We start from the raw sequence: 56,758 nt of genomic DNA on the forward strand, positions 1-56,758 counted from the left end.
CATCGCCGCCGGCAACGGCACGATCGAAGAGGAAGGACGCAAGGGCTACTACGGCAATTACATCCGCATCCGTCACGCCAATGGCTACCAGACGGCATACGCACATATGAGCCGGTTCGGAAAATTCCATGTAGGCGATAAAGTCCGGCAAGGCCAAGTCATTGGCTTCGTCGGCTCGACGGGCCTGTCGACCGGCGCCCACGTGCACTTCGAGGTGCTCGTCAACAATCGCTTCGTCGATCCGATGTCGATCCAGGTGCCGCGCGAGCGCAAGCTCGAAGGCAAGGACCTCGCCGAATTCCAGAAAGAGCGCGCCCGCGTCGAAGAACTGATGCGCCTCGCCCCCGTTATGACGGCCAACAAATAGCGCCTTGCGAAACCACAGATCGCTCGCGCAGGCGAGCGAAGCTGGCTTGCCAGAGCCCGCCGCGCGTCCAATTAAACTCTATCAAAATTCTCGCCTATCGACGCGTCTAACGAACGCGGGCGCCCGCCGGGAAAATGAAAGCGGCATGCCATCGTGCGGCAGAGCGCTCGGCTAAAGACACGATGACATGGATCGCACGATAGAAATTCGCATTTCGGCATCGAATTCCCGGCGTATTTTCTCATTCGCACTTTCATGTCGCTTCCGCCGCTTGCCGGGATGCCGAAATTCCTCCAGGTCTCAGCCCGCCCTTCCCTTTTCCCAGTGAGAGGATCACGCCATGTCAGAGACAGTCACCACCAAGGACGGTGTAACCATTTACTTCAAAGATTGGGGCCCGAAAGACGCTCAGCCCATCGTGTTCCATCATGGCTGGCCGCTATCCGCCGATGACTGGGACGCGCAGATGCTGTTCTTCTTATCGAAAGGCTATCGCGTCATCGCTCACGACCGCCGCGGCCACGGCCGCTCGTCGCAGGTCAGCGAAGGCCATGACATGGACCACTACGCCGCAGACGCTGCAGCCGTCACTCAACACCTCGACCTCAGAAACGCCGTCCATATCGGCCATTCGACCGGCGGCGGCGAGGTTGCTCGCTACGTCGCGAAGTACGGTGAGCCGCAAGGCCGTGTCGCCAAAGCTGTTCTCGTCAGCGCCGTTCCGCCACTGATGGTCAAAACGGACGCCAACCCCGGCGGAACGCCGATCGAAGTCTTTGACGGATTCCGCTCCGCGCTCGCTGCCAACCGCGCACAATTTTTTCTCGATGTGGCGTCAGGTCCCTTCTACGGCTTTAACCGCAGCGGCGCGAAAATCTCGCAAGCCGTGATCGAGAACTGGTGGCGCCAGGGCATGATGGGCAGCGCCAAGGCTCACTATGAAGGCATCAAGGCGTTTTCTGAAACCGATCAGACTGAAGATCTGAAGGCGATCACCGTCCCCACACTCATCCTTCAGGGCGACGATGATCAGGTTGTCCCATACGCCGATGCTAGCCTCCTGCAGGCGAAGCTGCTGAAGAACAACACGCTCAAGGTTTATCCGGGCTTTCCGCACGGCATGCTGACCACACACGCCGACGTCATCAATCCGGACCTGCTCGCGTTCGTGAAGAGCTGAGCACAAGCATTGTCAGCGATCGGCAACAGAGCGTTGTCGATCGCTGCATTCATGCGGAACCATTTGTGCACGTTCTGGATTCTCATTACGTAGCGCGCGATCAAAGCCCGAATCGCAAATGATGCTATAGATTAAGAATCAATACCGTCCGCGGGGGACGACAACGAGGGAGCAGATCATGAAGACGTTTGCAGGATGTCTTGTCCTTGCCGCCGGCATCATCGTCGCGCCGGTTGCCGCCAGCGCCCATGAACGCGTAACGGACGCCGCGCTTGGCGGTCTTGCCGGTGCAGTTGTTTTCGGACCGGTCGGCCTAGTGGCAGGCGGCGTCATCGGCTACACTGCAGGCCCAAAGATCGCCTGCAAGATCGGCGCGAAACGCTGCTATCGCCATCGCGCGCGCTACCGCCGGGACCGCGCGCGCAACTAGCCGAATAATCTTCTCGAAGGGATCCGGGAAAAAAGATGGGCGGCTTAATTGCCGCCCGTCTTTTTCTTTGTGTCGCTCGCCAAAAACTTAATGATCAGCGCACGTTGTTTCTTGTCGGGCAAGCCGCTGAAGATTGCGCCCATATTGTTGCCGGGAACGACCGCATTCGGATTGGTAATCCACTGGTCGAGATTTTGCTCGTTCCAAGTGATGCCCGAGTCTTTGAGAGATTCCGAATAATCAAAACCTGGAACGGTGCCGGCCTTGCGGCCTACGACACCATAGAGTGTGGGACCGATACGATTGTCGCCCTTATCGAAGGCGTGACATTCGCGGCAATGTCCATTGAAAGCAAGTTCGGGATCGTCATCGTCGGCATGAGCGACGACCGACGCTGTTGTGCCGACCAGACCGATACCCAAGGCTAAAGCCGAAAGAAGGATGGCGGAGTGAAGCGAGCGGGGGAGAAGCGGAATTTTTTTCATGTCCGTAAAAACTCGTCCTTGAAAGTTTCGGTTCCGGCTTGCCGCCTTACAAATTGGACAGCCCACAGCGTAATGCGAAGACTACCGGCGTTCGACAACGCCCAAGCGACAGACGACATTCAAAATAGATATGAATGAAAATTCCGGTTCCCAATTCGCACGAGTTCCACAAATCATGAAATATCGTTTAGATCATCGCCGCACGGCATCGCCCCTAGGGACACAGCGCAATTCAGTTCCGACTTCGACATTGAGGAAATCGTATCCGATGGACATCCGGCGAAACGGCTCCCGACCGAACAATCGCGGTTCCTCAGAGTACTTCACCGGCGACGTCCACATCGAACCTCTTGTGCAGGCCACGGCGCCCGCTCGTGTTGCATGCGCTATCGTCACGTTCTCGCCAGGCGCCAGGACAGCGTGGCACACCCATCCGCTTGGACAGACCCTTATCGTCACCGCAGGTCGCGGCTGGGTGCAGCGCGACGGCGAACCACCCGAAGACATTCATCCCGGCGACGTCGTCTGGTTTCCGCCCGGTGAGAAGCATTGGCACGGCGCCGCGGCCACCAGCAGCATGGTGCACATCGCCATTCAAGAGTCGGTGGACGGTAAAACCGTCGATTGGCTTGAACAGGTCGGCGACGATCAATATCCCCTCGGTTGAATTGCCCTTTTTAAATATTTCCGCAGAAACGGCATTTACTTTCGACAATTGAATTGACGAACAAGGAAAATTGGCACCCAAAATTAACGCTGGGATGAGACCACCCATGGGGAGATCATCGCCGCATTCTAAACTGACTGGCGACGGGGGAAATCAGACGCGCAACCTTGGAGACACGCAGATGTCGTTTCGATTTTTTGCCTACCCATTTCTGGCGTTGATGCTCGCCGCCACCGGCGCTGCAGAGGGACAAACGAGCGACGCTGCGCAGGCAGCGTTCAAAAAGCTTGACGATTACCTGCAAAACAATCCCATGGATTTCGAGACGAAATTCAACGCCACCTCCGACGGCAACGAGCTTTATCACGGCACTGGCCATTTTATCCTTCGTCAGCCGACCGCATTGCGCGCCGACATCTCGCTCAACGCCAACACCTACGTCGTCATTTCAGACGGCACCGTGCTGACGATCTACGATCCACAACAGAAGAAATATTCGCAGAACGCCGCTCCGGGCTCGCTTTCAGCGGCGTTCGGGTTCTTCGCCGGCGAGCTCGGCATCGACTCTCAAGTCCTGAATTTCATGGGCGTCGTGCACGAGGCCGTCAGCGGCAACGACGGCACGACGATCAAGGCCGCCGGCAACGAGTCCGTCGACGGCAAGTCTTGCGACAAGTTTACGGTCACCGGAGCATCCGGAGACGACACTTGGCAGGTCTGGATGGAGCAAGGCGACAAGCCGCTTTTCTGCAAGCTCGTCTATCACAGTGTCGACGGCCCGGCGCAAACGAACGTGTTCCACTGGAACGCCGCTCCGAAGATTTCGCCGGACACCTTCACATTTACGGCTCCGGCCGGCAGCACCAAAGTTGATGTCGGCGATCTCAACATGGTCTCGCCGTAACGACGGCAAATCGGCGGCCGGCGCTGCGCGTCGCCGGCCGCCCTGCAAATTTCCCATTCCCGTACTCACATGGCGTTGCGCAATTCGACCCGCCGGTCGAGTTGCATCAGGTCATCGCGCGAAAACTTCGAGCGGTCGATGCCCATGAATGGCTGCGTCGCACCCTCTGGGATCAGTTTCAGCTCTCCGTCGTAGCCGCCGTTCCGCAAGAACGCCGCAACCGTATCGAGCCGCTTGCGTGACAGATCCATGTTGTATTCGGCCGTCCCGCGCTCATCCGCGTGCCCAGTGAGCGAAATGGATTTGAACTTCTTCAGCTGCACATAATCGAGCAGAAGTTTTGCTGTCTTCTCGCCGTCGGACGTCAGCGTCGCTTCGTCGAAAACGAACGTCATTGGAACAGGTATCGTCGCCGACTGCGGGTGCTCGGAACTTGCGACCTCGGGCGGCGTCGACGCCAATGCTTGAACCTCCGGCACGGCGCCGCTGTTCTGCGATGCCGGAGGAGGCGCGGTCGCCGTCGCCGAGCTTCCAGTCTGCGCTTGCGCTGCAGCCTCCTCGCGCGCCGATGCGACGACGTTCTCGAAATTCTTCAGCAGAGCGACCGACGGTGACGTCCCGCGCTGAGCGGCATCGCTCACCGCTGTCTGAGACGGCAGCGCCGCCGCCGGTTTGGCGTGAGAGCCGTTATCCTCGGCCGACGTTTCGCTTGCGATCTTGAATGTGCCACTCCGCAAGCTGAACTTCGGATCGGGGCCAGCAAACTTGTGATCCGTTGCAAGCGACCAGTCGCCGTTGTCATTCGCCTTGGCTGTCGCCACCGCGACATCGCCTTCAAACACCGTGACTGAGCTACCCGGAGCGGCACGCCCCGCAAAAACCGAAGTCGAACCCGACGTCGAGACCTCGGCAAGATCGAGCTTCACGCCATCGCCGGCTGATCCTTCGCTGCTCTTCTCTTTTCTGTCCGGTTCGTTGCCAGCCTGCCCCGAAGCTGACGAGCCGGCATCGGCCTCGGCCTTTGATCCAGCCGCCGGAGCATTGGCGACCGAAGCAGGTTCCGCCGCCTCGGAAGCCGGTTTGTGAGCCTCGAAAACCTCGTCGCCAGACAGTCGGAAATGGAAGACTTGCGCCAAGGCGAAAGCTCCCGCGGACAAACACAGAAAAACGATCAATAAAACCCATCGGCGCATTGCAGGCCTCTCACAACGCGAAAGCGCGCATTTTCATACTCTATTAGGGCCTTTGCAAGGATCTGACGACATTACGCGGCAATCCTGCGCTCGCCGCTTTGGCCGAGCCCTAGTAACAAACGTGGCGAATTCACCGAAGTTGGCATGACTTCCGACAGTCACAGTGCGTTTGCCCATCCAAGACTAGGAACTATGGCTCCAACGAGGAGAGATTGATGAAACCCAAAATACGTTCCGTAGCCCTCTCATCGTTCATCACCGTCACGGCTCTTTTGTCCTCTCATATCGCCATCGCCGACAACAGCAAGAACTTCGTCTGGACGGACGGGTCGACCACACGCATCGAGGCTCTGGCGTTGCTCGAAACACTCAATTCCGAACTTCTGAGCCACGATAGCGCCACGCTCACTCTGGATCGTTGGTGCGAAGATCACAGGCTTGCATCACCCCCGGCGCGTATCATCGCCGAGTTCGTCCACGGTGCCGAAAAGCCCCTCTCCGCCGAACAACGCCAAATACTTGGTGTCAGTCCTACGGAGCCAATCCGATATCGCCAAGTCCGTCTGAGTTGCGGAGGCCATGTGCTTTCCGAAGCGGACAACTGGTACGTGCCAAGCCGCCTCACTCCGGAGATCAATCATATGCTCGAGACGAGCGACATCGCATTCGGTCGCGCTGCGCAGTCGCTCAAGTTTCGACGGCACACACTTTCCGCAAAGCTTCCCTGGTCGCCCTTGCCCCACAATTGGGAGATGGCCGGCACCCTAACGAAACCGCACGACGGAGTTCCACTCGTTGTTCCACACCATGTGCTTCAGCACGTGGCCGTGCTGACGCTTCCCGATGGCCGACCGATCAGCCAGGTTGTCGAAACCTACACCGAGGAAGTGCTCGACTTCCCGCAACCAATCGCAAAACCCTGATCAACCTGGAACAGCTCGGAGAGAGCAATGCGAGCAAAGCATCACATTTCCTCTCTTCTGTTCGACGTGAGACTTTGCCGCGTTTTATCAAAACTTGTTTCACATCGAAACGAATGCAGCGATCACATGCACCCCCGCACGCACGGGAGATGAATCGCCGCATTCGCATCGCTGTCTAATGCCTGTCTAATCCGAGTGCGATGCGCACGCCGCGCGAAACGCCGGCTCTTGAACACGCGATGGCTCATTAGACATCGAGCTGCAAATTTCGTGCGGCTGCTCTGCGAGCAATTTAACAGCGGGGGTTGTTTCGGATTTGAAAAAAGCCCTTCCCAACGAGCAATCTGATGCGAGAGGGGAGGCACCCTCGACATCGCATCCCGTTCGCCACGCAAACAACTTTCAAGCGTTGCGCTGGCTTGCCGCAACATCCGTCATCTTGGCTCACTCATATGGGCTGCGTGATCTTCAGGGCGTCTACACGCACCTCACAGGCCTGGACCTTGGATGGTCTGCAGTCGTGATGTTCTTCACAATAAGCGGCTATCTAATCAGCGCGTCTGCGCAACGGCGGTCCGCTCTAGAATTCTGGCAAGCACGTTTTTTGCGGATCTTTCCGGGTCTGATTGTCTGCACGCTGGTAACGGCGCTCGTCATATCGGCGTTTTCGACGCTGAGTTTCAGCCAATTCATCACCGACCGGCAGACGCTTCGCTACATCTTCGGTTCGGGCACATTGCTATCGACTGAATATTCGCTTCCCGGAGCATTCCAGAATCACGCCGTCACATATGCAAACGGTTCGCTGTGGACGCTGCGATATGAGGTTGCGAGCTACTTCCTCGTTTTCATGCTCTTCCTTCTATCTTATCGGACCGGCATAATTTTTGCGGGAGCGATCATATCCACCGGCTTCGCGTGTGCTCTTGGCTACGGGGTGCCAACCGCGCTCGGTCACACGATCCCGGTGCAGGCCACCAATTTCCTCACCCTGTTCGTCCCGTTTGCCATCGGCGGGTGGTTTCAGGCGAGCAAACGAAGCGGCCCCAAACTGCTTTGGGTGGTGATCGCGATCGCGCTTGCGGCAGCGTTGATGCGCACGCCGACAAACACGATCTTTGCAGCAGCCGCGATTTCGCTGCTCACGTTGTGGGTTGCCTTCCGCCCGGCACGCGTGCTGACAAGGCTGGATGTGCTTCCGGACTATTCGTACGGAATTTACATTTACGCCTATCCTATTCAGCAAATGACCATCCAGCTCCTTCCTGGCTGGCATCCGCTGGCGCAAGCGCTCGTCGCATTTCTGGTCACCCTCGTGCCAGCGTCTATGTCATGGCACTTCATCGAGAAGCCGGCCATGGCGCTGAAGTCCATCCGGCTTTTTCCTGTCGCGAGAGATACCGTCTTATGAAATTTCCGATTCAGAAAATCTGGCGCGCCGTGCTCGTGGCGATCGCCTGCCTTTCGGCTTCGCCTGCAATTGCAGACAGCAAAGCGGCGTGGATGACCGGCGTCAACCTGTCGGGTGCGGAACTCAACGCAAAAAAGAGCCGGATCAATTTCGACTACGTTTTCCCGACGATCAAAGAGATCGAATATTTCCGCGCCAAGGGCTTTCGCTATTTCCGGCTCCCGGTGCTGATGCAGAGACTGTTCCAATTCGAAGGCGGCGTTCCGAATCCGACGCCGACGGCCGACTGGAAGCAGTTTGTCGCCTTGGTCGACAAGGCCGCCAACATCGACGCGATTATCATCGTCGACTTCCATCAGTTCGGCCGAACGCAATCCGGCCTCATCGGACGCGACGCGGCAGCGACGCAGGAGTTCGTCGCGGCATGGTCGGAAACCGCGAAGCGCCTCAAAGATAAGCCCAACGTTATCTTCAATCTCATGAACGAGCCGCACGAGCAGACGGCGGAGGAGTGGCTGCCGGCCGCGAACGCCGCGATTGCCGCCATCCGCCAAGCCGGCGCCAAGCAACTGCTGCTGGTGCCGGGCTCCTACTGGACCGGCGCGCATTCGTGGACCACAACCCCGAACGCGCGCGTCATGACCGGCGTCGTCGATCCGGAGAACAACTTCGCCTATGACGTTCATCAATATCTCGACTCCAACAGTTCCGGCACGTCCCCGGACGCCGTCCCCGGATCGGGAAGCGAACGGCTCAAGGCCTTCACCGAATGGGCCCGTCAAAATCACGCGCGCGGCTTTCTTGGCGAGTTCGGTTTTTCGTCCGCCGAGCCAGCCCTTCGCGAAGGCGCCGCGCTGATAAAGTATATGTCCGACAACCGGGACGTCTGGATCGGATGGACGTATTGGGCGGCTGGGCCCTGGTGGGGCGATTATATGTATTCGGTCGAACCCAAGAACGGGACCGACCGCCCTCAGCTTGATGTTCTCGTGCAGGGGAACAAATAATCCGTTTCTCTGGCTGCATCGTTGGCGGACATTCCCGTCTCAACTCGCGTCAATTCGACTGAACGGCATTAATCCCGAGTTCAGGATAACAGCGGGAAACTGGCGATGACGTGCGCAAAATAATCAATATCGCACGTCCCAACGGAGACTTTGCCATGATGAAGCTTTTCGCGCCTCTACTCGGTCTTGCTGCACTTATCGCCATCGATCTGTCATATGCCGCCACACCCGCTGCCGCCCTTGGTGGCTGCGGCCCGAACCGCCATCGCAGCAGCGTCACCGGCCGCTGCATCTGGGGCGGGCAAAATCAGGGATGGTGCAAACGGCATACCGGCTTTAGGGCCGTCCGCACGCCCAGCGGCAGAATGGTCTGCGTAAGACGTTAATCTGCGACCAGTTCTGATTAAGAACTTCACCATCCGGACGTGATGCCTCGCGCATCGCGTCCGAAATTTTTGTCCAACGCGATCGGCGGCCGGCGAAACAGCAAACGTCCACGGCGGCCGGCGGACGCAAGTGATGCGCAACCGGCCGGCTCCACGAAGTGGAGTCGGTTGCGCCAATCAACAAAGAGGCGGGACGGCAGGGCCTCGCGCTTTGGATATTTTGATTGGGGATGCGGACCATTGCCGCCCCGCGCATGCCAACTCTCCGCCTCGTCCCCCGGCCCATATGTCCGGAGCCTCTCGTATGAGTGCGGATCGCTCCTGAACGATCCCTGAGTCGTCGAACCCGCCATCCGCCCCGCATCCCTTTATGCAAGAAGCGTTTCACCGCGCCGAGCACCCGATCGTGCTTGTCGCGCGGCAGACAGAGAACCCGCGGCTTACCGATTTCTCCGCGCGACCCCGCATGCTCTTCCCACTCACGTCTCGCGGCACGAGCTCATGCCCTTTGTCCTTCGTGAGAAGATGCGAGGAAGTATGCGGGAGGTTTCGAGAGCGGGGATAAGTTTTTTGCAGCGATTTCTATCGCCGTTAAAACTACACGCTCTCTCTGATCCGTCACCCCGGCGAAGGCCGGGATCCAGCCTAGTCAAAAACATGCGAGATGCTGAAGGAATTTACCCGACACGACCACTACAGCAGCGGCAGGCTCTTTCTGGCGCACTAGAGGATAGGTTTGAAAGTCGCCGAACGAAAACTACATATCATGACAGTTTCCTGCATCTTATTGCTGGGCAGTTCGCGACGCGCGATGCCACCGAAAGCGATCTCACGTCGGCCGATATGAAAGTTCCCTCTCCCTGCATCGATGTTTGCAAATTCAAGCACGCCGGACATTGCATCGGCTGCGGCATGACCAAAAAGCAGAAAAAGAAATTTAAGCGTCTCGACGGTCGAACGGCAAAGCTCGCGTTCGTAGAAGCTTTGCGCCTGAGACAGATCGAGATCGGTCTCAAGACCAATTGGGAACGCGCCTATCGTCGCCGCTGCACAAAGAAGGGCATCGCGTGTCCGCTCGACCGGCTCCCATCGCTGCCCTCCAATGATCTGGACGACGGAATGTCATCCTCGGGCTTGTCCCAAGGATCCATCGATCAGCGGTCGGAGCAGCAAGATAGATCCTCGGCATAAAGCCGAGGATGACACTAGGCAAAGACCTAAGTTCCTCACCGAGTGTGGCGAAGCAGCCGTCTTGAACACACGTCGGCTGCTTCTTCTTATTTCAGATTAAACGCTGAATCAGCCGCGCGTTGCGAGATCGGTCAACGCCTGCTGCACAGAGCTGGACGCACGACTAGCAGTAGTGGACGGCTTATAATCTCCGTCAGCGTCTTTGACGCTTGAACGGTCTGGCCCCTTCGTCAGGTAGTCGCCGTCTGCGGCGCGCGTATTTTTAGACTGCGCCGGAGATGTTTTTTGTAGAGAGTTTGCGGCCGTTGAGTTGACTGAAGTGATGTTCACGATTTTTGCTTCCTCGAAAATATGTTGTCGCGAGATTGAGCACCGCCCGGCAAAGCACGCTTCAAACATTCGCTTGGCAGGAACCGACTCAACATATTTCGCCGCGGTTAGTTTTCTCTTATGCGCGAAGTGAAAAGCGCAGCTCGATTTCACTCGGCCGATTACAGCTTTGTATGATTCACGTTGCTCGGCTTAGCGGCCGCTTTCAACCATACAAATCTGTGAGTAACGGACCGCGTGACGCGTTCGAAATTCCTATGAGAGCGTCATACAATTTTGTGACTAAGGCAAGCACGTCATATAAATCGCGACACCGCGCTGATCACGTTGCGCTTCAGCTTTTGGCGACTGCAGCGAAGCGTCGACAATCTCCACAAGTCTCATCATGCAACGAAGAATGTGCGCATCAACGCTCTTCCCACTCACGTCTCGCGGCACGAGCTCATGCCCTTTGTCTTTCGTGAGAAGATGCGAGGAAATATGCAGGAGGTTTCGAGAGCGGGGATAAATTTTTTGCGGCGATGTAGAATGAGGTTAAAGGCTGAGGCCGCTAAACGCGTAGGTGAGTGAGATGGCCGACCAAGACATCAAAGCTGCGCTCGACAGGCACTGGGCCGCGTCCGACTCCGGCGACGACGATGCCGAGGATGAGATCTATCACGACGACGTCGTTCTGGAGTATCCGCAGTCCGGCGAGCGCATCAGAGGACGGCTCGCCATCCGCACGACACGCGGACTGCTACCCAACAAGCACTTCACCATCCGGCGCGTGATCGGAAGCGGTGATCTTTGGACGACCGAGTACGTCATCAGTTATGACGGCAAACCATCCTACGTCGTCAGCATCATGGAATTTCGTGACGGCAAGGTCTTCCGCGAAACGCAGTACTTCGGTGATCCCTTTGCACCCTGGCCCGGCCGCGCGCAGTGGGTGGAGATGATGGGAGGCAGGGAATAGCGGAATACGGATCTGTCGTGGATGACCGCCTGCGCGGCCAAGACGTCAGCAGAGTTGGATCTCATCTCTCCAGCACCGTCATCCCGGCGCAGGCCGGGATCCAGCCAAGCCTAGACACGGGGGATGATGACGCTTGCCTGGGTGCCGATCTTCAAGAGCGTAAGGTATAATGATTAATCATCAAATTGAGTCGGGACCAACGAGGCAAAGATGTCCAGCAAGCGCGGCATTGTCATCTCTACGCCGATTATCGCGAAAAAAGGGCTCTTACAGATCGACGCCGTGCCATTGGATGCACAACAGCTTCGTTATTGGCTCCTATTTTGGGACAAGCTAAATTTCCCGCAGTTAGATGGCGTGTATATCGATCCGGGTGAGGATGGCCAGTTTCTTGAGATGGCGGGCATACTCGAACGACATCAAGTCAACGACGTGATCATCAATATGTCCACCGATCCGACAAAAGATCGACCGGAGGAGCAATTCCAATACCATTTCCTGAGGGCATTTCGCGAACTCGATGCAAAAGAGAAAGGAGTCTGGAGTATCGCCACAGGTGAACAGTCAATTTCACTAGACGATGAAGAATTCGACGAGGGGCGAGGCGTCCTCTTTCGCTTGCATCGCGCATTGCCAGTTCCTGGCAAAGATGTTCCCCTAGATGATGTTCTCAAATTTAAGGAGAAGCGGCGCGATGAACTTTTAGCGTTGAGATACCATCTGGATGCCGCCTACCTTAGAATCACTGCCAACCCCGACAGATCTTTCAGTATGAATTCGGAGCTTGCTGCGATCGAATTAGCTCTCATGAACCTTTCTAATTCCTCGAAGGGAAGCGGAATTAAAAAATGGCTCCCCGCAAGCATCGATGTCGAATTACAGATCGCGTCTGGGGTTAATGCAGCTGTTACCGCCTTCCAAACCGGCCTCCCACTACTTCAAACGATGCTGCAATCGGCTGCAATCAGCATTTCAGCTGCGCGAACACTGAGAAAATTTCGAAGAGATAATCCAGTGCCGTGGAGATACGTGGCAAGCTACCACAATGAAATTTTTCACACTCCAATAGTCGCAACTGCCGCATAGAAACTTAAATAGGCCCGTCCCCGGCGGCCGGCTGCGCGGAGCGCAGTCGCCGGGGAAAACTAATGCCTAAGAAGAAAGAAGCCTCAAGCCCGCGCGGGCGGCCGGCTCCCCGTTAGGGGAGTCGCCCGCGCCAAATATCAAGCCGCAGCTTTGATCGGCCAGCCGTTGATCGTCAGCGCGCCGTCGCGCACTGAGACCGTCACCGTGTCGCCGTCCTTCACGCCGCCCGCGAGGATCTGCTCGGCGAGCGGGTCCTGCACGTTGCGCTGGATGACGCGCTTCAAAGGCCGCGCGCCATACGCCGGATCGTAGCCACGGTTCGCTAGCCACGCCTTCGCCTGGTCATCAAGCTCGATCGTGATCTTGCGATCCGCCAAGAGCTTCTGCAGACGGCCGATCTGGATATCGACGATCTTCGTCATGTCCGCGCGCTGCAAGCGGTGGAACAGGATGATGTCGTCGAGACGGTTCAGGAACTCCGGCCGGAAGCGCGAACGCACTTCGGCCATGACTTCCTCGCGCACGGCTTCCGTCTCCTCGCCTTCCTTCTGCTCGACGAGGTACTGCGCGCCGATATTCGACGTCAGCACGATCAGCGTGTTCTTGAAGTCGACCGTGCGGCCCTGGCCGTCGGTCAGGCGACCGTCGTCCAAGACTTGCAGCAGGACGTTGAAGACGTCCGGATGCGCCTTCTCGATCTCATCGAACAGGATGATCTGATACGGACGCCGCCGCACCGCTTCCGTCAGCACACCGCCTTCCTCGTAACCGACATAGCCCGGAGGCGCGCCGATGAGACGGGCGACCGAGTGCTTCTCCATGAACTCCGACATGTCGATGCGCACGAGCGCCGTGTCGTCGTCGAAGAGATAGCCCGCGAGCGCCTTCGTCAGCTCGGTTTTGCCGACGCCGGTCGGGCCTAAGAACATGAACGAGCCGATCGGCCGGTTCGGGTCCTGCAGGCCGGCACGTGCGCGGCGAACGGCCGTTGAAACGGCGATGACCGCTTCCTTCTGACCGATAACACGCTTGCCCAGCGCGTCTTCCATCTTCAGAAGCTTGTCGCGTTCGCCTTCGAGCATCTTGTCGACCGGCACACCCGTCCAGCGCGACACGACGGCCGCGATCTGATCCGGCGTGACGGCTTCTTCGACCAGCGCGCCCTTGCCTTCTTGGCTTTCGACGTCCGCGAGCTTCTTCTCAAGCTCGGGGATCTTGCCGTAGCGAAGCTCACCCGCGCGCGCGAGGTCGCCCTTTCGCTGAGCCTGCTCCAGTTCGTTACGCAGACCGTCGAGCGTTTCCTTCAGCTTCTGCGCCGAGCCGAGCTTTTGCTTCTCGGCTTGCCAGCGCGCCGTCATCGCCTCGGATTTCTCCTGGAGGTCGGCGATCGACTTCTCGAGCCGCGCGAGACGATCTTTCGACGCCGCGTCGGTTTCCTTTTTCAACGCTTCGCGCTCGATCATCATCTGCATGAGATCGCGGTCGATGGCGTCGAGTTCTTCCGGCTTGGAATCGACCTGCATGCGCAGCCGCGATGCCGCCTCGTCGACAAGGTCGATGGCCTTGTCAGGCAGGAATCGGTCGGTGATGTAGCGGTTCGAAAGCGTCGCCGCCGAGACGAGCGCGCTATCGGTGATGCGCACGCCGTGATGCAACTCGTACTTCTCTTTCAAGCCGCGCAGAATCGAGATCGTGTCTTCCACCGTCGGCTCGGAGACGAAGATCGGCTGGAAGCGGCGGGCGAGCGCGGCATCCTTCTCGATATGCTTGCGATATTCATCGAGCGTGGTCGCGCCGACGCAGTGCAATTCGCCGCGGGCCAGCGCCGGCTTCAGCAGGTTGCCAGCATCCATCGAGCCTTCGGTCTTGCCGGCGCCGACGATGGTGTGCAGCTCGTCGATGAAAAGGATGATATCGCCCTCGGCCTCGACCTCGGACAGCACGGCTTTCAAGCGCTCCTCGAACTCGCCGCGATACTTCGCGCCCGCGATGAGCGCGCCCATATCGAGTGACAGAAGCTTCTTGTGCTTCAGGCTTTCCGGCACGTCGCCCTTGACGATGCGCAGTGCAAGGCCTTCCGCAATCGCCGTCTTGCCGACGCCGGGTTCACCGATCAGCACGGGATTGTTCTTCGTGCGCCGCGACAGCACCTGAATGGTGCGGCGGATTTCTTCATCGCGGCCGATGACCGGATCGAGCTTGCCGCTGCCGGCGGCTTCCGTCAGATCGCGGGCATAGCGCTTCAGCGCGTCATACGCCTGCTCGGCGTTGGCGCTGTCGGCCGTGCGGCCTTTGCGAATGTCGTTGATAGCGGCGTTGATCTTGTCGGGCGTGACGCCCGCGTCGCGCAGGATCTTGCCTGCGTCGGTCGCCGTATCGAGCGCCAAGGCGACGAGCAGCCGTTCGGCGGTGACGAACTTGTCGCTCGCCTTGTCGGCCAGCTTTTCGACGGCGTCGAACACGCGCGCGAGTTCCGACGAGACGTAAACCTGTCCCGAGCCGCCCGTGACTTTGGGCTTCTTCGCGAGGTTCGCCTCGACCGCGCGCAATGCTGCGCGTGAATCTCCGCCCGCCTTCTGGATCAGCCCGCTCGCCAGACCCTCAGGGTCATCGAGCAGAATTTTCAGAAGGTGTTCGGGAGTGACTTGTTGATTGTTTTCTCTCAGTGCCAGCGATTGGGCCGATTGGATAAAGCCCTTGGCGCGGTCCGTGTAGCGTTCGAAGTTCATGTCGCGTCCTCCAGCACATTCCTCACGTCCTTAAGGCCCGGAAAGAATGCCATGCGAATTGATTTTTATCATCCAAGCGCGGCCAAAGACCCGATGGCCGGCATCCCCGCGCACCCGTACGATGCTTCGGATATAGGATCGGGCGCCGCCCGAAAAAGAGGCATCGACCACAAAATCTGAGGGATATTCGCGACATGGCCACTTCCGGGACCGCTAAGATCGAAGCCCTTTATCGCTATCCGGTTAAAGGTTTGACGCCGGAACCGCTCGAAAGCGTCGAATTGCGCCCGATGCAGACCCTGCCCTTCGACCGGGCGTACGCCATCGAGAACGGCCCCGGCCCCTTCGACCCGGCAAACCCTCAGCACCTCCAGAAGATCCACTTCGTCATGCTGATGCGGAACGAAGAATTGGCGACCGTCCGCTCGCTATTCGACGACAGCACCGAGACCCTCGTCATCTCGAAAGGCGGTGCCGAGATCGCCCGCGGCGACCTCCGCACGGAAGCGGGCCGCGCCGCCATCGAAGACGCCATCACCCGCATCGTGACCTCGGGCCTGCGCGGACGCCCCAAGGTCGTCGTCAGCCCCGGCCACAGCTTTTCCGACGTCGCACCCAAATGCGTCCACCTCGTCAACCGCCAGAGCCTGACCGCACTCGAAGGCATGCTCGGCGCGCCCGTCGATGCCCGGCGCTTCCGCCCGAACCTCGTGCTCGACGGCTTGGAACCCTGGCAGGAACTGGACCTCGTCGGCAAAAAGTTGCGGACCGGCGGCATCACGCTCGAAGTCTTCAAGCGCACCGAGCGCTGCGCGGCGACCAACGTCGACCCCGAGACGGGCGAACGTGACATGAAGATCCCATCGTTCCTGTCTAAGACCCTGGGGCACACGGATTTCGGTGTCTACGCCCGCATCGTCAACGGCGGCCGGCTCCACGTCGGCGACACCCTCGAAGTCACCGATTGAGCGAAAGACGGACCCACCGTAAGCTGCTCTCCGGCCCATGGCAGGGATCGAACGATGGCGCGTTACGTCCGCTTCGCAGGCTTGGCGTCCATCGTGATCGTCGAAGACGACGATGAGATCGACGCGCTTCTCGATCATCCTGAGCTCGACCGTACCTATCGCTCCGCCGGCCCGCCGCTCAATCGCCTGCTGCTCTCGACGTTGCGGCATAGTCTCTTTCGAGACGGGCAAGCCCTGCTATCGTTCCGGCCGCGCGGCGATGGCGATCGGGCAGCCGCACAAGCTGCCGCTGCAAAGCGCCTGGATGCGTTTGCCGAGCAGGCGCCTTGGTCCAACGATGCGCTTGCCGCCATGGCGGCCTATGTCGCGAACGGTACGAGCCGAGACGCCGCCCTCGCCGCCTTGACCTACGCGACGGCCTATCCCTTCCTTGCGGCCGATGGTAGGGAAATGCCCATCCCGTTCGAGCCGAAAAAGTTTGGCGACTTGTTCGAGCAATACCAACGACTGAAGTTCGCCCACCAGCGTTGGAAAGGACTGCCAAGTCGCTTCCTCGGTGCTGACCGCCGCGCTGCGCAAGAAATTCTGAGGATGACAGGCGGTGACGATTACGGCCTGCACGCCGTCGGCATCACGCTCGCCAATTCCGAAATCATTCTCGAAAATCTTCGTGCGTCCTTCGCCGTGCGCTTGACCGGAACGGCGACCGGAGCGCCCTTCGATTGGAGGAAGTTGCGCACCGCGCCAGCGATGCTCACGCGGCAAAACAAAACGCCGCTGAGATTTGCAGGCGTTTCCGAGGAAGTTCCGGCGAACGCCCTCGTTCTGCTGAAAACGCGCCAGGCGCTGCGGCCGGACAGTCCTGCCGGATTTGAGTTCGCGAGCAAGCATTGGTCCTACTGCCCCGCGAGCCGCTACATGATGGCGATCTTCGAACGCGTTCACGAGCTAACACAGCGCGCAAGCACGACTGCCTGAGGCGACGGCAAGCGAATTGCGTGAATGTCGACGAAGAGCCCCCCCAGAATAGGCCGCGTCGGAACGGGCTCGTCTCCGGCGGCCGGCTCTCGGAACGAGAGTCGCCGGGGACCAACTAAAAGAGCCGTCCCCTGGCGGCCGGCTCCGCGAAGCGGAGTCGCCAGGGACAAACAAAAAAGAGCCTCGAAATCGAGGCTCTTTTCTAATTCGCTTTATTCGCTGTCTTCGTTCGCGGCTGGCGGCACGGCCGGAGCTTCGGCCGGCTCTTCGCGACGCGGCCGGCGAACCGGACGGCGCAGGAAGGCGGGCTGCTCCTGCTGGTCGATGGAAGCCGCAGCCTGCGGCGCTGAACGTTCTGCACGTTCCGAACGCTCAGGGCGTTCTGACCGCTCTGGCCGTTCCGCCCGCTCGGGACGTTCCCGTTCGGCAGCCGGAGCCGGTGCCGGAGACGTCGCGACCGACGGCTGGAAACTTCCGCCGTTCGCGGGCTCGCGCTCGACGCCGTTCGGAGCCCCACTCGGGGCCTGATAACGCTCGCGACGGCGGAAACCGCCTTCACCCTGATGCGATTCACCGTTGCCGTTATGCTGTGGGCGCCGATCCTCACGGAAGCGACCCTCGCCGCCTTGGCCGTTGCGCTGCTCATACCGGTCACCGCGGTCGCCGCGGAACTCCTGCCGATCGCCGCGATCACCACGATCGTGGCGATTGTTGTTGAACCGCTCGTGGCGCGGCTGGCGATTGTCGTAACGGTTTTGGTTATCGAAATTGCGCTGCTGCTGCGGGAAAGGCGGCTGCACATCCGGCTGGTTGCCCTGACCGGCGATAGCCTGCTGTTGGCCGCCGCCGAACTCGTCACCATCCTCATCGCCGAACTCGTCGCTGTCGGCGCCTTCAGGCCCGGCAAGCGAATGCGTCCGCGCGGCGCCGTTCCCCATCGGGTCCACGCCGCCCTGCTGCGCCATCTGCTCGCGATAGCCCAGGATGATGCGATTATAATGCTCGGCGTGCTGGAGATAGTTCTCAGCAAGCACCGGATCGCCCGACGACAGCGCATCGCGCGCCAGGCTGATGTACTTCTCGGCGATATGCGAGGGCGTACCGCGAATCTTCACGTCGGGCCCCGAGCTCTCGAAGCTGCGCATCAGAGGATTTTGCGATTTGCGGTTATTATTATTGTTGTTGTTTCGTCCGCGACCGCGACGGTTCTGTTGACCTTGCCTCATGGGCTCCCGTTCATGCTTGTTGGTATTGCCATCTGCGCACGCCAATTTCGCGGGGCGACGCCCTGGATCCTTCGATCCAATTCAAAAAAGCTGTCTCTTAACGTCACCACAGTCCTATGGATCGTGCCCCATGGATCCGATCAAGACGGATCACACCAAGGATCGCAGCCCAAGCTCTCGCCCCCACGGCCTCGGGCAAAATCGCAGTCATCCCAATCATCACGCCAGCAAAGATACTAGAGCCGCCTCAAAGGAGCTTGCCCAGCACATATGCCGAGAAGGATAAGCCCGACACTCGCCAATCAACGGACAGAGGGGTCCGCGAAAGTTTGTGCTGATGATCTGAGATGGGAAGGCCGGCTCGGTAACCGCTCTAGCGGTATATTGGCCAGGCACATCCGATCAAACTCTTCGGCCCGGATATTACCCCGGAAACGTAATTCCGCAAATAGAAATGATCGCTTGGGTTAGAGATGTATCTCCAGCGCAACAGCGCGCGTATGGCCACCCAAATCCTGACGTCGCCCAATGGGTTGCGCCCCGGATTTTGAGAAAATGTCTTCAACCGCTTCGGCCTGTGTCGCGCCGATTTCCAGAACCATCAGGCAAGACGCCTGCAATTCCATGATATTCCGGGCGATATCACGGTAAACGCGAAGCCCGTCGTCGCCGCCATCGAGAGCCAGGACCGGATCGAAGTCCTTCACATCCGGCTCGAGACCAGCGATCTCTTCTGTGGATATATAGGGCGGATTCGAAATCACAAGGTCGAACGGCCCCGGACAACCGTCGAGACCAGTTGTCGCAACAAACTGAATTCGATCCGCCACGCCGAGCGCCTCCGCATTCCGGCGCGCAACGGCGAGCGCGGCGGGGCTAATATCCGTCGCCAGTCCCCGCGCATTCGGCAGCTCGGCAAGCAACGTGACGATCAAAATGCCGGATCCCGTCCCAATATCCGCAATCGACAGCGGCACCTCGGACAGTCCGCGCGACCTGACCAGATCAAGCGCCAGCTCGACGACGACTTCGGTATCGGGTCGCGGATCGAGAACGTCCGGCGTCACGATGAAGTCCCGACCGTAAAAAGCCCGGCGTCCGAGAATGCGCGAGACCGGTTCATGCGCTGCCCGCCGGGCTGCTGCATCGCTGAGGAGGCTAGCGGCGTCCCCAAGCGGGCGCCCCGATCCCGACAGCAATTGAGCACCGTCGAGCCCGAGCAGCCCTTGCATCAGAAAGCGCGCATCCCGCTGCGGCGTATCGAGCCCGGCCCCGATCAGCGTTCGCGTCAGGAAGCTCAACGCCTCGGCGAGGCTCATCTCGGGCCGGAAGCCGGACGCCGCCCCGTTATCGGTGCGCGCAGCCCGCATCGTCATGCTGCGCTCAATTCGGCGAGCATCGTCGCCTGATGATCCGTGATCAAAGCATTGATCAGCTCATCAAGCCCATTGCCGGCCATCACTTCATCGAGATTGTAGAGCGTAAGGTTGATGCGATGGTCGGTAACCCGCCCCTGCGGAAAGTTGTACGTCCGGATGCGCTGTGAGCGATCGCCCGATCCGACCTGCGATTTACGCGCGTCCGAGCGTTCGGTCGCCGCGCGCTCGCGCTCCATCTCGTAGATGCGCGATTTCAGAACCGCCATCGCAAGACGCCGGTTTTGATGCTGCGATTTTTCTGCGGAAACGACGACGATTCCTGTCGGAATATGCGTCATGCGCACGGCGCTGTCCGTTTTGTTGACGTGCTGGCCACCGGCGCCGCCAGCACGCATCGTATCGATGCGGATGTCTTCGGGTCGGATGTCGACGTCGAGTTCCTCGGCCTCCGGAAGCACCGCCACCGTAGCAGCCGACGTGTGGATACGACCGCTGGCTTCCGTCGCCGGAACGCGCTGCACGCGATGCACGCCGGACTCGAACTTCAAGCGCGCGAAAACGCCCGAGCCCGTGATCGACGCGATGATTTCCTTGTAGCCGCCAAGATCGTTTTCGGACGCCGAGATGATCTCGGTCTTCCAGCCGTGCAGATCGGCATAGCGCGTGTACATGCGGAAAAGATCGGCCGCGAACAGCGCCGCTTCATCACCACCCGTTCCGGCGCGGACTTCCAGGATGGCGCTCTTTTCGTCGGCCGCGTCCTTCGGCAGCAACGCGATGCGCAGCTGTTGCTCGAGCTCCGTGATCCGCTCGGCAAGCGACGCCCGCTCCGCATAGGCGAGATCGACCATTTCCTTGTCGGCCGACGGATCGTTGATCATCTGTTCGAGATCGGCGCTCTCGGCCTCGGCTTTACGCAACGCATCGATCTGCGCGACGACCGGGCCGAGTTCGGAAAACTCTTTCGAGAGCTTCACGAATTCCGCCTGCGGAACGCCGTGGTTCATCAGATCCTGGATGGCCATATAGCGTTCGGATAGGCGGTCGAGTTTATCGCGCGGCAGAGCTGACATTGAGTCCGATGTTTTTATGAATAGCGAGCCGCAAATAAAGCGGCCGAAAGAGGTGGCGACGGCGATTGAGCCCATCGCCACGCCTCAGGCACGGGTATCTACTACGAACCGCTACCGATCTGCAATTTATCCGCCCGGCGCGTTTCCGGATCGTCAACTTCAATATAGCGCATGCCGTCCCGGATCGGCCCGTAGTGCTCCTGCATGTAGCCGCTGACCCACTGCACGGCCACGGAAAACGGCGCCGAAATCGTCGCAAATATCGACGAATGCATCATGAGCAGCAGTAGGCCGAGTGGCAGCGAAAGGGCGTAAACGGCCCGCTGGGGACGCTCCCGGACCCGGTACAGCGCCTCCTGCGGCAGACGCCGTGCCCCGCTCGCAATGACAGATCCCGCCCGTAACAGGTTCCGGCTCGAAACCGCGAGCCCTGACCGGGCGATATCCGGCTCCTGATCGGAAATGTGCACCGGCTGCTGCGGCCTTGGCCGAGATGGGAGGCCACCATGGTTCTGGGGCATCGAACCTTGCTGAGGGATCAAGCTTTGCTGGGGCATTGACCCCTGTAGCGGCGAATACCCATGTGGCGGTTCGTACGGCTCGTGCCGACTGTGATCGTACGGCTGCTGAGGAGCCGCATATGCCTGCGGCTGAGCCGCCGGCTGTTGGAAAAACGGCTGCTGCTGAAAATGAGACGTCGGCTCGCGGAAATGCCCGTCTGGCGTGGGCGCGGGAAGCTGATTTGCAGTCGGCGCCGCGCGGACGGAAAGCTGCGTGAACAGTGTCCCGATGGCATTCAGAACCGGCCGTCCGTTGACGCCCGCCATCGACGTATAAGTCATGATGATGGCCGACGTTTCCTGCCACTGCGGCAGATACTCAACCTGCCCCGTCTCCAGCGCTTCGACAACTTCCGGTCGAACCGCGAGATAATGAGCTGCCTGCGGCACCGTCAGCCGCAGCGCCTGCCGCAAATCGATAAAAAATCGCGCAATTAGCGCTCGGCTTTCCGCCTGAGCCTGCACCGACGCCGTTGGCACTGGTGCTTCGAAACGGCTATGCCCCTGCCGCTCGTACTCATGACTTCCAACCGAAACGTTCCGCCCAACGCTTCGACGCATACCCTCTACCCGGCAAAACGCGCCGGTCCCCGATGTTAAGGATATTGTCGGCTAAAAATCCTTATTTGTCAAAGCCTCCGTGCGTCGTTGGGGAGGTGCTGTTAACCGTCGAGCGCGACGTGCTCCGTTTCTGCGAACTGCTGCAAGGACATGCGCACGTCCTTCGCACCCTCTTTCAAAAGATCGTCGAGGAAAGCGGTCACCTTCGCTGCGTCGAGCGACAGTATCATCGACTTGATCGGGCCGATGGAGGCCGGCGCCATCGACAGCGACCGGAAACCGAGACCGATCAGCGTCAGGGCTTCGAGCGGGCTTCCTGCCATCTCGCCGCATAGCGTCACCGGCACGTTGTGTGTGCTGGCAGCCGTCATGAGCGACTTCAGCGCGCGGAGCGGTGCTGGCGCCAGCACATCGAAGCGACTCGCCACCCGCGCATTGGTGCGGTCTGCGGCAAACAGGAACTGCATCAGATCGTTCGAGCCGACCGACACGAAATCGACCCGCGACAGAAACGCATCGAGTTCGAACAGAAGTGCAGGCACTTCGAACATCGCCCCGACGAGAATGATCTGCGGCAGGGGATGGCCGTGCTCCGTCAGAAATGCTTTCTCACGCTCGATCAGCGCACGGATAGCCCCCAGCTCATACGTCGCCGAAACCATCGGGATCATCACCCGCAGCTCACGTCCCGCCGCAGCCTTGAGCAAGGCCCGGACCTGCAGCCGGAACAATTCCGGCCGGTCGAGCGCCATGCGGATCGCCCGCCATCCCATCGACGGGTTTTCTTCCTTCGGCTGACGAAGGTAGGGAAGCACCTTGTCCCCGCCGATATCGAGCGTGCGAAAGACCACGGGCTTGCCGCGGGCTTCGTCCATCACCGACTTGTAGAGCTGCGTCTGCCGGTCGAGGCGCGGAAACGACTCCGACAGCATGAACTGCAATTCGGTGCGATAGAGCCCGATGCCGTCCGCACCGGCTTCGTCCAGATGCGGCAGGTCGACGAGCAGACCCGCATTCATCATCAGCGCAATCGGCACGCCGTCTTTGGTAATCGCGGGGCGATCGCGCAGCGACTGATAGCGCTTCTGCCGGCGCGCCCGAAACCGAACTTTGTCGGAATAGGCCGAGATCACTTCGGCCGTCGGCCGCAGATGCACTTCACCCGCCACTGCATCGACGATCGCCGCATCGCCCGCCGACACGCGATCGACGATTCCCGCCGCCTGCCCGATTGCGGCAATGCCGAGCGCCTTCGCAACAACCGCCACATGGCTTTGGCTCGACCCGTCTTCGACGACGAGCCCTCTGAGCCTGCTGCGGTCATAATCGAGCAATTCTGCCGGTCCCATAGTTCGCGCAACAAGGATCGTATCGGGCGGCAGGCCGCCGTCATCTTCCGAACTCTTGAGCCGCCCCGCGAGCACGCGCAGCAGCCGGTCGGAAAGATCGTCGAGATCGCGCTGTCGTTCCCGCCAATAGGTATCGTGCTGGCGCAGCATGCGCGTGCGCATCGCATTCTGAACGCGTTCGACGGCCGCCTCAGCCGTCAGCCCGCCTTCGACGGCTTCGCGCAGTCGCCGGTGCCAGCCCTTGTCATGCGCGAACATGCGATAGGCTTCGAGCACATCGCGATGCTCGCCGATGTTCGACAAATGCTCGTGATCAAACATCTCGTCGATGTTCAACTGCAGCTTCTCGAGTGCGAGCGACAGCCGCTCCAATTCGAGCGCCGGATTCTCCGCCATCAACTGCGTCACGACGATGCGGGGCTCGTGCAGCACCACATGACCGAGCGCGATACCGTCCGAGATGGGTTCGCCTTCGATGACGAGCGATTGCGAGCGCGAGGCTTCGATGGCTGCGACCGTCCCCGCCACGGCGCCCGAGACGAGATTTTCCGCGATCACCATCGCGGTCGCCTGCATCACCTCAACATCTTCGTCGGAATATTCACGCGGCGTCCGGTTCTGGATGACGAGCACGCCAAGCACCTGCCCCGACCGCGCGATCGGCACGGCGAGCAGGGAATGGTAGATCTCTTCGCCGGTTTCTGGCCGGTAAGAGAACGCCGGATGGCTCGACGCTTCCGGTTCGTTGACGGTCACGCCAAGCTCGGCCGCGCGTCCCACGAGACCCTCGCCGCGCTTCAATCGCGTCGTATGCACCGCACTCGGATTGAGGCCTTCGGTCGCGAAAAGCTCGAGTGAACCATCTTGCCGCTTCAGATAGATCGAGCAAACCTCGGCAACCATGACGCCGGAAATCTGCCGCACGATACGATCGAGCTTTTCCTGGCCCTCGCCGCCATCGGCCATGATCTCGCGCAGATGGCGCATGATGACCCGAAGCGAGGTCTCGCTTGGTAAAGGTCTCGGATCGTCGCGCCGCACCATCTTGCCTTGCCCATTCGTCTCGCCGGCAAAACTCTCCGGCAAATGCACCTTAGTCACAAAGAGACGGGGCTGGTAAGAGCGCCCGGCCTCTAGTCGTTGTCGAGCCCGTAGGCCGAGTGCAACGCACGAACCGCGAGTTCGGCGTAGGCTGCATCGATCAGAACGCTGACCTTGATCTCGGACGTCGAGATCGCGTGAATGTTGATGCCCTTTTCCGAGAGTGTCTTGAACATCTGCGCTGCAACACCCGCGTGGCTGCGCATGCCGACGCCGATGACCGAAATCTTCACGACGTCTGCCGAGCTTTTGACGTCGACGTGGCCGATGTCGGTCTTCGCCTGTTTCAAGACTTCAAGCGTGCGCGGCAGCTCGGCCGCCTGCACGGTAAACGTCATATCCGTATGCTTGCCGTCCGGCGTGATGTTCTGCACGATCATATCGACGTTGATATTCGCATCTGCGAGCGGCCCAAAGATGCGCGCGGCGATGCCCGGTTTGTCGTCGACATTCAGAAGCGTAACTTTCGCTTCGTCTTTCGCATAGGCGATGCCGCTTACGACCTGCTGTTCCACGATCTCATCCTCGTCGCATACGATGGTGCCGATATTCTCGATATTATCGGCTCTGAAGGGTTGCATGGCGTCCGGCGCTACGAAGCTCGACAGTACCCGAGTCTTGACCTTGTAGACCATTGCCAGCTCGACAGACCGCGTCTGCAGGACCTTCGAGCCGAGGGACGCCATTTCGAGCATCTCTTCGTAGGAAATTTTCGCAAGCCGTTTCGCTTTGGAAACGATGCGCGGGTCCGTTGTGTAAACGCCGTCAACGTCGGTGTAGATATCGCAAACGTCGGCTTCGAGCGCGACGGCGATCGCAACCGCGCTCGTGTCAGAACCGCCCCGACCGAGCGTTGCGATCCTGTTCTCGGTGGGCTCAATGCCCTGAAAGCCGGTGACGACGGCAATTTCGCCGCCTTCGATCCGCGATTTGATCTCGGCGCCTGGGATGTCGAGAATTCGCGCCGCACCATGCGCCGTATCGGTCTTCACCGGAACCTGCCAGCCGGTCCACGACCGCGCGCGCAGGCCCATCGCCTGCAACGTGATGGCGAGAAGCCCCGCCGTCACCTGCTCGCCGGTGGCGACGACGGCATCGTATTCCCGCGCATCATAAAGCGGAGAGGCTTCCTTGACCCAGGCAACGAGCTGGTTCGTCACCCCAGCCATGGCTGAGACGACGACTGCGACCTTGTTGCCGGCGTCGACCTCGCGCTTCACGTGACGTGCGACGTTCTGGATGCGCTCGATGTTGGCGACCGACGTGCCGCCAAATTTCATGACTACGGTCGCCATTCTCGAAGCGCTTCCCTTGGCCTGTGCATGCCCGCACGGCCCCTGGCATGGGTCTGACGAGCATTAAGATTTGGATTGAGTCCGGCGCTTATTAGCGGCTCGCGAGCCCCCCGGCAACAACCGAAAATTGACCCATCCGGGACAATAGCTTGACAAGATGACCGCCGGGTTGACGTGTATGGCGGAAGACGGAGACGACAATGACCGCAACGCAGCAATCCGACGCCGGTAAACGCACCCTCGATACGGAAGAGGTCGAGCGCTTTTCCCGCATGGCCACCGAATGGTGGGACCCACGTGGCAAATTTCGCCCCTTACACCAAATCGGGCCGCCGCGGCTGTCGTTCATCCGCGATAGCGCCGTCGAACGCTTCGGCCGCGATCCCAAGGCGCTCCGGCCCCTCACCGGCTTGACGGCAGTCGATATCGGCTGCGGCGGTGGCCTCGTCGCGGAACCTTTGGCACGCATGGGCGCAACCGTCACTGCCATCGACCCATCGGAAAAGAACATCGCCATCGCGAAATCGCACGCCGAAGGTCAGGGCATCGCCATCGACTATCGTGCCGTGCGCGTCGAAGACCTCGTCGCCGAAGGCCGCACGTTCGACATCGTCGCCTGCCTCGAAGTTGTAGAGCACGTGCCAGACCCGGCGAAATTCATCGGCGAATGCGTGAGCCTCGTCGCACCCGGCGGCCTCGGCGTGTTCTCGACGCTGAACCGCACGTTCAAGGCCTGGGCGCTCGCCATCGTCGGCGCCGAGTATGTGCTCGGCTGGCTACCGCGCGGAACCCACCAGTGGGACCGCTTTATCACCCCGGATGAGCTGGCTGGTTACGTCAAAGCCGCGGGGCTCGACGACGTCCGGTTCGAAGGCATCACCTATAATCCTCTGCAGGATTCTTGGTCGCGCAATCCGGACACGGACGTGAACTATCTGATGTCGGCACGGAAACCGAAACCATCGTGACGGCGTTCGCCCGCTCGGCGGCGCATTGAGAGGGGGAAGGTGCGATGTTTCCAATCGGGGACGATGACTCGCAGGTCCGCATTTCGCCCATCGTTACGACGGCGCTTATCGTCGTCAACGTGCTTTTCTTCCTGATCGAGCTGAACGGCGGCAACGAGTTCATTCAGCGCTGGTCGTTCATCCCGAGCCGCTTCGCCGAAGATCCAGCGTCCAACTGGCCGACCATCTTCACCGCCATGTTCATGCACGGCGGCTGGATGCACCTGTTCGGCAACATGCTCTATCTCTACATCTTCGGCGACAACGTCGAAGAAAATTTCGGACATGTGAAGTATCTGGCGTTCTACCTGATCGCCGGTATCGCAGCGACATTCGCTCAGTTCTATTTCAATCCGCACTCGAACGTTCCCAACGTCGGCGCTTCAGGCGCAATAGCCGGCGTGCTTGGCGCTTACCTGCTTCTGTTCCCGCAGGCTCGCGTCGATGTGCTTGTCGCGCGGGCCGTCATGTCGATGCCGGCGCTGATCGTGATCGGCTTCTGGTTCGTGCTTCAGCTCTTCAGCGGCGTCGGCTCCATTGCCCATACCGATGAAACTGCCGACGCCGGCGGCGTCGCTTACATGGCGCATGTCGGCGGCTTCGTTGCCGGTCTCGCGATTGCGCTGCTCTTCAGGGGCCGCGGCGGCCCGCCGAGAACCGCCTGAGCACCACCCCTAAAAAAGCAAAAAAGGGCCGGAACAGAGTTCCGACCCTCCTAAAAACTGTACCCAAAAGCGAGCTGTTAGATGCTCCGCGCCATCCGCTGACGCATCGGGCGTAGAACGGCGAGCGCGAGAATTGCCGCGAGAATGTTCATGCCAGCCGCCGTATAGAACACGGCATGCCAATTGCCCGTCGCCTGCGTCAGCAGACTGGAAAACGGCACGAGCAGCGACGCGGTGCCCTTCGCAGTGTAGAGCAGGCCCGCATTCGTCGTTGCGAACTTCGAGCCGAAGGTATCGCCACACGTTGCCGGGAAAAGGCTGTAGATCTCACCCCACGCAAAGAACACCAGCCCTGTCAGCACCACGAACAGGATCGGATCGTGTCCCATGCGCGCCAGCGCAAGCAGGCCGACGCCCTCAATGCCGAACGCGATGAACATTGTCGTTTCGCGGCCGATCTTGTCCGACACCCAGCCGAAGAACGGACGCGTGACGCCGTTGAGAACGCGGTCGAGCGACAGCGCGAACGTGAGCGCCGGAAGCGTAATGCCGACGAGGGACACCGGAACATCTGCAACCTTGAAGTCCTTCGCGATAGGCGCGAGCTGCGCCGTCGCCATCAGGCCGCCCGCCGCCATCATCACGAACATCAAATACATGATCCAGAAGACCGGCGTCTTCAGCATCTCAGTCGGCGCGAACGACCGCTTGGCCGAAAGCAGTTCGACGCGCGCACCGAACTGGTCTTTTGACGGCGACCGCAATAGGAACGACACGAGAATGATGACGATGCCCTGCAGCAGCCCGAAATAAAGAAACGCCGCTTCGTATCCCTGTGAGGCGATCACGATCGAGATTGGAATAATCGTCAGCGCCGAGCCCATGCCGAAGCCGGCGGCCGTCACACCCGCCGCCAAGCCGCGACGATCCGGAAACCACTTGAGCGCATTGCCGACGCACGTGCCGTAAACACAGCCTGCGCCGATACCCCCGATGGCCTGCGCGACATAGAGCATCGCCAGTGAGTCCGCCTGCGAGTTCAAAAGCCACGATAGGCCGATCATGATGCCGCCGACCAGGACGAGCGGTCGCGGCCCGAGACGATCTTCAAGATAGCCTTCGAAGGGAATGAGCCACGTCTCGGTGAGAATGAAAATGGTGAACGCCCACTGGATCGCCGCCATCTCCCAACCGAACTTGGCGTGAAGCGGATTGACGAAGAGCGTCCAACCATATTGCAGGTTGGCGATCATCGTCATGCACAGCACCCCCAGCGCGAGCTGCACCCACCGTCCGGTGGCCGGCGTCGCAATGCCAGAAGCCGGAGCGCGCGACTCCGTTTGAATAGTCATCCTTGGCAGTCCCCTCGGGCTTGTAATTCTTTTTCATTTCGCACTAAAAGCGCCCAAACATAAAACGTGAAAAATCACGTTCGACAAGTGCAGCATTAAAGCTAAGCGCCAACAAAGTTTTTTGCTGCACCGCCACACAGAAATCGAGGGACGAAGTTCGATGAAAATTTGCGTCGTCGGCGCAGGCGGAATCGGTGGCCTGCTTGCCGCGCGGCTTGCGCAATCGGGCGAAGACGTAACCGTGATCGCCCGCGGCCCGCACCTTGCGGCGATCCGCTCCAATGGCCTCAGACTGATCGAAGAGGACGGTAGCGAGAGCGTTTCTCGCGTTGCTGCGACCGATAAGATCGCGGACGTTTCCGAACAGGATCTTGTTATCCTCGGGATGAAGGCACATCAGGTCGCAGCCGTCGTGCGCGATCTTCCCGCGATGTATGGTCGCGACACGGCCGTGCTCACTGCCCAGAACGGCATTCCGTGGTGGTACTTCATGCGCGTCAGCGGGCCGCACGAAAACCATCGCTTGGAAAGCGTCGATCCCGGCGGCGTGGTCGCAGATAATCTGCCTGCTGATCGTGTTCTTGGCAGTGTGGTATATCCCGCAGCCGAAATCGCCGAGCCGGGGGTAATTAAGCATATCGAAGGCAACCGGTTCTCGATTGCCGAAATCGACAATTCGAAAACCGAGCGCGTCACGCGCGTTTCGGAGGCGTTGCAGAAAGCCGGTTTCAAAGCCCCGGTCATCTCCGACATCCGCGCCGAGATCTGGACGAAACTCTGGGGCAACCTGAGCTTCAATCCAATCAGCGCACTGACGCATGCGACGCTGGAAGATATCTGCAAATATCAGCCGACCCGCGATGCCGCTGCCCGCATGATGAGGGAAGCCCAAGCCGTCGGCGAAGCACTCGGCATTCGTTTCCGCATCCCGCTCGAAAAGCGCATTGCAGGCGCCGAAGCCGTCGGGCCACACAAGACGTCGATGCTGCAGGACATCGAAGCCGGTCGCGGCATCGAAGCCGACGCACTGATCGGCTCGGTGATCGAGCTCGGTCAGGTCGCAAACGTTCCGACGCCACAGATCGAAACGATCTATGCCTGCGTGAAATTGCTTTCCGCGACCTTATCGCGCGAAGGCGGACGATTGAGAGTTGAAAAGGCCTGACAACGCCGCCGACGGCACAGGCACCGGAGATATGAGAACGACGATGGCAATACCCACGACACTGCATGAGCTTCTGAATGCCGGAGACGGCCGAGCGCCGGCCATCCGGGCGTCCGGCATCGAAGCGCTGACCTACGCCGGCTTTCGCGACCTTGTGACGCGAACCATCGACAGCCTGAATGCACTTGGCATCGGCCGCGGCGACCGCGTTGCGATCGTGCTGCCGAACGGCCCCGAGATGGCGACATCCTTCGTTGCAACGGCATCGGCCGCGACGGCCGCGCCGCTCAATCCCTCCTACCGTCACGACGAGTTCGACTTCTACATGTCGGACATCAACACCAAGGCGCTCATCGTCGAGGAAGGCAGCACTTCACCCGCAGTCGCCGTTGCGAAAGAGCGCGGCATCATGCTCATCACGCTGAAGCCCGATCCTGCGAGCGGCGCCGGCGCATTCACGCTGTCGGCTGAAACGCCTGCCGAGAAACCAGCTCAAAGTGGCCCGGCGCAGAGCGACGACACCGCATTGATCTTGCATACGTCGGGCACGACGTCGCGTCCGAAGATCGTGCCTCTCAGCCATAAGAACGTTGCGGCCTCCGCTGGCAATATCGCCACCGCATTGCAGCTTTCGGCCGGTGACCGCGCCTTGAACATCATGCCGCTGTTTCACATCCACGGTCTGATTGCGGGCGTGCTGGCCCCGCTGTCGCGCGGTGGCTCGATCTTCTGCACGCCGGGCTTCAATGCGCTGAAGTTCTTCCACGCCATGGAAGAGGCGGCGCCGACCTGGTATACCGGCGTCCCGACCATGCATCAGGCAATCCTTTCGCGCGCCAGCCACAACGCCGAGACGATCGCGCGTCACAAGCTGCGCTTCATCCGCTCCTCGTCATCGTCGCTCCCGCCGCAGGTCCTGAGCGAACTCGAAGCGACCTTCGGTGCACCCGTCGTCGAAGCCTACGGCATGACGGAAGCCTCGCATCAGATGGCGTCGAACCCCATCGGCACCGCCCGCAAGCCCGGCACGGTCGGCCTGGCCGCCGGACCCGAGGTCGCCATCATGGATACCGAAGGCAATCTCTTGGAGCCCGGCGAAGTCGGCGAAATCGTCATTCGCGGCGACAACGTCACGAGCGGTTACGAAAACAACGCCAAGGCCAACGGCGAAGCCTTCACCAACGGCTGGTTCCGCACCGGCGACCAGGGCACCATCGACGCCGACGGCTACATCACGATCACCGGCCGTCTGAAGGAGATCATCAATCGCGGCGGCGAGAAGGTCTCCCCGCGCGAAGTCGATGAAGTCCTGATGGATCATCCCGCCGTTTTGCAGGTCGTGACGTTTGCCGTCCCGCACGACAAGCTCGGCGAAGATGTCGCCGCCGCCGTCGTGCTGCGCGAAGGCCAGGAAGCGACCGAGCGCGAGCTTCGCGACTTCGCGAACGAGCACCTCGCCCACTACAAGGTGCCACGCAAGATCCTGCTGCTGCCGGAGATCCCGAAGGGGGCGACAGGCAAGCTGCAGCGTATCGGCCTGGCCCAGAAGCTTGGCCTCGCCTGACGCCGCGCTAGGCCGATGAAGATAAAGAAAAACGCCCGGCATCACCGGGCGTTTTTTATTGTCCGAAGCTGAAGCGGCAGGCGCTTAGCGATCGCCCGACTCGAGCTGGCGGCTCATCGCGAGCGCCATCAGCGTGCAGACCGCACCGGAGAGCAGATAGCCGCCCGCCGCCATCAGGCCGAAGTGGCTCGACAGCCAAAGCGCAACGAACGGCGCGAACCCAGCGCCGACCAGCCACGCCAAGTCGGTCGTCAACGCCGAGCCGGTATAGCGGTAGATCTTGGCGAAGTTCGAGGCGACGGCGCCCGACGCCTGTCCGAACGACAGACCGAGCAGCGTGAAGCCCAGCACCATGAACACGATCTCGCCGACGTCACCGCCGTTGAGGAGCTGCGGAGCGAAACCGCTGAACACCGCGATTACCGCCGCCGTGGCCGAGAGCAGGTTGCGACGGCCGACCCGGTCCGCAACGAACCCTGACGCCACGATCGCGAACAGACCGACGATGGCGCCGATGATCTCGATGATGAGGAAGCGCGACGGGCTCTGGGTCGTAAAGAGGAATACCCACGACAGCGGGAACACCGTCACCATGTGAAACAGCGCGAAGCTCGCCAGCGGCGCAAAGGCGCCGATGATAACATGGCGGCCTTCCTTCTGCAGCGTCTCGCCGATCGGCATCGGCTCAAGCTCCTGCTGCTCGAAGTGCTCGATGTATTCCGGTGTATCGACCATGCGCAGACGCGCAAACAGCGCCACGACGTTGATCGCGAAGGCAACGAAGAACGGGTAGCGCCAGCCCCAATCCAGGAAATCTTCACTCGACAGGTTGGCTGCGAAGTAAGCGAACAGCGCGGCCGCGACCATCAGGCCGAGCGGCGCGCCAAGCTGCGGGATCATGGCGTACCAGCCGCGACGATTCTCCGGCGCGTTCATCGCCAGCAGCGATGGCAGACCATCCCATTCGCCGCCGAGCGCCAAGCCCTGGCCGATGCGGAAGATCGCCAGCAGAACGGCAGACGCCAGACCGATCTGTTCGTAACCTGGCAAAAAGGCAATCGCGACCGTACAGGTTCCGAGCAGGAACAGCGTGATCGTCAGCTTCACCGCGCGCCCGTAGTTGCGGTCGAGAGCCATGAACATGACCGTACCGACCGGACGGGCAATGAACGCCAGCGCGAAGATCGCGAACGAATAGAGCGTTCCGGTCAGGGCATCGAGATGCGGAAAGATAAGCTTCGGAAAAACGATGACCGATGCGATGGCATAAACGAAAAAGTCGAAAAATTCCGAAGTTCGGCCAATGATGACGCCAATGGCGATTTCGCCCGGGCTGACATCGCCGTGCCCACCATCCGCAGATGCTGTGTTCCGCTCGAACGTGGCTGTGGCTCCACTCATCGGCCGCTCATGCTCCTTGAACCATGCTCTGGCTCTGCGCGCAAAAATATTCGCGAGCCACTCAACGTAGCTTCTGTCCCGGGTTCCCGCGCGAGGGCATTAGGCAAATTGTCCAATGTGCCAATGACGCAGAAAACGGCTTTTCAAAGCTTTTGCCTTGATCCTCGGGGTTTTGCCAAGCCACTTCGGGCGCCTGAGGATGCAATAACGTGTGTTTTAGAGGGGAGCGGATGCCGGTCGGGCGCATCCCTGCCCCCGAGAGGCCGTCAGGATTGAACGCTCAAGACTGCGAACCAGATGCGGGCTTGGTCGCGCCAGTGCCGCGTCCCGCGAACCAGCGATGGCGCGGATGCCGCAGCTTGTGAATCCACAGACGCAAGCGAGCCCCTAACGAGGGTGTGATCTCGATCAGGATGCGACGGCGCTTGCTATAAGCATCTGCGAATGACATGACCCCTCCGAAAATTTCGGATTTGAGCATAGCTCTCGCGCCGTTAAACCAGGGTTCCCCAGATGGCCGGGATTTTATGCATTGGGCACACCGCGCCGCGCCGATGTTGCATCAGCAGCCGTGAATTGGAGGCCCGGCGTCCCGCGTCTACTTGTTCGTATTGTTGTGCTTAGGAGCCTGCGGTTCTGGCGGAGGAAGCGCCTCATATCCGCCCGCGCCACCATCGCCGCCTTCGCCGCCATCCTTCAAATCGCGGTGGTGCGCATTGCCCCGTTCGATCGGAACGACGGGGGCGGACTCATAGGCCTTCTCGGCCTTTTCCTGAATGCGAATGCTTTCCGGAACGGAATCGGCAAACGCGAGGCCCCCGATCGCCGGGATTGCCGGGATTGCCGATGCGCCGACCGTCAGCAGCAGGCAACCGCGGCGAAGTTTGCGATAACGCTGCATCTTATGCTCCTTGGCCTTTTGCGGCCCCTTTCGCCCTGCGCCAAAAATAAACGTGTTACCCCAACTTTTCACCCAAATTCCCCAACGGATCGGTCACTTTCATACGTTATTTTGGATGACGAACGATCATGTACTCTTTGATTTTGCGCAATTTACCGTTCGTGAACCAGCGAATAAGGTTCTGCAATCGTATCGCTGAAAAATCGGCTAAAGTTTCTTTCATTCTCGCCTTAAATCTATTTCGAATTTGATCCGCCCAATGGCAACTCCCGATCCTTCCGACAACCGCGGCCGGCCTCCAGCCAACTCACCCGTCATGCTGACGGTCCTGTGCGCTATTCTGGTTGCAATAGCGACCTGGACGATCTTTTTGGTCCGCTAAGGGTTGTATCCAAGAAGGCCCAACGCACCCGTGTCGGCCGGACGGCTGCTTGCAGCCGGCCCCCGGCACCCTATGTCTCAGGCAGGCTATGTCTCAGGCGGGCTATGTCTCAGGCGGGATAGACGCGGTCTCGTGGCTAAACGGTAGGAGCGTCACAATGAGAACGGGAATATTGGCGGCAGCCCTGGTTCTGGGAAGCGCCGTCCAGGCTCACGCGCAGCAAAGCGTCAGTCCGGCGCCGACGGGTGGAACTGAATCGATCATTCGAACCCCATCGAGCAGCAATAATGGCAGCAGCTACGGGACATCCGGAAATGTCGGCGCGCCGACATCGATGTATCCGCAGCGACTGCAGAATTATAACAACCCCGCTGCGAGCTATGGCCGGTTCGGAAATCCCGTCACCGGCAATACCCGCATGCGGAGCAATCGCCGTTAGGCGGATTGCCAATTGGCACTCCTCGATTTCCGATTGGCACGATAAACGCGTCCGGCATACGCGGTTGGGCGTCTTGTCTACTTCGCAACACGCATCGGCTTTTCTAATTGACAGTCCACAGCGGACTGCTCGTCATCGCTTATGGCGCTTGTCCTCCAGACATATGCGCCCGTCAGACCGTTGCTGAAGAACCCGTATTAAGTCACCGTCGCATCCGTTCTTTCTATTCGGCGACGAATGGCTCAACATAGGCAAGGCGATCGGTTCGGCATCGCGTCGAATGCGGGGTCGTGTCACGACGAGATGCCGAGGCGCAAATGATAACGACCGTATCCGCTTTGAGTGCGTTTGAGCTCGCCCGCATCCAGTTTGGGTTCACCGTCTCCTTCCACATTATCTTTCCCGCCATCACCATTGGCCTCGGAACGTATCTCGTCGTCCTCGAAGGGATGTGGCTGCTAACGAAGGATGCGACCTACCGCGATCTCTATCATTTCTGGTCGAAGGTCTTCGCTATCAACTTCGGCATGGGCGTCGTCTCCGGCCTCGTCATGGCCTACCAGTTCGGCACAAACTGGAGCGGCTTCACGGCTTTCGCAGGCGGCGTCACCGGCCCGCTTCTGACGTACGAAGTTCTGACGGCCTTTTTCCTCGAAGCCGGCTTTCTTGGTGTCATGCTGTTCGGCTGGAATAAGGTCGGTCCCGGCCTCCACTTCTTCGCGACGATCATGGTGTCGCTCGGAACGCTGCTGTCGGCCGCTTGGATTCTGGCGTCCAATAGCTGGATGCAGACGCCCGCAGGCTTCGAGGTCATCGACGGCCGCGTCGTTCCCGTCGATTGGCTGAAAGTTATTTTCAATCCGTCGTTCCCTTATCGTCTCGCGCATATGGTCGTTGCATCCGAGCTTGCCGTTGGCTTGTTCGTCGGCGCTTCCGCCGCGTGGCACCTGCTTAAGGGCCGTTCATCGCCCGCGATCCGCACCATGTTCTCGATGGCGATGTGGCTGATCCTGATCCTTGCGCCGATCCAGATTCTCGTCGGCGATCAGCACGGCCTGAACACACTGAAATACCAGCCCGCCAAGATCGCGGCCATCGAAGGCCACTGGCAAAACGAGCCGGGTCAAAGCGTCCCGCTCATTCTTTTCGGCTGGCCCGACATGAAGGCCGAGACGACGCGCTATGCGCTTGAAATCCCCGAACTCGGCTCGCTCGTGCTGACGCACAGTCTCACGGGCCACATTCCAGACCTTAAGGAATTCCCGCCGCAAGATCGTCCGAACTCCACGATTATCTTCTGGACGTTCCGCATCATGGTCGGGCTCGGCTTGCTCATGGTGGCACTCGGCTTCTGGAGCCTGTGGCTGCGCTGGAAGGAACGGCTCTATTCGTCGGACTACCTCCTCCGCTTCGCGTTGCTGATGGGTCCGGCGGGGCTGATTGCCATTCTCGCCGGTTGGCTGACGACGGAGATCGGCCGCCAGCCCTGGGTCGTCTATGGGCAATTGCGGACCGCCGACGCCGTCTCAAACCATTCGGTCCTTGCGCTATCGATCACGCTTTGCGCTTTCGTCGTTGTTTATTTCGCAGTGTTCGGCACAGGCGTCGGCTACATGCTGAAGGTCGTCAATCAAGGCCCCGACGAAAGCGGCGGACCGCAACCCGATGCGGACAAAGATCCGCACCTGCGTCCTGCGCGCCCGCTCTCTGCGGTCGAAGACAAAATCGACAATCCGGCCATTTGAGGAGACGCGAACCATGGACATCGGTATCGACCTCCCGCTTCTCTGGGCCGTGATCATCGGCTTCGGCTTGATGATGTACGTCATCATGGACGGCTTCGACCTCGGGATCGGCATTCTCTTTCCCTTCGTCAAAGACCGCAACGACCGCGATACGATGGTGAATACCGTCGCGCCGGTCTGGGACGGCAACGAGACGTGGCTAGTGCTTGGCGGCGCCGGTCTTCTTGCGGCCTTCCCGATCGCCTATTCCATCGTTCTCTCTGCCATGTATTTGCCGATCATCGCCATGCTGCTCGGACTGATCCTGCGCGGCGTCGCATTCGAATTCCGCTTCAAAGCCGACGAGGCACACAAACCGGTCTGGGATAAGGCGTTCGCCGGCGGATCGTACATGGCCACATTCTCGCAAGGCGTCGTGCTTGGCTCGTTCATCAACGGCTTCCAGGTCGAAAATCACGTCTATTCGGGCGGTGCCTTTGACTGGCTGACGCCCTTCGCAATTTTTTCCGGACTGGGCTTGATCGTCGCCTACGCGCTGCTTGGCGCGACGTGGCTGATCCTGAAGACCGAGGGCGCTTTGCTCGAACGCATGCGCGAACTGGCAAAGCCGATCGTCTTGGCCTTGCTCGCGACCATCGCCATCGTCAGCTTATGGACGCCGCTGAGCCACCCTGAGATTGCCACGCGTTGGTTCTCCTTCCCCAACATCGTGTTTTTCTCGCCGGTGCCGATCCTCGTTGTCATCGCGGCAGTGGCGTTGCTGTGGGCCATCGCACGCGACACGCACGCAATGCCGTTCCTGCTCGCGTTGGGTCTCGTTTTTCTGGGCTACAGCGGGCTCGTCATCAGCCTGTGGCCGAACATCGTGCCGCCGTCGATCTCGATCTGGGACGCAGCCTCGCCGCCGCAAAGCTTAGGCTTCACGCTCGTCGGCGCGTTGTTCACGATCCCGTTCATTCTCTTCTACACCGCGTGGGCCTACCACGTGTTCCGTGGTAAGGTGAAAGCGGGAGAGGGGTATCACTGATGCCGGGCAACGCCGAAACGAAGCCCCCATCCTGGGCGCGTCGCGTCGGCTGGCTCGTGCTGATTTGGGCGTTGAGCGTTCTGGCGCTCGGCGTGGCCGCCGGCCTGATGCGCCTTCTCATGACGCAAGCTGGCCTGACCGTCTGAACCGATAAGCCGACGAAACTTTAGCCTTCCGCAGACGGCTCAGTCGCAGGATGCGCCAGATAGGCGAAGTCGGTCGTAACCCGCTCGTAAATCCCGCGTTTGAACGGCACGATCAGTTCGGGAAGGGTTTCCATCGGCGCCCAGCGCCACATATCGAACTCGGCTTTGGTTTCCGCTTTTGCCGCGATGTCGATATCGCTGTCCTCACCGAGGAAGCGCATCGCAAACCATTTCTGCCGCTGGCCGCGATAACGGCCCTTCAACGCCACGCCGAGAAGGTGATGCGGCAGTTCATACGACAGCCATTCCGGATGCTCGGCCAGCATCTCGACATGCGTCACGCCGGTTTCTTCGCGAAGCTCCCTCAACGCGGCGATCCGCGGCGCTTCGAACTTCTCAATGCCGCCCTGCGGCATCTGCCAGATATGCGCTTGGTCGTCGCCGGCCCACTTCGGACGCCGCCGGCCAACCCAGACGAGACCGTCGCGATTGATGAGCATGATGCCGACGCCGGTCCGGAAAGGCAGAGCATTCGGAGACAAGCTGGCTGGTGTCGGCAACACTGTCATTCCTGGTTGCAACCCTCGCATTTGTGAGTTGATTGATGGCGCATCTTGATTCTGCAGAAAAACGTAGCAGCCGTATGACATTAGACTGTCATATAAACAGGAAGCGAGGACAAGTCGCTTTTTTAATCAGAATCTGAAGCAAAAATGCAGCGTTAGGGCGACGCTAGCCACGCGTCGGGCGCGCTAACGGCGCGAATTCCATCAGAACCTCGCGATAGACCGCGCGCTTGAATGGAACGATAAGGTCGAGAAGGTCATGCGCGCTAGTCCAACGCCATTCCACGAACTCAGGTTCCAGCCCCTCGCCGGGCGTGATGTTGATTTCGCTGTCCGTTCCCACGAAGCGATAGGCAAACCACATCTGCTTCTGCCCGCGATAGCGACCGCCCCAGGCGACGCCGATCAATTCAGGCGGCAAGTCGTAAGTGACCCAGCGCGATAGCTCCCCGATTTGTTCGACGGAAACCATCGCCGTTTCCTCAAACAGTTCGCGCCTCGCTGCTTTGGCGGGCTCTTCGCCAGCATCGATGCCGCCCTGCGGCATCTGCCACCAGGTCCCGCGCCCTTCCGCATCGCCCGGAATGTCGGCGCGGCGGCCTACCCAAACCAGCCCTTCGGCGTTGATGACCATCTGCCCCACGCACGGCCGATAAGGCAGATCCTCGGGATTGATATGCGGTTTCCCTGACTTACTCATGTGCGATTGCCTCGTCCCTTGTTCCGGCCGCTCCATAACACAAAGGGCGCCGTTTCCAGCGCCCTTTGAATGCCTTGAGTTCAGACGGTGGCCTTAGTTCGGCGTCACCTTCTTGTCGTCGTCGGACGACGGTGCGGCCGGGGCCTTCTTGTCGTCAGCGTCGGTCGACGGCTTGGCGGCCGGCGTGTCCGAAGGAGACGGCGCCGCGCTGGACGTCTCCGGTCCCTTCGCCTTGCCGTCGAGGAACGAGATTGCGTACTGCAACTGCGTATCCTTCGCCGCGTCCTTGTTCACGTAGGACGGCGAGCCCGAGGGTTCCGCCAGATCGTCGTCTTTCGTCTGGTCCGGATTGCTCGGGTTCTTCAGATGGCCGCGAAGGCTCGCTTCACCGCGCGGCTTTTCAGCAGCGATCTTGTCCTTCAGGTCATCCGGCACAGCCTCGGCAATGTTGATATCCGGATCGATACCCTTAGCCTGGATCGACCGGTTCGACGGCGTGTAGTAGCGCGCCGTCGTCAGACGGATCGCACCGTTTGCGCCGAGCGGAATGATCGTCTGCACCGAACCCTTGCCGAATGAGCGGGTGCCGATGACCGTCGCACGCTTGTGATCCTGCAAAGCACCAGCAACGATTTCAGACGCCGAAGCCGAACCGCCGTTGATCAGCACGACGATCTTCTTGCCGTCGCTGATATCGCCGGGACGCGCGTTCGCACGCTGCGTCTCTTCGTTGTTGCGGCCCTTGGTCAGCACGATCGCGCCCTGCTCCAGGAAGTCGTCGGACACCGCGATCGCCTGATCGAGAAGACCGCCCGGATTGTTGCGCAGGTCGATGATGTAGCCCTTGATGTTCGGACCAATTTCCTTGTCGAGCGTCTCGACGGCCTTCACGAGATTGGCGTGCGTCTGCTCGTTGAAGGTCGAGATCTTGATGTAGCCGACATCGCCTTCGACATGCGACTTAACCGGGTTGATGCGGATCACGTCGCGCACGACCTTGACGTCGAACGGCTCATCTTTGCCCTTGCGGACGATCGTCAGCGTAATGGGCGTATTGACCGGACCGCGCATCTTCTCGACTGCCTGCTCGAGCGTCAGGCCCGAGATGGCTTCGTTGTCGAGATGCGTGATGAGGTCGTTGGCCATCAGGCCGGCCTTGGATGCAGGCGTATCGTCGATCGGCGAAACGACTTTGATAACGCCGTTCTCCATCGTCACTTCGATGCCGAGACCACCGAACTCGCCGCGCGTCTGGACTTGCATATCCCGGAAATTCTTCGGGCTCATATAAGACGAGTGCGGATCGAGCGACGACAGCATGCCGTTGATCGCCGATTCGATAAGCTGCGTATCGTCGGGCTTGTCGACGTAATCGGAGCGAACGCGCTCAAGAACGTCGCCGAAAAGATCGAGCTGCTTATAGAGTTCGGAATTCTGCGATGACGTCGCCGAGTACGTCTGGGTGACATTCAGGAGCGTTGTCGCTCCGGCCAAACCCGTCATCAGCAGGAATGTCCAGAATGCATAGTCTGTCTTGCGCATTAGCCTTGTACCTTCTGCTGACCTGATGCCCACCAGGGATCGGGATCGATAGGACGTCCATCTTTACGAAGTTCAACGTATAATACGGGTCCGCTTACTGGTGTCGCGGACGACGAATTCTTTTGACCACCACTCATTGTACCGACGGGCTCTGCGGTCAGTACGAACTGTCCCGGCTGAACATCGATCTGCGATAGGCCCGCGAGCAGAACATGATAGCCGTCGCCTGCATTAATGATCAAGAGTTGCCCATAGCTGCGAAATTCGCCAGCGTAGACAACCCAGCCATCGCATGGCGACGTAACTTGGGCGGAATACCGCGTCTCGATGACAATCCCCTTGGATTGTCCGCCAAATTGCGTTTTCTCGCCGAATCCAAGGGCCCGCCGCCCCTGGGCCGGTAACGGCAGTTTGCCTCGCGCGTCCGAAAACGGGATGGCCGGTTTGATGCGGCCCGGACTACCGGGAATGAGCGACGCTCCCCCCGGCTCAAGCTCAACCATCGCAACCTTCTGGCCGTTGGGGGCAGTGGCGGCAGACGCTGGCTGCGTGCCTTGAGCCACAACCTTCGACGCCGCGGCGGCCGTTGCCGCTTTCGCTGCTGTTGCAGGCGGAGGCGCAGGCTGCACTGACGGCGTCGCCTCGGCGACCTTGGCAGTTTTGACCGCAGCGTCGTCCGCTGGTGGCGGCTTGATGATCTGCGGTCCCGATGCCGGAGCAGCCAACGCCACCTGCTGGCCCTGCGTCCGCTGACGCGCTTTCAGCTCTTCATCGTACGTGCCGAGTCCGGTCTTTTCAGAAACGGCCGTGTCGAGCTTGTTGATGAGATCGGAAAGGCTTGTGACACTCTTCGAAATGTCGGAGGTCGCGGTGCGCACCGACGCAAGCTGCGATTTCCGGTCCTGCAACGTCAGCTTCTTGGCTTCCATCAAACTCGCGAGCCGAGTGCGAGCTTCATTGAGCCGGTCCGTCTCGGCCTGAAGTCGCGCGCCTTCGGTGCGAATGTTGCCCATTACGCGCTGCAGATCGGCGAGCTGCGTCCCAAGCGCCACCGCCTGATCTCTGAGCCCCGGAAACGCCGACGACAACAGCATGGCGCTGCGAACCATCTTGAGCGCATCCTCGCGTCGCGTCACGAGAACCGGCGGCGGGTTGCGCCCCATGCGTTGAAGCGCACTGAGCAGCGCCGCGATCTCGACATGCCGCTGCGCCAGCGAGCCGCGAACGATCCGCTCCTGCTCTTCGAGTTCCGACAACCGGCCTTCGATCGCGGTCATCTTGCCTTCGCTGCGCTGAATGAGAGCAGCCGTATCGATAAGCCGGCCATTCAACTGCTCGCGTTCCGCATCGAGCTGCGCGACGTCCGATTGGATCGTCAGCTCCTTGGCCGCGTTAACGTCGAGCTCGTGCTTCTTTTCCTGCAGGACGCGCTTAGCCGTCTCGGCATCGGTCGGCAGCGGATCCTCAGCGAACAGCGGCGACGGCAGCAGCGCGAACGACAGCGCCAGCACGCCGGCAAAACCCACGCGTCCGCTCACGTCGCCGATGCGAGGCCGAAACGTCCGCAACGCAGGTTGGTTCTTTGACACGAGGCCTCAGGTTGATGGGCGCATAGGACCGGTAAGGACGGATCTCGCCCGCCTTGAAACCGGTTGTGCGAATGATGCGGCTGAAAAATTAAGGGATTTGCAGCGGAGAGCAAATTTCAAATGCGTAATGCTATGCGGACGGACAGTCTTCGACGCCTTGGCCACTTGCAGATTGCCCTGCCCCTCCGGAAGGCTTAAGCACATCGTTCGATTTCGCTGCGGACAGGCTGAATGCAATATTTTCTCTATCATGCCACTACGGTTGCCGTTTTTGCCGTTCTGATCGTCCTGCTCTTGGGCTTGTGGAACATGATGCGCGGCAGCAGCCCCAACCTGAGCCAGAAGCTGATGCGATGGCGCGTCGGGCTCCAGTTCGTCGCGATTCTCATTATTCTTGCCTACGTCATTGTGACCCACTAATGGCCGAAGTGCCCTTCGGGGCGTCACCGCCGATTTTTGGCGAAACAAGATAAACCGGATTTGAGACGATGGTCGTACTCAATCGCATCTATACCAAGACCGGCGATGCCGGCACGACGGCACTAGGAACGGGCGAGCGCGTCCCGAAAACGTCCCCGAGAATAGCGGCTTACGGCACCGTGGACGAAACAAACGCGGCCGTCGGCGTCGCTCGTACCCACCTCGCCGGGAGCGAACTTGACGTCGACGCCATGCTCCTTCGCATCCAGAACGACCTGTTCGATCTCGGCGCCGATCTCTGCGTTCCCGACAAGGGTGAAAAGCTGGCGTACGAGCCGCTTCGTGTTGCCGATGCCCAGGTGACGCGCCTCGAAGCCGAGATCGATCAGATGAATGCCGAGCTGACGCCTCTGCGCTCCTTCATTCTTCCCGGTGGCACGCCCGCCGGCGCCGCCTTGCACGTAGCGCGCACCGTCTCGCGCCGCGCCGAGCGGATGATGGTCGAACTGGCCGCCGTGCCCGGCGAAGCGGTCAGCGCGCCGGCCCTGAAATACATCAACCGTCTTTCCGACTTCCTCTTTGTCGCAAGCCGCTACGTCAACGACCGCGGCAAGGGCGATATCCTGTGGGTTCCGGGGAAAAATCGCTGACGCCAAAGCCCTGCACGCATGGGCAAATCGGCACAATCCCAAGCTTCGCAATATTCTAAGAGATGACGCGCGCCATTAGGCGAAAGACTTATCCAAGGCTGGCCTTGTTAACCTCCGCCGCGACGCAAGCGACGATTGACTTGAACCCAACCCAACCTTAGCTTTCGCTCTTCGCAGTTGCGAAAATCGCGCTTTTTTGCTGGAACTTGAACCCCGCGGGCGCGTCCCGCTCGACCCGCGAGCGGAAATGCACTGTGGAGAAACCCGCGTTCGTCCGAAGCGCGGGAAACAACAAACAGGGGAGCGCCAGAGGATCTGGCGGAAGGCATGAAGATCGTAGTGCCGGTCAAACGCGTCGTTGACTACAACGTTAAAATTCGCGTCAAGCCGGACGGCTCTGGAATCGACCTGGCGAACGTCAAGATGTCGATGAACCCGTTCGATGAAATCGCCGTCGAAGAGGCTGTGCGCCTTAAGGAAAAAAGCGGCGCCAAAGAGGTCGTTGCCGTCTCGATCGGATCGGCCAAATCTCAGGAAACGCTGCGCACCGCGCTTGCCATCGGCGCCGACCGCGCCATTCTGATCGAAACGCCTGAAGGCGCCGTCGTCGAACCGCTCGCCGTCGCCAAGCTGTTGAAAGCGCTGGTCGAAGCCGAAAAGCCCGATCTCGTCATCCTGGGCAAGCAGGCGATTGACGACGACAGCAATCAGACGGGCCAGATGCTCGCAAGCTTGCTCGACTGGCCGCAAGGCACGTTTGCCTCGAAAGTCGTGCCGGAAGCAGGCTCCATCACTGTCACGCGCGAAGTCGATGGCGGCTTGGAAACGATCAAGCTCAACCTGCCGGCGATCGTCACGACTGATCTGCGGCTCAACGAGCCGCGTTATCCGTCGCTGCCGAATATCATGAAGGCCAAGAAGAAGCCGCTCGATGTCAAGAAGCCGGAAGACTTCGGCGTCGACATCGCACCGCGGCTCAAAGTTTTGAAGACTGCCGAACCGGCGACGCGCAAAGCAGGCGTCAAGGTCGGCAGCGTTGCAGAGCTGGTCGAGAAGCTGAAAAGCGAAGCGGGAGTTCTCTAATCATGACGACACTTCTCCTCGCCGAACTTTCCGGCAAGACACTCGCACCTGCCACTGCCAAAGCGCTTTCCGCGGCGAAGGACCTTGGCGGAGACGTCCACATCCTGGTTGCTGGCTCCGACGTTGGTAGCGCCGCCGAGACCGCAACCAAGCTCGCAGGCGTTTCGAAGGTTCTCGTCGCGGACGCCCCTCAGCTCGCCAATGGATTGGCGGAAGAGGTGGCCGCGGTCATCCTGTCGATTGCGAAGGATTATTCCGCCATCGTCGCCGCCGCGACGGCGTTCGGCAAAAACGTTTTGCCGCGCGTCGCAGCCAAACTCGACGTGATGCAGATCTCCGACATCACCAAGGTCGTCTCGCCCGACACGTTCGAGCGTCCGATCTATGCCGGCAACGCCATCCAGACCGTGCAGTCGGCCGAACCGGTGAAAGTCATCACCGTCCGCACCGCTGCGTTCGCGGCCGCGCCCGAAAGTGGCTCTGCCGCCGTCGAGACGATTTCGGCCCCGGCTGCCGTGGGCATCTCGACCTTCGAGAAGGCCGAGTTGTCGAAGTCGGATCGCCCGGAGTTGACGTCCGCCAAGATCATTATTTCCGGCGGCCGCGGCATGGGCAACGGCGAGAACTTCACGAAGTATATCGAGCCGATTGCCGATAAGCTCGGCGCCGCGATGGGTGCTTCGCGTGCTGCCGTCGATGCCGGTTTCGTGCCGAACGATTGGCAGGTCGGCCAGACCGGCAAGGTTGTCGCTCCCGATCTCTATATCGCGGTCGGCATCTCCGGCGCCATCCAGCATCTCGCCGGCATGAAAGACTCCAAAGTCATCGTTGCGATCAACAAGGACGGCGATGCGCCGATCTTCCAGGTCGCCGACTACGGGCTCGTCGCGGACCTGTTCCAGGCGCTGCCCGAGCTTGATGCCGAACTGCAGAAAGCCAAGGCCTGAGATAAACGCGCTAGACAACATCGAAACCCGCGAGGACCCGACTTCATGTCGCAAGCTCAGAAGCTGATGGAAAAAGGCAAGGTCGGCGTCCAGCCTGCCCGGACGATCAGCAAGGTCGGCGTCATCGGCGCCGGCCAGATGGGCAGCGGCATCGCCCACGTCGTGGCCCTCTCGGGGTATTCGGTCGCGATCAACGACCTCAAGAAAGAGTCCTACGACAAGGGCATTGAGGTCGTCACAAAGAACATGGCGCGCCAGGTCTCCAAGGGCCTTATCAGCGAGGAAGCCCGCGATCAGGCGCTTGAACGCATCTCGTTTGCGCCGACGCTCGAAGCCTTCGGCGACTGCGATCTCGTCATCGAAGCGGCCACCGAAGACGAAAGCCTGAAACACAAGATCTTCGCCGCGCTCTGTCCGCACCTGAAGCCGACGGCGATGCTGGCGTCCAACACGTCATCGATTTCGATTACGCGTCTGGCGTCCGGCACCGACCGCCCGGAAGACTTCATCGGCATGCACTTCATGAACCCAGTGCCGCTGATGGAACTCGTCGAATTGATCCGCGGCATCGCGACGGAAGACGAGACGTTTGCTACAGCCAAGACCTTCGTCGAAAGCCTCGGCAAGAAGACGGCCGTATCGGAAGATTTTCCGGCCTTCATCGTCAACCGCATTCTGCTGCCGATGATCAACGAGGCCGTCTACACGCTGTATGAAGGCGTGGGCACCGTCGAAGCCATCGACAAGGCGATGAAGCTTGGCGCCCACCATCCAATGGGCCCGCTCGAACTCGCCGACTTTATCGGCCTCGACACCTGCCTGAGCGTCATGCAGGTGCTTTATGAAGGCCTGTCGGATTCGAAATACCGCCCCTGCCCGCTTCTCGTGAAATACGTTGAAGCCGGCTGGCTCGGTCGCAAGACCAAGCGCGGCTTCTACGATTACCGCGGCGAGAAGCCCGTCCCGACGCGCTAAAACATCAACTTCCGAAAAGCCCGCTGACTGCGCCAGCAACGCCGCCGCGTTCGATCAGCGCCCCCAGCCCCGGATAGACGACCAGCCACGACAGCGCCGCGATCGAAATCGTAACGGCAATCGCGATCGGCCATGCCATCCCCCAGAACCGCCGATGGCTTTCGGTGACGAACACCAGGATGGCAATCAGCGTCAGCACCGCCAACCCTTGCCATAGCGTTCCGAGATCGACGGCAGTTCCATTTTTCAGCAAGCCGACTGCGAGCAAAAAGAAAAAGATCGCGACAAAGCTCGACAGCAGCGCGCCATAGCTGACGCTCAAAACGCAAAGCTTCACATATGACATCGGCGACCGTTTCCGCGTCCCGAGCCACCGGCAAACGTAATATTGGATCGGCGTCAGGATCGCCATGCCGACGTATTGCACGATCTCGTTCGTGATGACCGCCGAACTGTTCGCCGTGTTGGGCACATGAAACAGCGCCGCAAACGCACGTGGCAGAAACACATAGATGAGCGTCATCTGCGCGCCGACCGTGGCCGTCAGAAACCCCCACTGCGAGCGATAGGTTGGATCGTCCGTCAACCGGATGATGGTATCGACAGGATGGCGCAGAAACGACAGCGCGACGGAGAGAATTCCGTTGCGGCCATGCGAGCTGAAAAATTCCGACGACAGGCTGCCCCAGCCTTCGGAGCTTGGCTCCGGCGCTGACGCCGCGGCCGCTTGCGTCCCGCAGGAAGTGCAGAATTTTCCTTGCAGGGCCGTCCCGCAGTTGGCGCAAAAACGCGCGCTTGCAATTCCCGCCTCGGTCATGATCGTGCCCCCACGCACCGCTCAGGTCCGGCGCACCTTTAGCATGGCCGCCCGACGCCAGAAACTGGCGCCTGTGGACATTCCACGCTATGCAGCGCCAACGCCGTTGGGATGGAATAAAAACATGATTCATACGAAGCGCGTCGCTTTGGTGACGGGCGCAGGCTCCGGCATCGGCCGCGCAGTGGCCCTGAAACTTCAGGCCAACGGCTTTGACGTCTCGCTGCTCGGCCGTCGCGTCGATGAACTGCAAAAAACGGCGGACGCCGCAACGCAGGACGGCGGCAAATGCCTCATCGCGCCTGCTGACGTCGCGGATGAAACGGCGGTTGCAAAAGCCTTCAACGCAACCCGCGAAACGTTCGGCCGCCTCGATCTTCTCTTCAACAACGCCGGCACCTTCACGCAAGGCGTTCCGATCGACGAACTGCCGCTCAGCGAATGGAAACGCGTTGTCGATGTAAATTTGACGGGATGTTTCCTCTGCGCCCGCGAAGCCGTTCGTATTATGAAGGCGCAAGATCCCAAAGGCGGCCGCATCATCAACAACGGCTCGATTTCGGCTCAAGTCCCGAGGCCGTTTTCGGTGGCGTACACGGCAACGAAGCATGCCATCACTGGGCTGACGAAGTCTCTTTCTCTCGATGGCCGCGCCGTCAACATCGCCTGCTCGCAAATCGATATCGGCAACGCCGCAACTGACCTGACATCAAAGATGGGCAGCGGCATTTTGCAAGCAAACGGCTCGACCATGGTCGAGCCGCGCATGGACGTTTCGCATGTGGCGGATGCCGTGCTCTACATCGCCAACCTGCCCCTCGACGCCAATGTTCAATCTATGACGCTGATGGCGACCACGATGCCCTTCATCGGCCGGGGTTGATATAAAATCCAAACTATCCGCTTCTGCTTCAGCGAGAGAGCTTCGGCTTCGCTTCCGTCGTCAAAAAACCCGTCAAATCCCGCGTCAGGTAATGCACGTGCTCGGGAAGCTCGCACCACTCGCGCACTTTCAATTGCGCCGGATGGTCGATGTAGTCGGAATGAACGAGCACCGTCGTCATGCCGAGGCTCGACGCCGGTTCCAGATTGTGCGGCATGTCTTCAAACATCGCCGCACGCGCGCCGGAAACGGCGTGAAGCTTCAGCATTCTGTCGAACGCTTCGCGCTCCGGCTTCGGAACATAATCCAGCGCCGCAATATCGCAGATATCCTCAAACAGATGCAGCACGCCGAGCTTCTGCGCCACGTTCTCGGCATGCCGCCGTGAGCCGTTGGTGAAAATCAACCGCCGCCCCGGCAGCGCAGCGATCGCCGCGGCAAGATCAGGCAACTCCGGCACCACCGACAAATCGATGTCGTGCACATATTCGAGAAACGGGCCCGGCTGTAGTTTATGCACCTTCATCAGGCCCGCGAGCGTCGTGCCGAATTGCCGGTAATACGCCTTCTGCAAATGCCGGGCGTGTTCACGCGGCACACCCAGCGTTTTCGCGATAAAGGCGCTCATGCGCTGATCGACTTGCGCGAACAGATCGCACGACGCCGGATAGAGCGTGTTGTCGAGATCGAAGATCCACGTCTCGACGTGATCGAAACCAGGTCGCGTCATGGCTGCAGCCGGCAAGCCTGCCTGTCCTGCCGGAGCTGCCATTAGCTGCGGCCCTTCTTGCGCTCGGCCCGTTTGACGAGGGTGCCGACGCCATGCTCGGTGAAGAGTTCGAGCAGCACGCAATGCGGCACCCGCCCGTCGATCACGACGACGCCCTCGACGCCTGCTTCGACGACTTCGATGCAGCCTTCGATCTTCGGGATCATGCCGCCGGAGATCGCGCCTTTCTTGATCATCGCTTTCGCTTCGTCGATCGTTAGACTCGGAATGAGCTGCTTGTTCTCGTCGAGGACACCCGTGACGTCGGTCAGCAGCAGCAGGCGCTTGGCTTGCATGCGCGCCGCAAGCGCCGAAGCGAACGTATCGGCGTTGACGTTCAGCGTCTCGCCTTCGCGGCTGATCGCAACCGGCGCGATGACCGGAATGAGATCGGACTTCGAAATCACTTCAACGATATGCGGATTAACTTCCAGCGGATCACCGACGTACCCGATATCGACATGCTTCATGATGTTCGACTGCGGATCGGGCATCTCCGTGATCTTTTTCGCGATCATCAGATTGGCATCTTTGCCCGAGATGCCGACGGCCTTGCCGCCCTGCCGGTTGATCGCCGACACGATCTCTTTGTTGATCTTGCCCGCGAGCACCATCTCGACGACTTCGACGGTCGGCTTGTCGGTCACCCGTAGCCCGTGGACGAAATCGGATTTGATCGCGAGCTTCTGCAGCATATTGCCGATCTGCGGCCCGCCGCCGTGCACGACGATCGGGTTGATGCCCGATTGCTTCAGATAGACGATATCCTGCGCGAACGCCTTGAACAGCGCATCATCGCCCATGGCGTTACCGCCGAATTTGATGACGACGTTCTTTTCGTCGTAATCAATGAGATGCGGAATCGCTTCCGCGAGAATGCGCGCCTGCTGATGCGCTGTCAGCGGACTTTCGGCCGACGACGCGGCTTGAGTTGCGGCAACTTTTTCCGAGAGAGGTTTCGCTGACGTCACGAGTTTCCCCCTATGGCCAAAATGCACCGCCTGGCGGGGAGCCGGGCGCGTTGTCGCGGTCTTATAGCGGCTCGGTGGCGGGTCTCAATGGATTTCCAGGCGTTGCTGCCCTGCGGGCGGTCCTGACGCAGGTAAACGCCCGCCATCTGGGGACGAAAACCATTCTCGGCCTGCCAACGCGCGTGCCATTGCTATAACCTTGCCATCAGCGTGTGTTTTCGACACGCTATCGCAACGAGTCTTGGCCAGTCTGCCCGTCTTGGCCTTCGTTTCAGGAGATGTCGTGGGCGTGACGGCACCAGATATTACCCAAATCCCGATGTCGTCTGAACTGGCGGCAACGCTGGCGCGCGGCGCCGAGTTTGCCGGCGCGACGGGGGCGTCAGAGGTGTCGCTTGAGCATTTGCTCGCGGCCCTTTGTGACGATCCCGATGCCGTTGCGGTGCTCGACGCGAGCCATATCAGCGGTGAACGGATCAAAGGCGACGTCATTTCCCGCGTGCTCGAAGGCACTCCGAGCGGCGCTCCGCCGCAGGATTCGCTCGGCGTCTCGGCCGAGGTTCGCCGCATTCTCGAAGCCGCGGCGGCCGCCGCGCGTGGCAGCCGCAGGCGTGACATCAACGGCGCCATCGTGCTTGCAGCCATCGTCGGCGATGCCCGAAGCGTCGCCGCTGAAATCCTCGAAGCGCACGGTTTGACCTTCGAAAACGCCATTCGTGCGCTTCAAGCTGCGCTCAATCCGCCGCGTGAAGCACCGGCGCCGCCACAACAGCCCCAGCCGCCCGTCGCCGACGACGTCCTGGCCCGCGCCCGCGAACGCGTGCAGTCGCGCTCCGCGCCGTCTCTGCGCGACATCATGAAGGACATGCCGCGGCATCCGTTATCCGAGCGCTCCGATCCGCTGCCCGCCGCTCCGCCGTCGGCGCACGATCCCTCTCCGCAAGCGGCGTTTCCGGAGCAGTCCCAACACCCAGATCCCATCCCAGCGCCGCCATTTCCTCAGACCCCCGCATTCGAAGGGCCATTTGGCCGGGAAGCGTCCAGCGGGGAGCAGGACGAGCCGATCGGTCCGCCGGCACCGCATTCGTTCGACGCCGGCCCCGGTGCAGAGCCGCACCAAGCCGAACCTTTGAGGCCGTCTCCGGCTGCAGCCGAGCCTGCGCCCATGCCGTCGCGGCCGTTTTCCGCACCGTCACCCGCCTCTCAGGATCCGCGTCTGCCGACCGGCGTCAGCGAGCCGAGGCCAGAACCGCGGCATGAACCATCGTTCGGGGCGCCCGCCCCTGCCTTGGATCGCGGACCCAGCCAGGGTGCCGGACCGCGCCCTGCCCCCGGCCCAGGCCAAATTGGTACACCAGCGCAGTATCCGCGCGAACCGTCCCTGCCGCTGCCCTCGCGGCAGCCGCAACAGCCCGGTCCCGGTGCGCCGCAGCCGCAGGGCCCACAAGCTTTTCCCTCGCCCTATCAGCCGGCCGGAGGCCAGCAATCGGCACCTCCTGGACCGGCAGGAAATCCAGGCGCTGCCCCTCCGCACCAGCGCGGCATGTTCGATCTGCCGCCGCGCCCGCAGCCCTCGTCCGTCCAGCCGCCACCCATTCCAGCGCCGGGCTTAGGTGGTCCGGCATCGGGCCGGACGCGTCCGGAAGGACCAGCCCCAATGCAAGGCGGATCGCCGCAATTCGGGCCGCCCGGACCGAGCCTGTCGCCAACAGGCCCGATCGGCGCGCCTCCAATGAGCGCTCCGGGCGCCGCGCCTGCACCCATCCAGGGTCAGCGACCGAATCTCGGGCAGGACACAGTCTTTCGTCCCGGCGCACCGATCGGCGCGCCTACAGCGCCGCAGTCGCCGGCACCGCCGCAAGCCCAGCGCCGCGCTCCCGCACCGAAGCGTGGCAAAGGCGCGAACGTCGAAACCGGTCAGCTTGCTGAAAACATTCCGCGCTCGATGCGCGTCGGCAAAACCGTTCGCGCCGAGATCCGCATCGCGAAATCGTCCGTGAAGGCCCTGACGGAAGGTCTCGACGGCGGCGGTCAGGTCTGGCAGCACACCGTCGCCGTGACGAAGGCGATGTCGGTCCGCATCCGCGCGCCCGATGGCGGCTTCTATATCGAATCGACCTCGCCTGAGACGCAGTGGATCGAGAGCAATCTCGGCTATTCGAGCGATGATTTCGCGAGTTGGCGCTTCAACATCACGCCGCAGTATCGCGGCTGGTCGGATCTCCAGATCATCGTCTCGGCACGCTCGATCGGCGCTGACGGCGTTGCCGCTGAAACGGCGCTTCCCGATCAGATCGTCGAAGTGAAAGTTCGCGCCAACATCGGCCGCACCGTCGTTCGCATTTTCAGCTGGACGGTCGCAGCCGTGATCGGCGGCGCGCTCGCGACGTTCGGCGAGTCAGGCATGGCGATCGTGACGACGTTGATGAAGAAGTTCGGCCACTGAGCCTTAGCTGCCGTGGGATGCAAGCAGCTGCGCGATCGTTCCGCGCAGCTCTTCGAAGCCGAGGGCTTTTTCCGACGACGTCAGAATGAGCTGAGGAAACGCCGCCGGGTGTTTCGCGAGCGCCTTCTGCGTCCGCTCGGCGACTTTTTCGAGATCGGTCTTGCTGATCTTGTCGACCTTCGTCAGCACCACCTGATAGGACACCGCGGCGCCATCAAGCAGCGCCATGATCTCATCATCGACCGGCTTCAGCCCGTGCCGCGCATCGACCAGCAGGAACACGCGCAGAAGCGTCCGCCGCCCAGCGAGATAGGCGCGCAGCACCTTATTCCACGCCGCAACCTTGTCCTTTGGCGCTTCCGCGAAGCCATAGCCCGGCATATCGACGAGATAGAGCTCGTCATTGGGCTCGGTGAAAAAGTTGAGGTCCTGCGTGCGGCCCGGCGTGTTCGAAGCGCGCGCCAATCGAAGCTGCCCGACAAGCGCATTAATCAGGCTCGACTTGCCGACATTCGACCGGCCTGCGAACGCGATTTCCGGCCGGTCGTCGGGCGGGAGATGATCGAGATCAGGCGTGCCGCGCGAGAACGTCCATGCGCGCGTGAAAAGCCGCCGTCCATTCTCGATCTCATCTGCCGATAGGGTATCTGTTTCAGCCATGACCAGGCTCCAATTGCAAAGGCCCGGAACGAGCCGGGCCTTTGAGAAAAGCTACTTGCCGGAGCCGCCGCTACCGCTGCCGCTCGCTCCAAATAGTCGTAACAATGGTGCGAACGCGCGCTTAAGATTCCCGAACAAATGAATCTCCGCGCCGCTCCTCTTGTTGATCAGGAGCTGCTGGCAGATCGACAGCGTGTTGCTCCACGCCCAGTAAATCACCAGACCGGCCGGGAAACTTGCCAGCAGGAAGGTGAACATCACCGGCATGAACTGGAAGATCTGCTGCTGGATCGGATCGGGCTGCGGCGGGTTGAGCTGCATCTGGACCCACATCGTGATGCCCATGACGAGCGGCCACGCACCAATGTGCAGGAACGTCGGCACATCATATGGCAGCAGACCGAAGAGGTTGAACACGGTCGTCGGATCCGGCGCCGACAGATCGTGAATCCACCCGAAGAACGGCGCGTGACGCATGTCGATGGTGACGAACAGCACCTTATAGAGCGCGAAGAACACCGGGATCTGCAAGAGGATCGGCCAGCATCCCGCCAGCGGATTGATCTTCTGCGTGCGGTAGAGATCGAAGATCTCTTTCTGCTGACGCTGCGTATCGTCTTTATACTGCTCTTTGATCCGCTGCATTTCCGGCTGCATCTTCTTCATGCGCGCCATGCTCTCGTACTGCTTGCTCGCGAGCGGATAGAACGCCGCCTTCACGATCACGGTCAGCACGAGAATGGTGATGCCGAAGTTGTGCACCACACCGTTGATCATCTCCATCAGGCTGAAGAGCGGCCGCGTGATGAAATAGAACCAGCCCCAGTCGATCAGCCGGTCGAAGCGCAGAATGTTGAGCGCCTTTTCGTAGCCGTCGATCAGCGACACCTGTTTGGCGCCGGCAAAAAGATGGCCTTCGACGCCCTTGCGCTCGCCGGGCGGAACCGTTACCGCGCCGAGCAGATAGTCGGTCTGGAAAGCATCGCGGCCTGCCGGATCGCGCGCCGGAAGCGCTGAATACATGGCGCGATAGGGCGCCGTTTGATTGGGAACGAGCGCCGTCGCCCAATACTTGTCGGTGATGCCGAGCCAACCACCGACGACGTTTTCGAACGTGCGCGGCACACCTTCCTTGACGGCGTTGGCGTAGGTGTCCTCGATCAGGCCGTGATCGCCCGAAACGCCAACGAGACCTTCATGCAGAACATAATAAGCGTGATCGGGCGGATGGCCGCTACGATGCACGCGCGCATACGGCAGCAGCGAAATATCGCTGCTTGTCTTGTTCTCGACCTCGTCGACGATCTTGAACATGTAGTCTTTGTCGAGCGAAATCGTGCGATGGAAGATGACGCCCTGGCCGTTGTCCCATTCGAGGGTAACGGGCGTCTCCGGCGTCAGCTTCGCGCCGCTTTCGACTTTCCAGACGGTATCGCGATCCGGCACCCTGATCGTCGAACCGACCTGCGGCACCCAGCCGAACTCCGCAAAATAGGGATCGAACGACCCCGCAGGCGACAGCAGCGTTACCATCGGGCTGTTGGGATCGACCGTCTCGTGATATTTCCGGAGCACGAGGTCATCGATGCGGCCGGTCTTGAGATCGATCGAGCCTTCAAGCGACGGCGTCGAGATCGGTACGCGCGGCGTTTCCTTCAAAATTTCTTCGCGTGATTTAACCGGCAGACCAGTCGTCGGCTGGCCGCTCGCCGGTACGCTCGCAGACGGTCCCGCGATCGGAGCGTTCGCAACGTTCGGCGGGCTTTCCGATGTCGCCGTTCCTTTGTTCTGCGCGTCGAGCTGCTTGTTATAGGCCTGCTTCGCCTGCTCGTGCTTGATCTGCGGTGCTGCAAAAAAATACTGCCAACCGATCAACACAAGGATCGACAGCACTACGGCGATGATCAGGTTGTTCTGGTCTTTTGGATCGCTAGGCGTGCTCATCAAATCCTCGAACTGGAGCGGGCTTCTTCAGGCCTTTTGTTGCCCGGAAGCGATGGAGGAAACTGGTCATAAAGGGAAGAAGACACCCAGTCACGCTGACCCTTTTTTGTCAGTTCGGTCGGCGTGGCGCGACTTAACACTGTGCAATGCGGCGAGCGCCCGATTGACGTCGCCGAGCAGTAGATCGAACGGCCGGTCAAGCGCGGCATGCCGAGCGACCACGACATAATCGCAGGCGCCCAGGCTCTTCGCCTTGGTTTCAGCGGCGAATGCCGCTTTGAGACGCCTGCGGATACGGTTCCGCGTAACGGCATTACCGATTTTCTTGGTGATCGTGAAACCGAAGCGCGGACCCGCAGAATCGCCAAAGCCGCCGCCACGCGTGGTGGCAGCGGAGCGTTCGCGCATTTCGATCAGGAATGCCGGCGTAGACTGACGCCGACCGCCGCGGACAGCGAGAAATTCGGATCGCGCCTTGAGCGTTGGCAAAATAGGAATGACAGCCTCCAGAGCCGCAAGACGCGGGCAGCGGGGCCTAGGCGTTAGACCCGATTAGGCCGAAAGACGCTTGCGGCCTTTCGCGCGACGGCGTGCCAGAACCTTCTGACCGCCTGCCGTCAGCATGCGTTTGCGAAATCCGTGGCGGCGCTTGCGGACAAGGCGGCTCGGTTGATATGTGCGCTTCACGGAAGTCTCCGTCCAAGTCTCTCAAAGCCACCGGTCCAGGCGCTTACCGCGCCGGCCCAAGTAGCATAATTGCTATTATTTTTCCGATGTTTACAAAAACGCGTCGCCTGGGCAAAAACCCCAGCCGATTGCGCATGTCTCCGGAATTCGGGCTCTTATAGTGGGGCTGCGCGGGCAAGTCAACGCAGGCCGTGCGCGCGCAAACGATAGAAAACGCCGCCCGCTTGCATTTGCACATCGTCGAAATTGGCCGACATCTGCTCGTATCCCCCATTTCCGGCAGGGGATAGGCCCGATCTCCAGCGTGAAAAGTCGCGCCGCCGTATTAATCTAATCGCTATGACCCCGCGATGACCGGATACCTTTCTCCATGCCCAAGGATACTGTCGAACCCAATCCCGAGACGCACACCGTCAATGCTGACTTCTGCGTCCTCGGCGCGGGCGCGGGTGGCGTCGCCGTCGCGACGACGGCAGCTGCGTTCGGACAGCGTGTCGTGCTCATTGAAAAACACAAGATGGGCGGAGATGGCCTCAACTACGGCAGCATTCCCGCCAACGCTCTTTTGGCCGCCGCCAAGCGCGCCCAAGATATGCGGACCGCATCGCCCTTCGGTATTCGCGGTGTCGAACCGCTGATCGATCATGCGGCAGTCAACCGCTACGTCACCGACGTCATCGCCCGCATTGCGCCGAACACAACGGTCGAGCGCTTCGGCGGCATGGGCATCCAGGTAATTTCCGCCGCCGCCAAATTCCTGAACCCGACCACAGTTGCCGCCGGCGAATATCGCATCTCCGCGCGCCGCTTCGTCATCGCAACGGGGTCTTCGCCAATCATCCCGCTAATTCCGGGCTTGGCCGACGTTCCCTATTTCACCAACGAGACGATCTTCGATAACAACGCGCCCATTCCGCATCTCATCGTCGTAGGTGCCGGGACGACAGGCATCGAACTGGCGCAGGCCCATCGGCGCCTCGGCTCCCGTGTCACCGTCATCGACGCTGCCCACGCGCTTGGCGATGAAGATTCTGAATTGGCTGTCGTGTTGCTGACGCAGCTTGCCGCTGAAGGCATCGTATTCCGCGAAGGCGTCCGCATCACGCGCGTCTCCGGCACGGTCGGCAACATCACGGTCGAAATCGCAGGCAACGGCGAAAGCGAAACGGAACGGATCGAAGGCTCAGCAATTCTCGTCGCCGCAGGCCGCAAAGCCAACGTCGCCGACCTCGGCCTCGACAACGCCCGCATCAAAGTCGCCGGCAACGCGATCAAAGTTAACGAAAGCTTGATGACCACAAACAAGCGCGTCTATGCCATAGGCGATGCCGCAGGCGGCCTTCGCTTCGCACACGTTGCCGCCGAGCAGGCCGACGTCGTACTTCGCCGCTCCCTGTTTCGTCAGTCGGCAAAAACGGTTGGTCGTTCCGCGCCGCGCGTCGTCTTCACCGAACCGCAATTCGCGTGCGTCGGCTTGAGCGAGGCGGAGGCCAGCACTAAATACGGCCGCGTCAATGTTCTGCGCTGGCCCTATCACGAAAATGACCGCGCTCAGATCGAGCGTAAGACAGAGGGCCA

54 protein-coding genes (2 of these 54 running past the window's edge) are annotated in these 56,758 nt (G+C 60.4%); 30 read left to right on the plus strand and 24 right to left on the minus strand.

Annotated features, from left to right (window positions below):
* The 3 genes from RLW55_RS03795 to RLW55_RS03805 all read left to right on the plus strand — a co-directional run.
* Window positions 1-367 carry the 3' end of a M23 family metallopeptidase gene (locus tag RLW55_RS03795; protein WP_423415619.1) on the plus strand. It extends 1,685 nt beyond the left edge of the window, so 367 of the gene's 2,052 nt are visible here — the last part of the coding sequence; the start codon falls outside the window, past its left edge; the stop codon is at window positions 365-367.
* A gap of 340 nt (window positions 368-707) precedes the next feature.
* Entirely contained in the window at window positions 708-1,547 is an 840-nt protein-coding gene (locus RLW55_RS03800; RefSeq protein ID WP_423415620.1) for an alpha/beta fold hydrolase, read from the plus strand.
* A 178-nt stretch (window positions 1,548-1,725) separates the two neighbouring features.
* A complete protein-coding gene (locus RLW55_RS03805) occupies window positions 1,726-1,977 on the plus strand; it encodes a hypothetical protein (RefSeq protein WP_013950526.1) in 252 nt (83 codons plus the stop codon).
* A gap of 44 nt (window positions 1,978-2,021) precedes the next feature.
* Here the strand turns inward: RLW55_RS03805 and RLW55_RS03810 are convergent, their stop codons facing one another.
* Entirely contained in the window at window positions 2,022-2,462 is a 441-nt protein-coding gene (locus RLW55_RS03810; protein WP_423415621.1) for a c-type cytochrome, read from the minus strand.
* Between the two features lie 268 nt (window positions 2,463-2,730).
* Between RLW55_RS03810 and RLW55_RS03815 the strand changes: the two genes are divergently transcribed.
* Complete coding sequence (locus RLW55_RS03815; protein ID WP_423415622.1) at window positions 2,731-3,129, plus strand: (R)-mandelonitrile lyase; 399 nt, start codon at window positions 2,731-2,733, stop codon at window positions 3,127-3,129.
* 181 nt (window positions 3,130-3,310) lie between these two features.
* Window positions 3,311-4,033, plus strand: a complete 723-nt coding sequence (locus tag RLW55_RS03820) for a DUF2092 domain-containing protein (protein ID WP_423415623.1) — start codon at window positions 3,311-3,313, stop codon at window positions 4,031-4,033.
* 65 nt (window positions 4,034-4,098) lie between these two features.
* On the opposite strand, the gene RLW55_RS03825 is transcribed toward RLW55_RS03820, so the two are convergent.
* Entirely contained in the window at window positions 4,099-5,169 is a 1,071-nt protein-coding gene (locus RLW55_RS03825) for an OmpA family protein (RefSeq protein WP_423415624.1), read from the minus strand.
* 272 nt (window positions 5,170-5,441) lie between these two features.
* Between RLW55_RS03825 and RLW55_RS03830 the strand changes: the two genes are divergently transcribed.
* The 7 genes from RLW55_RS03830 to RLW55_RS03860 all read left to right on the plus strand — a co-directional run bounded on the left by RLW55_RS03830 (window position 5,442) and on the right by RLW55_RS03860 (window position 12,518).
* Window positions 5,442-6,149: a hypothetical protein gene (locus RLW55_RS03830; protein ID WP_423415625.1), complete on the plus strand. Its 708-nt coding sequence runs from the start codon at window positions 5,442-5,444 to the stop codon at window positions 6,147-6,149.
* Window positions 6,150-6,465: 316 nt separating this feature from the next.
* Window positions 6,466-7,560 carry an acyltransferase family protein gene (locus RLW55_RS03835; protein ID WP_423415626.1) on the plus strand — a complete coding sequence of 365 codons (1,095 nt, stop codon included), beginning with the start codon at window positions 6,466-6,468 and terminating at the stop codon, window positions 7,558-7,560.
* Window positions 7,557-8,567: a glycoside hydrolase family 5 protein gene (locus RLW55_RS03840; RefSeq protein WP_423415627.1), complete on the plus strand. Its 1,011-nt coding sequence runs from the start codon at window positions 7,557-7,559 to the stop codon at window positions 8,565-8,567. Before RLW55_RS03835 ends, RLW55_RS03840 begins: the two co-directional genes overlap by 4 nt.
* 155 nt (window positions 8,568-8,722) lie before the next feature.
* Window positions 8,723-8,953 (plus strand): hypothetical protein, encoded by a 231-nt coding sequence (locus RLW55_RS03845; RefSeq protein ID WP_409561795.1) that lies wholly within the window; start codon window positions 8,723-8,725, stop codon window positions 8,951-8,953.
* 912 nt (window positions 8,954-9,865) lie between these two features.
* Complete coding sequence (locus RLW55_RS03850) at window positions 9,866-10,144, plus strand: DUF1289 domain-containing protein (protein ID WP_423415628.1); 279 nt, start codon at window positions 9,866-9,868, stop codon at window positions 10,142-10,144.
* Between the two features lie 901 nt (window positions 10,145-11,045).
* Complete coding sequence (locus RLW55_RS03855) at window positions 11,046-11,432, plus strand: nuclear transport factor 2 family protein (protein WP_423415629.1); 387 nt, start codon at window positions 11,046-11,048, stop codon at window positions 11,430-11,432.
* Between the two features lie 210 nt (window positions 11,433-11,642).
* Window positions 11,643-12,518, plus strand: coding sequence for a DUF6236 family protein (locus tag RLW55_RS03860; protein ID WP_423415630.1), 876 nt, complete (start codon window positions 11,643-11,645; stop codon window positions 12,516-12,518).
* 137 nt (window positions 12,519-12,655) lie between these two features.
* Here RLW55_RS03860 and clpB read toward each other — a convergent pair whose 3' ends face one another.
* Complete coding sequence (clpB, locus tag RLW55_RS03865; protein WP_423415631.1) at window positions 12,656-15,247, minus strand: ATP-dependent chaperone ClpB; 2,592 nt, start codon at window positions 15,245-15,247, stop codon at window positions 12,656-12,658.
* Window positions 15,248-15,441: 194 nt separating this feature from the next.
* On the opposite strand from clpB, the gene RLW55_RS03870 reads away from it, so the two are divergent.
* Both RLW55_RS03870 and RLW55_RS03875 read left to right on the plus strand, forming a co-directional pair.
* Window positions 15,442-16,215, plus strand: a complete 774-nt coding sequence (locus RLW55_RS03870; RefSeq protein ID WP_423415632.1) for an MOSC domain-containing protein — start codon at window positions 15,442-15,444, stop codon at window positions 16,213-16,215.
* A 54-nt stretch (window positions 16,216-16,269) separates the two neighbouring features.
* Window positions 16,270-17,193, plus strand: a complete 924-nt coding sequence (locus tag RLW55_RS03875) for a hypothetical protein (protein WP_423415633.1) — start codon at window positions 16,270-16,272, stop codon at window positions 17,191-17,193.
* Between the two features lie 212 nt (window positions 17,194-17,405).
* Here the strand turns inward: RLW55_RS03875 and RLW55_RS03880 are convergent, their stop codons facing one another.
* From RLW55_RS03880 to RLW55_RS03905, 6 genes are all read right to left on the minus strand, one after another.
* Complete coding sequence (locus RLW55_RS03880) at window positions 17,406-18,338, minus strand: DUF4167 domain-containing protein (protein WP_423415634.1); 933 nt, start codon at window positions 18,336-18,338, stop codon at window positions 17,406-17,408.
* A gap of 548 nt (window positions 18,339-18,886) precedes the next feature.
* Window positions 18,887-19,795 (minus strand): peptide chain release factor N(5)-glutamine methyltransferase, encoded by a 909-nt coding sequence (gene prmC / locus RLW55_RS03885; RefSeq protein ID WP_423415635.1) that lies wholly within the window; start codon window positions 19,793-19,795, stop codon window positions 18,887-18,889.
* Window positions 19,792-20,871: a peptide chain release factor 1 gene (prfA, locus tag RLW55_RS03890; protein ID WP_423415636.1), complete on the minus strand. Its 1,080-nt coding sequence runs from the start codon at window positions 20,869-20,871 to the stop codon at window positions 19,792-19,794. The genes prmC and prfA overlap by 4 nt, the downstream gene beginning before the upstream one ends.
* Window positions 20,872-20,972: 101 nt before the next feature.
* Window positions 20,973-21,911, minus strand: coding sequence for a hypothetical protein (locus RLW55_RS03895; protein WP_423415637.1), 939 nt, complete (start codon window positions 21,909-21,911; stop codon window positions 20,973-20,975).
* A 182-nt stretch (window positions 21,912-22,093) separates the two neighbouring features.
* The gene (gene ptsP / locus RLW55_RS03900; protein WP_409563326.1) at window positions 22,094-24,385 is read right to left on the minus strand and encodes a phosphoenolpyruvate--protein phosphotransferase; all 2,292 of its coding nucleotides are present in this window, start codon (window positions 24,383-24,385) and stop codon (window positions 22,094-22,096) included.
* 89 nt (window positions 24,386-24,474) lie between these two features.
* Window positions 24,475-25,737: an aspartate kinase gene (locus tag RLW55_RS03905; protein WP_414464540.1), complete on the minus strand. Its 1,263-nt coding sequence runs from the start codon at window positions 25,735-25,737 to the stop codon at window positions 24,475-24,477.
* Window positions 25,738-25,937: 200 nt separating this feature from the next.
* Here RLW55_RS03905 and ubiG point away from each other — a divergent pair, with 200 nt between their 5' ends.
* Both ubiG and RLW55_RS03915 read left to right on the plus strand, forming a co-directional pair.
* Window positions 25,938-26,705, plus strand: coding sequence for a bifunctional 2-polyprenyl-6-hydroxyphenol methylase/3-demethylubiquinol 3-O-methyltransferase UbiG (gene ubiG / locus RLW55_RS03910; RefSeq protein WP_409561784.1), 768 nt, complete (start codon window positions 25,938-25,940; stop codon window positions 26,703-26,705).
* Window positions 26,706-26,749: 44 nt separating this feature from the next.
* Complete coding sequence (locus tag RLW55_RS03915; protein WP_423415638.1) at window positions 26,750-27,409, plus strand: rhomboid family intramembrane serine protease; 660 nt, start codon at window positions 26,750-26,752, stop codon at window positions 27,407-27,409.
* Window positions 27,410-27,486: 77 nt separating this feature from the next.
* Here the strand turns inward: RLW55_RS03915 and oxlT are convergent, their stop codons facing one another.
* A complete protein-coding gene (oxlT, locus tag RLW55_RS03920) occupies window positions 27,487-28,761 on the minus strand; it encodes an oxalate/formate MFS antiporter (protein ID WP_423415639.1) in 1,275 nt (424 codons plus the stop codon).
* Window positions 28,762-28,921: 160 nt separating this feature from the next.
* Here oxlT and RLW55_RS03925 point away from each other — a divergent pair, with 160 nt between their 5' ends.
* Both RLW55_RS03925 and RLW55_RS03930 read left to right on the plus strand, forming a co-directional pair.
* Window positions 28,922-29,926 carry a 2-dehydropantoate 2-reductase gene (locus tag RLW55_RS03925; RefSeq protein WP_423415640.1) on the plus strand — a complete coding sequence of 335 codons (1,005 nt, stop codon included), beginning with the start codon at window positions 28,922-28,924 and terminating at the stop codon, window positions 29,924-29,926.
* A 43-nt stretch (window positions 29,927-29,969) separates the two neighbouring features.
* Complete coding sequence (locus RLW55_RS03930; protein ID WP_423415641.1) at window positions 29,970-31,490, plus strand: acyl--CoA ligase; 1,521 nt, start codon at window positions 29,970-29,972, stop codon at window positions 31,488-31,490.
* Window positions 31,491-31,574: 84 nt separating this feature from the next.
* On the opposite strand, the gene RLW55_RS03935 is transcribed toward RLW55_RS03930, so the two are convergent.
* The 3 genes from RLW55_RS03935 to RLW55_RS03945 all read right to left on the minus strand — a co-directional run bounded on the left by RLW55_RS03935 (window position 31,575) and on the right by RLW55_RS03945 (window position 33,792).
* Window positions 31,575-32,891, minus strand: coding sequence for an MFS transporter (locus RLW55_RS03935; RefSeq protein ID WP_409561779.1), 1,317 nt, complete (start codon window positions 32,889-32,891; stop codon window positions 31,575-31,577).
* A gap of 280 nt (window positions 32,892-33,171) precedes the next feature.
* Window positions 33,172-33,342 (minus strand): hypothetical protein, encoded by a 171-nt coding sequence (locus RLW55_RS03940; protein ID WP_423415642.1) that lies wholly within the window; start codon window positions 33,340-33,342, stop codon window positions 33,172-33,174.
* A gap of 147 nt (window positions 33,343-33,489) precedes the next feature.
* On the minus strand, window positions 33,490-33,792 hold the full coding sequence (locus RLW55_RS03945; protein WP_423415643.1) for a hypothetical protein: 303 nt from the start codon (window positions 33,790-33,792) through the stop codon (window positions 33,490-33,492).
* A 539-nt stretch (window positions 33,793-34,331) separates the two neighbouring features.
* Between RLW55_RS03945 and RLW55_RS03950 the strand changes: the two genes are divergently transcribed.
* The 4 genes from RLW55_RS03950 (at window position 34,332) to RLW55_RS03965 (ending at window position 37,531) form a co-directional block, all read left to right on the plus strand.
* Window positions 34,332-34,613 carry a hypothetical protein gene (locus RLW55_RS03950; protein WP_409561776.1) on the plus strand — a complete coding sequence of 94 codons (282 nt, stop codon included), beginning with the start codon at window positions 34,332-34,334 and terminating at the stop codon, window positions 34,611-34,613.
* Window positions 34,614-34,930: 317 nt separating this feature from the next.
* On the plus strand, window positions 34,931-36,358 hold the full coding sequence (locus tag RLW55_RS03955; protein WP_423415644.1) for a cytochrome ubiquinol oxidase subunit I: 1,428 nt from the start codon (window positions 34,931-34,933) through the stop codon (window positions 36,356-36,358).
* A gap of 19 nt (window positions 36,359-36,377) precedes the next feature.
* Entirely contained in the window at window positions 36,378-37,385 is a 1,008-nt protein-coding gene (gene cydB, locus RLW55_RS03960) for a cytochrome d ubiquinol oxidase subunit II (protein WP_423416375.1), read from the plus strand.
* The gene (locus RLW55_RS03965) at window positions 37,385-37,531 is read left to right on the plus strand and encodes a DUF2474 domain-containing protein (protein ID WP_423415645.1); all 147 of its coding nucleotides are present in this window, start codon (window positions 37,385-37,387) and stop codon (window positions 37,529-37,531) included. Before cydB ends, RLW55_RS03965 begins: the two co-directional genes overlap by 1 nt.
* 20 nt (window positions 37,532-37,551) lie before the next feature.
* Here the strand turns inward: RLW55_RS03965 and RLW55_RS03970 are convergent, their stop codons facing one another.
* The 4 genes from RLW55_RS03970 to RLW55_RS03985 all read right to left on the minus strand — a co-directional run bounded on the left by RLW55_RS03970 (window position 37,552) and on the right by RLW55_RS03985 (window position 41,928).
* The gene (locus RLW55_RS03970) at window positions 37,552-38,100 is read right to left on the minus strand and encodes an RNA pyrophosphohydrolase (protein ID WP_423415646.1); all 549 of its coding nucleotides are present in this window, start codon (window positions 38,098-38,100) and stop codon (window positions 37,552-37,554) included.
* Between the two features lie 163 nt (window positions 38,101-38,263).
* A complete protein-coding gene (locus tag RLW55_RS03975) occupies window positions 38,264-38,797 on the minus strand; it encodes an RNA pyrophosphohydrolase (RefSeq protein WP_423415647.1) in 534 nt (177 codons plus the stop codon).
* 93 nt (window positions 38,798-38,890) lie between these two features.
* Window positions 38,891-40,339, minus strand: a complete 1,449-nt coding sequence (locus tag RLW55_RS03980; protein ID WP_423415648.1) for a S41 family peptidase — start codon at window positions 40,337-40,339, stop codon at window positions 38,891-38,893.
* A complete protein-coding gene (locus RLW55_RS03985; protein WP_423415649.1) occupies window positions 40,339-41,928 on the minus strand; it encodes a murein hydrolase activator EnvC family protein in 1,590 nt (529 codons plus the stop codon). The genes RLW55_RS03980 and RLW55_RS03985 overlap by 1 nt, the downstream gene beginning before the upstream one ends.
* A gap of 231 nt (window positions 41,929-42,159) precedes the next feature.
* Between RLW55_RS03985 and RLW55_RS03990 the strand changes: the two genes are divergently transcribed.
* From RLW55_RS03990 to RLW55_RS04010, 5 genes are all read left to right on the plus strand, one after another.
* Window positions 42,160-42,348: a twin transmembrane helix small protein gene (locus RLW55_RS03990; RefSeq protein WP_013950485.1), complete on the plus strand. Its 189-nt coding sequence runs from the start codon at window positions 42,160-42,162 to the stop codon at window positions 42,346-42,348.
* Window positions 42,349-42,416: 68 nt separating this feature from the next.
* Window positions 42,417-42,998 carry a cob(I)yrinic acid a,c-diamide adenosyltransferase gene (locus tag RLW55_RS03995; RefSeq protein ID WP_423415650.1) on the plus strand — a complete coding sequence of 194 codons (582 nt, stop codon included), beginning with the start codon at window positions 42,417-42,419 and terminating at the stop codon, window positions 42,996-42,998.
* 327 nt (window positions 42,999-43,325) lie between these two features.
* Window positions 43,326-44,081 (plus strand): electron transfer flavoprotein subunit beta/FixA family protein, encoded by a 756-nt coding sequence (locus RLW55_RS04000; RefSeq protein WP_409561768.1) that lies wholly within the window; start codon window positions 43,326-43,328, stop codon window positions 44,079-44,081.
* Window positions 44,082-44,083: 2 nt separating this feature from the next.
* Window positions 44,084-45,028, plus strand: coding sequence for an electron transfer flavoprotein subunit alpha/FixB family protein (locus RLW55_RS04005; protein WP_409561767.1), 945 nt, complete (start codon window positions 44,084-44,086; stop codon window positions 45,026-45,028).
* Window positions 45,029-45,073: 45 nt separating this feature from the next.
* Window positions 45,074-46,003, plus strand: a complete 930-nt coding sequence (locus RLW55_RS04010; RefSeq protein WP_423415651.1) for a 3-hydroxybutyryl-CoA dehydrogenase — start codon at window positions 45,074-45,076, stop codon at window positions 46,001-46,003.
* Window positions 46,004-46,007: 4 nt separating this feature from the next.
* Here the strand turns inward: RLW55_RS04010 and RLW55_RS04015 are convergent, their stop codons facing one another.
* Window positions 46,008-46,820 carry a hypothetical protein gene (locus RLW55_RS04015; RefSeq protein WP_423415652.1) on the minus strand — a complete coding sequence of 271 codons (813 nt, stop codon included), beginning with the start codon at window positions 46,818-46,820 and terminating at the stop codon, window positions 46,008-46,010.
* Window positions 46,821-46,944: 124 nt separating this feature from the next.
* Here RLW55_RS04015 and RLW55_RS04020 point away from each other — a divergent pair, with 124 nt between their 5' ends.
* The gene (locus RLW55_RS04020) at window positions 46,945-47,703 is read left to right on the plus strand and encodes an SDR family oxidoreductase (protein WP_423415653.1); all 759 of its coding nucleotides are present in this window, start codon (window positions 46,945-46,947) and stop codon (window positions 47,701-47,703) included.
* 28 nt (window positions 47,704-47,731) lie between these two features.
* Here the strand turns inward: RLW55_RS04020 and RLW55_RS04025 are convergent, their stop codons facing one another.
* Together RLW55_RS04025 and argB are read right to left on the minus strand one after the other, a co-directional pair.
* Window positions 47,732-48,475 carry a pyrimidine 5'-nucleotidase gene (locus RLW55_RS04025; protein ID WP_423415654.1) on the minus strand — a complete coding sequence of 248 codons (744 nt, stop codon included), beginning with the start codon at window positions 48,473-48,475 and terminating at the stop codon, window positions 47,732-47,734.
* Complete coding sequence (argB, locus tag RLW55_RS04030; protein WP_423415655.1) at window positions 48,475-49,443, minus strand: acetylglutamate kinase; 969 nt, start codon at window positions 49,441-49,443, stop codon at window positions 48,475-48,477. Before argB ends, RLW55_RS04025 begins: the two co-directional genes overlap by 1 nt.
* Window positions 49,444-49,732: 289 nt before the next feature.
* Here argB and RLW55_RS04035 point away from each other — a divergent pair, with 289 nt between their 5' ends.
* Entirely contained in the window at window positions 49,733-51,889 is a 2,157-nt protein-coding gene (locus RLW55_RS04035; protein WP_423415656.1) for a Clp protease N-terminal domain-containing protein, read from the plus strand.
* A 3-nt stretch (window positions 51,890-51,892) separates the two neighbouring features.
* Here the strand turns inward: RLW55_RS04035 and yihA are convergent, their stop codons facing one another.
* From yihA to rpmH, 4 genes are all read right to left on the minus strand, one after another.
* Window positions 51,893-52,549: a ribosome biogenesis GTP-binding protein YihA/YsxC gene (gene yihA / locus RLW55_RS04040; protein WP_409561760.1), complete on the minus strand. Its 657-nt coding sequence runs from the start codon at window positions 52,547-52,549 to the stop codon at window positions 51,893-51,895.
* 51 nt (window positions 52,550-52,600) lie between these two features.
* On the minus strand, window positions 52,601-54,493 hold the full coding sequence (gene yidC, locus RLW55_RS04045) for a membrane protein insertase YidC (RefSeq protein WP_423415657.1): 1,893 nt from the start codon (window positions 54,491-54,493) through the stop codon (window positions 52,601-52,603).
* A gap of 90 nt (window positions 54,494-54,583) precedes the next feature.
* On the minus strand, window positions 54,584-54,982 hold the full coding sequence (gene rnpA, locus RLW55_RS04050) for a ribonuclease P protein component (RefSeq protein WP_414464525.1): 399 nt from the start codon (window positions 54,980-54,982) through the stop codon (window positions 54,584-54,586).
* A 63-nt stretch (window positions 54,983-55,045) separates the two neighbouring features.
* Window positions 55,046-55,180, minus strand: coding sequence for a 50S ribosomal protein L34 (gene rpmH, locus RLW55_RS04055; RefSeq protein ID WP_024275086.1), 135 nt, complete (start codon window positions 55,178-55,180; stop codon window positions 55,046-55,048).
* A gap of 370 nt (window positions 55,181-55,550) precedes the next feature.
* On the opposite strand from rpmH, the gene RLW55_RS04060 reads away from it, so the two are divergent.
* A protein-coding gene (locus tag RLW55_RS04060; protein ID WP_423415658.1) for a dihydrolipoyl dehydrogenase family protein crosses the window boundary here: on the plus strand, window positions 55,551-56,758 show its 5' portion. Its footprint extends 253 nt past the window's final position; 1,208 of the gene's 1,461 nt are visible here — the first part of the coding sequence; its start codon is at window positions 55,551-55,553; the stop codon falls past the right edge of the window.

The organism is Hyphomicrobium sp. B1, assembly GCF_049532635.1.
Classification (GTDB): domain Bacteria; phylum Pseudomonadota; class Alphaproteobacteria; order Rhizobiales; family Hyphomicrobiaceae; genus Hyphomicrobium_B.

Excerpts from the sequence above, each read along its gene's own strand:
- RLW55_RS03800 (WP_423415620.1), top strand. The coding sequence starts at position 708 with ATGTCAGAGACAGTCACCACCAAGGACGGTGTAACCATTTACTTCAAA.
- RLW55_RS03805 (WP_013950526.1), top strand. The coding sequence starts at position 1,726 with ATGAAGACGTTTGCAGGATGTCTTGTCCTTGCCGCCGGCATCATCGTC.
- RLW55_RS03810 (WP_423415621.1), bottom strand. The coding sequence starts at position 2,462 with ATGAAAAAAATTCCGCTTCTCCCCCGCTCGCTTCACTCCGCCATCCTT.
- RLW55_RS03815 (WP_423415622.1), top strand. The coding sequence starts at position 2,731 with ATGGACATCCGGCGAAACGGCTCCCGACCGAACAATCGCGGTTCCTCA.
- RLW55_RS03820 (WP_423415623.1), top strand. The coding sequence starts at position 3,311 with ATGTCGTTTCGATTTTTTGCCTACCCATTTCTGGCGTTGATGCTCGCC.
- RLW55_RS03830 (WP_423415625.1), top strand. The coding sequence starts at position 5,442 with ATGAAACCCAAAATACGTTCCGTAGCCCTCTCATCGTTCATCACCGTC.
- RLW55_RS03840 (WP_423415627.1), top strand. The coding sequence starts at position 7,557 with ATGAAATTTCCGATTCAGAAAATCTGGCGCGCCGTGCTCGTGGCGATC.
- RLW55_RS03845 (WP_409561795.1), top strand. The coding sequence starts at position 8,723 with ATGATGAAGCTTTTCGCGCCTCTACTCGGTCTTGCTGCACTTATCGCC.
- RLW55_RS03850 (WP_423415628.1), top strand. The coding sequence starts at position 9,866 with ATGACCAAAAAGCAGAAAAAGAAATTTAAGCGTCTCGACGGTCGAACG.
- RLW55_RS03855 (WP_423415629.1), top strand. The coding sequence starts at position 11,046 with ATGGCCGACCAAGACATCAAAGCTGCGCTCGACAGGCACTGGGCCGCG.
- RLW55_RS03860 (WP_423415630.1), top strand. The coding sequence starts at position 11,643 with ATGTCCAGCAAGCGCGGCATTGTCATCTCTACGCCGATTATCGCGAAA.
- clpB (WP_423415631.1), bottom strand. The coding sequence starts at position 15,247 with ATGAACTTCGAACGCTACACGGACCGCGCCAAGGGCTTTATCCAATCG.
- RLW55_RS03870 (WP_423415632.1), top strand. The coding sequence starts at position 15,442 with ATGGCCACTTCCGGGACCGCTAAGATCGAAGCCCTTTATCGCTATCCG.
- RLW55_RS03875 (WP_423415633.1), top strand. The coding sequence starts at position 16,270 with ATGGCGCGTTACGTCCGCTTCGCAGGCTTGGCGTCCATCGTGATCGTC.
- RLW55_RS03880 (WP_423415634.1), bottom strand. The coding sequence starts at position 18,338 with ATGCGCAGCTTCGAGAGCTCGGGGCCCGACGTGAAGATTCGCGGTACG.
- prmC (WP_423415635.1), bottom strand. The coding sequence starts at position 19,795 with ATGACGATGCGGGCTGCGCGCACCGATAACGGGGCGGCGTCCGGCTTC.
- prfA (WP_423415636.1), bottom strand. The coding sequence starts at position 20,871 with ATGTCAGCTCTGCCGCGCGATAAACTCGACCGCCTATCCGAACGCTAT.
- ptsP (WP_409563326.1), bottom strand. The coding sequence starts at position 24,385 with ATGGTGCGGCGCGACGATCCGAGACCTTTACCAAGCGAGACCTCGCTT.
- RLW55_RS03905 (WP_414464540.1), bottom strand. The coding sequence starts at position 25,737 with ATGGCGACCGTAGTCATGAAATTTGGCGGCACGTCGGTCGCCAACATC.
- ubiG (WP_409561784.1), top strand. The coding sequence starts at position 25,938 with ATGACCGCAACGCAGCAATCCGACGCCGGTAAACGCACCCTCGATACG.
- RLW55_RS03915 (WP_423415638.1), top strand. The coding sequence starts at position 26,750 with ATGTTTCCAATCGGGGACGATGACTCGCAGGTCCGCATTTCGCCCATC.
- oxlT (WP_423415639.1), bottom strand. The coding sequence starts at position 28,761 with ATGACTATTCAAACGGAGTCGCGCGCTCCGGCTTCTGGCATTGCGACG.
- RLW55_RS03925 (WP_423415640.1), top strand. The coding sequence starts at position 28,922 with ATGAAAATTTGCGTCGTCGGCGCAGGCGGAATCGGTGGCCTGCTTGCC.
- RLW55_RS03930 (WP_423415641.1), top strand. The coding sequence starts at position 29,970 with ATGGCAATACCCACGACACTGCATGAGCTTCTGAATGCCGGAGACGGC.
- RLW55_RS03935 (WP_409561779.1), bottom strand. The coding sequence starts at position 32,891 with ATGAGTGGAGCCACAGCCACGTTCGAGCGGAACACAGCATCTGCGGAT.
- RLW55_RS03940 (WP_423415642.1), bottom strand. The coding sequence starts at position 33,342 with ATGTCATTCGCAGATGCTTATAGCAAGCGCCGTCGCATCCTGATCGAG.
- RLW55_RS03945 (WP_423415643.1), bottom strand. The coding sequence starts at position 33,792 with ATGCAGCGTTATCGCAAACTTCGCCGCGGTTGCCTGCTGCTGACGGTC.
- RLW55_RS03950 (WP_409561776.1), top strand. The coding sequence starts at position 34,332 with ATGAGAACGGGAATATTGGCGGCAGCCCTGGTTCTGGGAAGCGCCGTC.
- RLW55_RS03955 (WP_423415644.1), top strand. The coding sequence starts at position 34,931 with ATGATAACGACCGTATCCGCTTTGAGTGCGTTTGAGCTCGCCCGCATC.
- RLW55_RS03965 (WP_423415645.1), top strand. The coding sequence starts at position 37,385 with ATGCCGGGCAACGCCGAAACGAAGCCCCCATCCTGGGCGCGTCGCGTC.
- RLW55_RS03970 (WP_423415646.1), bottom strand. The coding sequence starts at position 38,100 with ATGACAGTGTTGCCGACACCAGCCAGCTTGTCTCCGAATGCTCTGCCT.
- RLW55_RS03975 (WP_423415647.1), bottom strand. The coding sequence starts at position 38,797 with ATGAGTAAGTCAGGGAAACCGCATATCAATCCCGAGGATCTGCCTTAT.
- RLW55_RS03980 (WP_423415648.1), bottom strand. The coding sequence starts at position 40,339 with ATGCGCAAGACAGACTATGCATTCTGGACATTCCTGCTGATGACGGGT.
- RLW55_RS03990 (WP_013950485.1), top strand. The coding sequence starts at position 42,160 with ATGCAATATTTTCTCTATCATGCCACTACGGTTGCCGTTTTTGCCGTT.
- RLW55_RS03995 (WP_423415650.1), top strand. The coding sequence starts at position 42,417 with ATGGTCGTACTCAATCGCATCTATACCAAGACCGGCGATGCCGGCACG.
- RLW55_RS04000 (WP_409561768.1), top strand. The coding sequence starts at position 43,326 with ATGAAGATCGTAGTGCCGGTCAAACGCGTCGTTGACTACAACGTTAAA.
- RLW55_RS04005 (WP_409561767.1), top strand. The coding sequence starts at position 44,084 with ATGACGACACTTCTCCTCGCCGAACTTTCCGGCAAGACACTCGCACCT.
- RLW55_RS04010 (WP_423415651.1), top strand. The coding sequence starts at position 45,074 with ATGTCGCAAGCTCAGAAGCTGATGGAAAAAGGCAAGGTCGGCGTCCAG.
- RLW55_RS04015 (WP_423415652.1), bottom strand. The coding sequence starts at position 46,820 with ATGACCGAGGCGGGAATTGCAAGCGCGCGTTTTTGCGCCAACTGCGGG.
- RLW55_RS04020 (WP_423415653.1), top strand. The coding sequence starts at position 46,945 with ATGATTCATACGAAGCGCGTCGCTTTGGTGACGGGCGCAGGCTCCGGC.
- RLW55_RS04025 (WP_423415654.1), bottom strand. The coding sequence starts at position 48,475 with ATGGCAGCTCCGGCAGGACAGGCAGGCTTGCCGGCTGCAGCCATGACG.
- yihA (WP_409561760.1), bottom strand. The coding sequence starts at position 52,549 with ATGGCTGAAACAGATACCCTATCGGCAGATGAGATCGAGAATGGACGG.
- yidC (WP_423415657.1), bottom strand. The coding sequence starts at position 54,493 with ATGAGCACGCCTAGCGATCCAAAAGACCAGAACAACCTGATCATCGCC.